At 73.4% G+C, this 57316-nt stretch carries 50 protein-coding genes (1 of these 50 cut by a window edge); 23 read left to right on the top strand and 27 right to left on the bottom strand.

Annotation, left to right across the window (positions count from 1 at the left end):
• Positions 1 to 405, top strand: partial view of a thermonuclease family protein gene (locus ACIRNI_RS24295; protein WP_403554221.1) — the 3' portion only. Its footprint begins 132 nt before the window's first position; the window shows 405 of its 537 coding nt (coding positions 133–537); its start codon lies beyond the left edge, outside the window; the stop codon is at positions 403 to 405.
• 6 nt (positions 406 to 411) lie between these two features.
• Here ACIRNI_RS24295 and ACIRNI_RS24290 read toward each other — a convergent pair whose 3' ends face one another.
• The 4 genes from ACIRNI_RS24290 to ACIRNI_RS24275 form a co-directional block, all read right to left on the bottom strand.
• Positions 412 to 900: a glutathione peroxidase gene (locus tag ACIRNI_RS24290; RefSeq protein ID WP_403554219.1), complete on the bottom strand. Its 489-nt coding sequence runs from the start codon at positions 898 to 900 to the stop codon at positions 412 to 414.
• Positions 901 to 1002: 102 nt separating this feature from the next.
• Positions 1003 to 2049, bottom strand: coding sequence for a hypothetical protein (locus ACIRNI_RS24285; RefSeq protein WP_403554217.1), 1047 nt, complete (start codon positions 2047 to 2049; stop codon positions 1003 to 1005).
• A 216-nt stretch (positions 2050 to 2265) separates the two neighbouring features.
• On the bottom strand, positions 2266 to 3132 hold the full coding sequence (locus tag ACIRNI_RS24280) for an acyl-CoA thioesterase (RefSeq protein ID WP_403554215.1): 867 nt from the start codon (positions 3130 to 3132) through the stop codon (positions 2266 to 2268).
• An 11-nt stretch (positions 3133 to 3143) separates the two neighbouring features.
• Positions 3144 to 5717: a DEAD/DEAH box helicase gene (locus ACIRNI_RS24275; RefSeq protein ID WP_403554213.1), complete on the bottom strand. Its 2574-nt coding sequence runs from the start codon at positions 5715 to 5717 to the stop codon at positions 3144 to 3146.
• A gap of 63 nt (positions 5718 to 5780) precedes the next feature.
• On the opposite strand from ACIRNI_RS24275, the gene ACIRNI_RS24270 reads away from it, so the two are divergent.
• From ACIRNI_RS24270 to ACIRNI_RS24260, 3 genes are all read left to right on the top strand, one after another.
• Positions 5781 to 6572: a metal-dependent hydrolase gene (locus tag ACIRNI_RS24270; protein ID WP_403554211.1), complete on the top strand. Its 792-nt coding sequence runs from the start codon at positions 5781 to 5783 to the stop codon at positions 6570 to 6572.
• 68 nt (positions 6573 to 6640) lie between these two features.
• On the top strand, positions 6641 to 8587 hold the full coding sequence (locus tag ACIRNI_RS24265) for a flavin monoamine oxidase family protein (protein ID WP_403554209.1): 1947 nt from the start codon (positions 6641 to 6643) through the stop codon (positions 8585 to 8587).
• 103 nt (positions 8588 to 8690) lie between these two features.
• On the top strand, positions 8691 to 9530 hold the full coding sequence (locus ACIRNI_RS24260) for a hypothetical protein (protein ID WP_403554207.1): 840 nt from the start codon (positions 8691 to 8693) through the stop codon (positions 9528 to 9530).
• A gap of 101 nt (positions 9531 to 9631) precedes the next feature.
• On the opposite strand, the gene ACIRNI_RS24255 is transcribed toward ACIRNI_RS24260, so the two are convergent.
• Together ACIRNI_RS24255 and ACIRNI_RS24250 are read right to left on the bottom strand one after the other, a co-directional pair.
• On the bottom strand, positions 9632 to 11413 hold the full coding sequence (locus ACIRNI_RS24255; protein ID WP_403554205.1) for an ABC transporter ATP-binding protein: 1782 nt from the start codon (positions 11411 to 11413) through the stop codon (positions 9632 to 9634).
• Positions 11410 to 13212, bottom strand: coding sequence for an ABC transporter transmembrane domain-containing protein (locus ACIRNI_RS24250; protein WP_403554203.1), 1803 nt, complete (start codon positions 13210 to 13212; stop codon positions 11410 to 11412). Before ACIRNI_RS24250 ends, ACIRNI_RS24255 begins: the two co-directional genes overlap by 4 nt.
• Before the next feature lie 194 nt (positions 13213 to 13406).
• On the opposite strand from ACIRNI_RS24250, the gene ACIRNI_RS24245 reads away from it, so the two are divergent.
• Positions 13407 to 15026, top strand: coding sequence for a peptide-N4-asparagine amidase (locus ACIRNI_RS24245; RefSeq protein ID WP_403554201.1), 1620 nt, complete (start codon positions 13407 to 13409; stop codon positions 15024 to 15026).
• A 39-nt stretch (positions 15027 to 15065) separates the two neighbouring features.
• Here the strand turns inward: ACIRNI_RS24245 and ACIRNI_RS24240 are convergent, their stop codons facing one another.
• The 3 genes from ACIRNI_RS24240 to ACIRNI_RS24230 all read right to left on the bottom strand — a co-directional run bounded on the left by ACIRNI_RS24240 (position 15066) and on the right by ACIRNI_RS24230 (position 20073).
• Positions 15066 to 16499: a Gfo/Idh/MocA family protein gene (locus tag ACIRNI_RS24240; RefSeq protein ID WP_403554199.1), complete on the bottom strand. Its 1434-nt coding sequence runs from the start codon at positions 16497 to 16499 to the stop codon at positions 15066 to 15068.
• A gap of 166 nt (positions 16500 to 16665) precedes the next feature.
• Positions 16666 to 19590, bottom strand: coding sequence for an FAD-binding and (Fe-S)-binding domain-containing protein (locus tag ACIRNI_RS24235; protein ID WP_403554197.1), 2925 nt, complete (start codon positions 19588 to 19590; stop codon positions 16666 to 16668).
• A 30-nt stretch (positions 19591 to 19620) separates the two neighbouring features.
• The gene (locus ACIRNI_RS24230) at positions 19621 to 20073 is read right to left on the bottom strand and encodes a MarR family winged helix-turn-helix transcriptional regulator (protein ID WP_403554195.1); all 453 of its coding nucleotides are present in this window, start codon (positions 20071 to 20073) and stop codon (positions 19621 to 19623) included.
• Positions 20074 to 20318: 245 nt separating this feature from the next.
• Here ACIRNI_RS24230 and ACIRNI_RS24225 point away from each other — a divergent pair, with 245 nt between their 5' ends.
• Positions 20319 to 22133 carry an ABC transporter ATP-binding protein gene (locus ACIRNI_RS24225; protein WP_403554193.1) on the top strand — a complete coding sequence of 605 codons (1815 nt, stop codon included), beginning with the start codon at positions 20319 to 20321 and terminating at the stop codon, positions 22131 to 22133.
• Positions 22134 to 22516: 383 nt separating this feature from the next.
• On the top strand, positions 22517 to 23377 hold the full coding sequence (gene mltG / locus ACIRNI_RS24220; protein ID WP_403554191.1) for an endolytic transglycosylase MltG: 861 nt from the start codon (positions 22517 to 22519) through the stop codon (positions 23375 to 23377).
• Positions 23378 to 23380: 3 nt separating this feature from the next.
• On the opposite strand, the gene ACIRNI_RS24215 is transcribed toward mltG, so the two are convergent.
• Together ACIRNI_RS24215 and ACIRNI_RS24210 are read right to left on the bottom strand one after the other, a co-directional pair.
• Complete coding sequence (locus ACIRNI_RS24215) at positions 23381 to 24505, bottom strand: NAD(P)-binding domain-containing protein (protein WP_403554190.1); 1125 nt, start codon at positions 24503 to 24505, stop codon at positions 23381 to 23383.
• Positions 24506 to 24550: 45 nt separating this feature from the next.
• Positions 24551 to 25738, bottom strand: a complete 1188-nt coding sequence (locus ACIRNI_RS24210) for an NAD(P)/FAD-dependent oxidoreductase (protein WP_403554188.1) — start codon at positions 25736 to 25738, stop codon at positions 24551 to 24553.
• Between the two features lie 74 nt (positions 25739 to 25812).
• On the opposite strand from ACIRNI_RS24210, the gene ACIRNI_RS24205 reads away from it, so the two are divergent.
• Positions 25813 to 26235, top strand: coding sequence for a secondary thiamine-phosphate synthase enzyme YjbQ (locus ACIRNI_RS24205; RefSeq protein WP_355365279.1), 423 nt, complete (start codon positions 25813 to 25815; stop codon positions 26233 to 26235).
• Between the two features lie 255 nt (positions 26236 to 26490).
• On the opposite strand, the gene ACIRNI_RS24200 is transcribed toward ACIRNI_RS24205, so the two are convergent.
• Both ACIRNI_RS24200 and ACIRNI_RS24195 read right to left on the bottom strand, forming a co-directional pair.
• Positions 26491 to 27663, bottom strand: a complete 1173-nt coding sequence (locus tag ACIRNI_RS24200; protein ID WP_403554186.1) for a hypothetical protein — start codon at positions 27661 to 27663, stop codon at positions 26491 to 26493.
• A 292-nt stretch (positions 27664 to 27955) separates the two neighbouring features.
• A complete protein-coding gene (locus tag ACIRNI_RS24195; protein ID WP_403554184.1) occupies positions 27956 to 28165 on the bottom strand; it encodes a hypothetical protein in 210 nt (69 codons plus the stop codon).
• A gap of 186 nt (positions 28166 to 28351) precedes the next feature.
• Between ACIRNI_RS24195 and ACIRNI_RS24190 the strand changes: the two genes are divergently transcribed.
• Positions 28352 to 28555, top strand: coding sequence for a hypothetical protein (locus ACIRNI_RS24190; RefSeq protein WP_403554182.1), 204 nt, complete (start codon positions 28352 to 28354; stop codon positions 28553 to 28555).
• Positions 28556 to 28578: 23 nt separating this feature from the next.
• On the opposite strand, the gene ACIRNI_RS24185 is transcribed toward ACIRNI_RS24190, so the two are convergent.
• The gene (locus tag ACIRNI_RS24185) at positions 28579 to 29550 is read right to left on the bottom strand and encodes a 2-hydroxyacid dehydrogenase (protein ID WP_403554180.1); all 972 of its coding nucleotides are present in this window, start codon (positions 29548 to 29550) and stop codon (positions 28579 to 28581) included.
• A gap of 5 nt (positions 29551 to 29555) precedes the next feature.
• Positions 29556 to 30719, bottom strand: a complete 1164-nt coding sequence (locus tag ACIRNI_RS24180; RefSeq protein WP_403554178.1) for a lactate 2-monooxygenase — start codon at positions 30717 to 30719, stop codon at positions 29556 to 29558.
• Positions 30720 to 30920: 201 nt separating this feature from the next.
• Here ACIRNI_RS24180 and ACIRNI_RS24175 point away from each other — a divergent pair, with 201 nt between their 5' ends.
• Positions 30921 to 32207, top strand: a complete 1287-nt coding sequence (locus ACIRNI_RS24175; RefSeq protein WP_403554176.1) for an ATP-binding protein — start codon at positions 30921 to 30923, stop codon at positions 32205 to 32207.
• Positions 32208 to 32294: 87 nt separating this feature from the next.
• Here the strand turns inward: ACIRNI_RS24175 and ACIRNI_RS24170 are convergent, their stop codons facing one another.
• The gene (locus tag ACIRNI_RS24170) at positions 32295 to 33083 is read right to left on the bottom strand and encodes an SDR family oxidoreductase (RefSeq protein WP_403554174.1); all 789 of its coding nucleotides are present in this window, start codon (positions 33081 to 33083) and stop codon (positions 32295 to 32297) included.
• Between the two features lie 222 nt (positions 33084 to 33305).
• Here ACIRNI_RS24170 and ACIRNI_RS24165 point away from each other — a divergent pair, with 222 nt between their 5' ends.
• Complete coding sequence (locus ACIRNI_RS24165; RefSeq protein ID WP_403554172.1) at positions 33306 to 33851, top strand: TetR/AcrR family transcriptional regulator; 546 nt, start codon at positions 33306 to 33308, stop codon at positions 33849 to 33851.
• 71 nt (positions 33852 to 33922) lie between these two features.
• Here the strand turns inward: ACIRNI_RS24165 and ACIRNI_RS24160 are convergent, their stop codons facing one another.
• The 4 genes from ACIRNI_RS24160 to ACIRNI_RS24145 form a co-directional block, all read right to left on the bottom strand.
• Positions 33923 to 34306, bottom strand: coding sequence for a VOC family protein (locus ACIRNI_RS24160; protein WP_403554170.1), 384 nt, complete (start codon positions 34304 to 34306; stop codon positions 33923 to 33925).
• A 111-nt stretch (positions 34307 to 34417) separates the two neighbouring features.
• Entirely contained in the window at positions 34418 to 35089 is a 672-nt protein-coding gene (locus ACIRNI_RS24155; RefSeq protein ID WP_403554168.1) for an HAD family hydrolase, read from the bottom strand.
• The gene (locus tag ACIRNI_RS24150; protein WP_355365297.1) at positions 35086 to 35571 is read right to left on the bottom strand and encodes an Lrp/AsnC family transcriptional regulator; all 486 of its coding nucleotides are present in this window, start codon (positions 35569 to 35571) and stop codon (positions 35086 to 35088) included. The genes ACIRNI_RS24155 and ACIRNI_RS24150 overlap by 4 nt, the downstream gene beginning before the upstream one ends.
• Positions 35572 to 35609: 38 nt before the next feature.
• A complete protein-coding gene (locus ACIRNI_RS24145; RefSeq protein WP_355365303.1) occupies positions 35610 to 36020 on the bottom strand; it encodes a four-helix bundle copper-binding protein in 411 nt (136 codons plus the stop codon).
• A 154-nt stretch (positions 36021 to 36174) separates the two neighbouring features.
• Between ACIRNI_RS24145 and ACIRNI_RS24140 the strand changes: the two genes are divergently transcribed.
• Positions 36175 to 37587, top strand: coding sequence for an RtcB family protein (locus ACIRNI_RS24140; RefSeq protein WP_403554488.1), 1413 nt, complete (start codon positions 36175 to 36177; stop codon positions 37585 to 37587).
• A 36-nt stretch (positions 37588 to 37623) separates the two neighbouring features.
• On the opposite strand, the gene ACIRNI_RS24135 is transcribed toward ACIRNI_RS24140, so the two are convergent.
• Positions 37624 to 38097, bottom strand: coding sequence for an archease (locus ACIRNI_RS24135; RefSeq protein WP_403554486.1), 474 nt, complete (start codon positions 38095 to 38097; stop codon positions 37624 to 37626).
• A gap of 133 nt (positions 38098 to 38230) precedes the next feature.
• Between ACIRNI_RS24135 and ACIRNI_RS24130 the strand changes: the two genes are divergently transcribed.
• From ACIRNI_RS24130 to ACIRNI_RS24115, 4 genes are all read left to right on the top strand, one after another.
• A complete protein-coding gene (locus ACIRNI_RS24130) occupies positions 38231 to 39361 on the top strand; it encodes a site-2 protease family protein (protein ID WP_403554165.1) in 1131 nt (376 codons plus the stop codon).
• 90 nt (positions 39362 to 39451) lie between these two features.
• A complete protein-coding gene (locus ACIRNI_RS24125; RefSeq protein ID WP_403554163.1) occupies positions 39452 to 39835 on the top strand; it encodes a hypothetical protein in 384 nt (127 codons plus the stop codon).
• A gap of 207 nt (positions 39836 to 40042) precedes the next feature.
• On the top strand, positions 40043 to 41626 hold the full coding sequence (locus ACIRNI_RS24120) for an FUSC family protein (protein ID WP_403554161.1): 1584 nt from the start codon (positions 40043 to 40045) through the stop codon (positions 41624 to 41626).
• An 84-nt stretch (positions 41627 to 41710) separates the two neighbouring features.
• Positions 41711 to 42745, top strand: coding sequence for a lactonase family protein (locus tag ACIRNI_RS24115; RefSeq protein ID WP_403554159.1), 1035 nt, complete (start codon positions 41711 to 41713; stop codon positions 42743 to 42745).
• Positions 42746 to 42839: 94 nt separating this feature from the next.
• Here the strand turns inward: ACIRNI_RS24115 and ACIRNI_RS24110 are convergent, their stop codons facing one another.
• The 5 genes from ACIRNI_RS24110 to ACIRNI_RS24090 all read right to left on the bottom strand — a co-directional run bounded on the left by ACIRNI_RS24110 (position 42840) and on the right by ACIRNI_RS24090 (position 48009).
• Complete coding sequence (locus tag ACIRNI_RS24110) at positions 42840 to 43760, bottom strand: sirohydrochlorin chelatase (protein WP_403554157.1); 921 nt, start codon at positions 43758 to 43760, stop codon at positions 42840 to 42842.
• An 88-nt stretch (positions 43761 to 43848) separates the two neighbouring features.
• Positions 43849 to 44916: an N-acetylglucosamine kinase gene (locus ACIRNI_RS24105; protein WP_403554155.1), complete on the bottom strand. Its 1068-nt coding sequence runs from the start codon at positions 44914 to 44916 to the stop codon at positions 43849 to 43851.
• A 16-nt stretch (positions 44917 to 44932) separates the two neighbouring features.
• Positions 44933 to 45610: a uracil-DNA glycosylase gene (locus tag ACIRNI_RS24100; RefSeq protein WP_355367489.1), complete on the bottom strand. Its 678-nt coding sequence runs from the start codon at positions 45608 to 45610 to the stop codon at positions 44933 to 44935.
• A gap of 107 nt (positions 45611 to 45717) precedes the next feature.
• Positions 45718 to 46803, bottom strand: coding sequence for a WD40/YVTN/BNR-like repeat-containing protein (locus ACIRNI_RS24095; RefSeq protein ID WP_403554153.1), 1086 nt, complete (start codon positions 46801 to 46803; stop codon positions 45718 to 45720).
• 123 nt (positions 46804 to 46926) lie between these two features.
• Positions 46927 to 48009, bottom strand: coding sequence for an NADH:flavin oxidoreductase/NADH oxidase (locus tag ACIRNI_RS24090; RefSeq protein WP_403554151.1), 1083 nt, complete (start codon positions 48007 to 48009; stop codon positions 46927 to 46929).
• Between the two features lie 264 nt (positions 48010 to 48273).
• On the opposite strand from ACIRNI_RS24090, the gene ACIRNI_RS24085 reads away from it, so the two are divergent.
• The 5 genes from ACIRNI_RS24085 to ACIRNI_RS24065 all read left to right on the top strand — a co-directional run bounded on the left by ACIRNI_RS24085 (position 48274) and on the right by ACIRNI_RS24065 (position 54117).
• Positions 48274 to 48573: an ArsR/SmtB family transcription factor gene (locus tag ACIRNI_RS24085; RefSeq protein WP_403554484.1), complete on the top strand. Its 300-nt coding sequence runs from the start codon at positions 48274 to 48276 to the stop codon at positions 48571 to 48573.
• 83 nt (positions 48574 to 48656) lie between these two features.
• Positions 48657 to 49394, top strand: a complete 738-nt coding sequence (gene cseB / locus ACIRNI_RS24080; protein WP_403554149.1) for a two-component system response regulator CseB — start codon at positions 48657 to 48659, stop codon at positions 49392 to 49394.
• A 7-nt stretch (positions 49395 to 49401) separates the two neighbouring features.
• Complete coding sequence (locus ACIRNI_RS24075) at positions 49402 to 50658, top strand: ATP-binding protein (RefSeq protein ID WP_403554148.1); 1257 nt, start codon at positions 49402 to 49404, stop codon at positions 50656 to 50658.
• Positions 50659 to 50784: 126 nt separating this feature from the next.
• Positions 50785 to 51516 (top strand): ABC transporter ATP-binding protein, encoded by a 732-nt coding sequence (locus ACIRNI_RS24070; RefSeq protein ID WP_403554146.1) that lies wholly within the window; start codon positions 50785 to 50787, stop codon positions 51514 to 51516.
• A 21-nt stretch (positions 51517 to 51537) separates the two neighbouring features.
• A complete protein-coding gene (locus ACIRNI_RS24065) occupies positions 51538 to 54117 on the top strand; it encodes an ABC transporter permease (RefSeq protein WP_403554144.1) in 2580 nt (859 codons plus the stop codon).
• A gap of 5 nt (positions 54118 to 54122) precedes the next feature.
• Here ACIRNI_RS24065 and ACIRNI_RS24060 read toward each other — a convergent pair whose 3' ends face one another.
• On the bottom strand, positions 54123 to 54614 hold the full coding sequence (locus tag ACIRNI_RS24060) for an MSMEG_6728 family protein (protein WP_403554142.1): 492 nt from the start codon (positions 54612 to 54614) through the stop codon (positions 54123 to 54125).
• 435 nt (positions 54615 to 55049) lie between these two features.
• Between ACIRNI_RS24060 and uppS the strand changes: the two genes are divergently transcribed.
• Together uppS and ACIRNI_RS24050 are read left to right on the top strand one after the other, a co-directional pair.
• Positions 55050 to 55760, top strand: coding sequence for a polyprenyl diphosphate synthase (gene uppS / locus ACIRNI_RS24055; RefSeq protein WP_403554482.1), 711 nt, complete (start codon positions 55050 to 55052; stop codon positions 55758 to 55760).
• A complete protein-coding gene (locus tag ACIRNI_RS24050; RefSeq protein WP_403554140.1) occupies positions 55757 to 57226 on the top strand; it encodes an oxygenase MpaB family protein in 1470 nt (489 codons plus the stop codon). Before uppS ends, ACIRNI_RS24050 begins: the two co-directional genes overlap by 4 nt.
• Positions 57227 to 57316: the final 90 nt, after the last annotated feature.

The following is a 57316-nucleotide window of genomic DNA, read 5'->3' as shown; positions in this document are numbered from 1 at the left end:
GTCCTGCGCGTCATCGACGGCGACACCGTCGAGGTACGCGGTGACGGCCGGGTCATCCCCAACGGCGAGATCGCGCGCGTACGCCTGCTGGAGATCGACACCCCCGAGCGCGGCGAGTGCTTCAGCCGCCAGGCCACGGCCCGCACCGCCGAACTGCTCCCCGTCGGCAGCAGACTGCGCACGGAACGCGACGTCGAGCTCAAGGACCGCTTCGACCGGTACCTGCTCTACGTGTGGAACGAGAAGGACGTCTTCGTCAACGAGTCCCTCGTCCGCAGCGGCCACGCCACCAAGGTGCTGTTCGAGCCCAACGACAAGTACTGGCCCACGATGACCAGGGCCGAGCAAGCCGCCCGCCAGACCGGCGCCGGCCTGTGGTCCGCCTGCCCGACCCCGACCCGCTGACGCGCGTCAGGCCGTCGGCAGCGCCGCCTCGATCGCCGCGACCAGCTCCGGCGCCTCCGGCTCGGTGCGCGGACGGAACCGGCCGACCTCGCCGCCCGGCGCGACGAGGAACTTCTCGAAGTTCCACTGCACGTCGCCCGCCTCGCCGTCCGCGTCCGCCGCCTTCGTCAGCTGGACGTAGAGCGGGTGCCGCCCGTCGCCGTTGACGTCCGTCTTCTCCAGCAGCGGGAACGTCACGCCGTACGTCGCCGAGCAGAACGTCGCGATCTCCTCCGCCGTGCCCGGCTCCTGGCCCGCGAACTGGTTGCACGGCACGCCCAGCACCGTGAACCCCCGGCCGCCGTACCGCTGCTGCAGCCGCTCCAGCCCCTCGTACTGCGGCGTCAGACCGCACTTGGACGCGACGTTGACGATCAGCACCGCCTTGTCCTTGTACTCGGCGAGGCTCGTCGGCTCGCCGGACAGGGTGCGCAGCGGGATGTCGTACAGGGACATGGGAGCTCCTCGCGGGGTGGAGAGCGGGCACGGTACGGACTCCATGAAAGCAGCCCGGCCGCCGCCGCCCTGCCCCGGCCCGGCCGGGCCCGCTCACCCGTGTCACGTCCAGTCGGCGAGGCGGAAGACACCGAGCATGTCGTGGGAGCGCGGGTCCGCGTCGGCGAACGGGTAGAAGGACGCCTCGACGCCGACCCAGCCGCGGAAGGTGCCCGCGTCGTCGATGATCTGCAGTATCGGCTTCACGTGCGAGTTGCCCGTGTAGCAGGTCCGGCCCTGCTCCAGGGCCAGGCAGGTGCACCAGTGCCACAGGGTGTCCCGCCGGTCCTGGGGGGACAACGACTGCAGGTAGTACTGGATGGAGGTGACGTTCGCCGGAGTGCCGCCGCCGTGGTTCGGGCAGCCGCCGGTCGCCTGGCAGGCGCGTGTCGACGCCGGCTGGAGATGCGTCAGGCACCAGGTCGTCCGCACACAGGTCTGGAACGACCGGTGCTGGAACAGGCCGCCCGCGGTGGTCACCTGGTCGTGGGCCCAGGTCTGTCCCTGGAGGTGGAGCGGGGCCGGGTGGTCGCGCACGGCCGTCATCGCCTGACGGGTGGTCAAGGGGGCGTTGCTGCCGTAGCCGTAACCGGTCGTGGCGTCGGTGGCGTACACGAAGGACAGCCGGGCCAGCGTCGACGTGGTCTCCACCGCCCACTTCTCCGTCCTGGGCGGGGTGGTGTCCCAGAGGATCCAGAGCACGGGCGTCGACCGGCCGTCGACCGTCTCCGTCTGCAGCTGGTACCTGCCCGAACCGACGTCGGTGGGCTCGGCGGCGAACCCACCCGCCGTCTGGATCTCACAGGTGCGGACGAGCGTGGCACTCGTGGACGGGGACGTGGTGGAGCAGGAGTCGTCCGGCACGGTTCCCGTGCCGACCCGCGCGCGCGGCTCCGTGTGGTCCCACCGGTGTATGCGGGCGGCGACCGTGCCGTTGGCCGCGTCGAAGGAGTACGTGCCCAGCCGCACCCGGTTGGCGCGGGAGGTGGCGGTCATGTGGCCGACGGCGACGACGAAGTTCACCTTGCCGCCGGGGAGTTGCCGGGCCGCCTGTGCCTGCGCCTGCGCCGGGACGGCGGACGCCGGCAGCGCGAGCAGTGAGAGAGGCACGAGAGACGCGAAAAGCGCGAGGAAGAGGACACGAAGTCTTCGCAGCATGACCTGCACGATCCAGAGCCGGGGCGGAGGGAAGGACCCGGGGTCCGGCCGGTGCCGCCGCGCTCCGGCGGCGACATCGATCGGCTCGGCCCACCGCGTCCCTGGCCCAGATACTGCCGCATGTGATCGTTTCGCCCACGCATCACACGTCGTGTCGGCCCGCGGACCTCAGTGGCGCCGGAACAGCCCCTCCTGCACCACCGACACCAGCAACCGCCCCTCGCGGTCGTAGATCCGCCCGCGCGCGAGACCCCGCCCGCCCGTCGCGATCGGGGACTCCTGGTCGTACAGGAACCACTCGTCCGTACGGAACGGCCGGTGGAACCACATCGCGTGGTCCAGCGACGCCATGTCGAAGCCGCGCGGCCCCCAGAGCGGCTCGACCGGGATGCGCACCGCGTCGAGCAGGGTCATGTCGGAGGCGTACGTCAGCGCGCACGTGTGCACCAGCGGGTCGTCGCCCAGCGGGCCCACCGCGCGCATCCACACCGCGCTGCGCGGGTCCGCCTCCTTGACCTCCTCCTGCGTCCAGCGCAGCCGGTCCACGTACCGGATGTCGAAGGGCTGGCGGCGCGCCATCCGCTCCAGCGCCTCCGGCAGCGCGCCCAGGTGCTCGCGGATCTCCTCCGCGACCGAGGGCAGCGACTCCGGCGGCGGGAAGTCCAGACGCGGCGGCAGCTGGTGCTCGAAGCCCGCCTCCTCCGGCTGGTGGAAGGAGGCCGTCAGGTTGAAGATCGTCTTACCGCGCTGGATCGCCGTGACCCGGCGGGTGGTGAACGACCGGCCGTCCCGCACCCGTTCGACCTGGTACACGATCGGCAGGCCCGGGATGCCCGGCCGCAGGAAGTACGCGTGCAGCGAGTGCACCGGCCGGTCGCCCTCCGTCGTGCGGCCGGCCGCGACCAGGGCCTGACCGGCGACCTGGCCGCCGAAGACCCGCTGCAGGGACTCCTGCGGGCTCGCGCCACGGAAGATGTTGACCTCGATCTGCTCCAGGTCGAGCAGGTCGACGAGTCGCTCGGCGGGGTTGGTCATACGGGGTCCTCCTACAACTGGCCGACGTCGGTGACGCGCACGATCGCCCGGCCCTCCTCGTCCGAGGCCGCCAGGTCCACCTCCGCGCCGATGCCCCAGTCATGGTCGCCCTTGGGGTCGGCGAAGGTCTGCCGGACGCGCCACAGTCCGTGGGCCGGGTCCTCCTCGATGGAGAGCAGCTTCGGGCCGCGCGCGTCCGGGCCGGTGCCGAGCTCGTCGTACTCCTCCCAGTACGCGTCCATCGCCTCCTCCCACGCCTCCGCGTCCCAGCCGGACTCGGCGTCCAGCTCGCCGAGTTCGTAGAAGCGGTCCAGCGCCGCCAGCTCGACGCGGCGGAACATCGCGTTGCGCACGAGCACCCGGAAGGCGCGGGCGTTGGCCGTGACCGGCTTGACCTGGTCGGCCTTCTCCTGGGCCTCCTCGGCGGTCTCCACCTCCGGGTTGGCCAGCTGCTCCCACTCGTCGAGCAGCGAGGAGTCCACCTGCCGCACCATCTCGCCCAGCCAGGCGATCAGGTCCTCCAGGTCCTCCGTCTTCAGGTCGTCCGGGATGGTGTGGTCGAGCGCCTTGTACGCGGACGCCAGGTAGCGCAGCACGATGCCCTCGGTGCGCGCCAGCTCGTAGTGGGACGTGAACTCGGTGAAGGACAGCGCCCGCTCGTACATGTCCCGGATGACGGACTTCGGCGAGACGGGGTGGTCGCCGACCCACGGGTGGGACTTCTTGTACGTGTTGTACGCGTGCCACAGCAGCTCTTCGAGCGGCTTCGGGTACGAGATGTCCTGGAGCCGCTCCATCCGCTCCTCGTACTCGACGCCGTCCGCCTTCATCGCGCCGACCGCCTCGCCGCGCGCCTTGTTCTGCTGGGCGGCGAGGATCTGGCGCGGGTCGTCCAGCGTCGACTCGACCACCGACACCATGTCGAGGGCGTACGACGGGGACTCCGGGTCCAGCAGCTCGAACGCCGCCAGCGCGAAGGTGGACAGCGGCTGGTTGAGCGCGAAGTCCTGCTGGAGGTCGACGGTGAGCCGGATCGTACGGCCCTCGGCGTCCGGCTGGTCCAGCTGCTCGACGACCCCGCCGTCCAGCAGCGAGCGGTAGATCGCGATGGCGCGGCGGATGTGCCGCAGCTGGTTCTTGCGCGGCTCGTGGTTGTCCTCCAGGAGCCGGCGCATCGCCTGGAAGGCGTCACCGGGCCGGGCGATCACCGACAGCAGCATGGTGTGCGTCACGCGGAAGCGGGACGTCAGCGGCTCCGGCTCGGAGGCGATCAGCTTCTCGAAGGTGTTCTCCGTCCAGCCGACGAAGCCCTCCGGCGCCTTCTTGCGGACCACCTTGCGGCGCTTCTTGGGGTCGTCGCCCGCCTTCGCGAGGGCCTTCTCGTTCTCGATGACGTGCTCGGGCGCCTGCGCGACCACGAACCCGGCCGTGTCGAAGCCCGCGCGCCCGGCCCGGCCCGCGATCTGGTGGAACTCACGGGCGCGCAGCGTGCGCACGCGGTTGCCGTCGTACTTGGTGAGCGCCGTGAACAGCACGGTGCGGATCGGGACGTTGACGCCGACGCCGAGGGTGTCCGTGCCGCAGATCACCTTCAGCAGACCGGCCTGCGCCAGCTTCTCCACCAGGCGCCGGTACTTGGGCAGCATGCCCGCGTGGTGGACACCGATGCCGTGCCGGACGTACCGCGAGAGGTTCTTGCCGAACTTGGTGGTGAAGCGGAAGTTCCCGATCAGTTCGGCGATCTTGTCCTTCTCCTCGCGCGAGCACATGTTGATGCTCATCAGCGACTGCGCCCGCTCGACGGCCTGCGCCTGCGTGAAGTGCACGATGTAGACCGGCGCCTGCTTGGTCTCCAGCAGCTCGGTCAGCGTCTCCGTGATGGGCGTGAGCCGGTACTCGTACGACAGCGGCACCGGCCGCGTCGCCGAGCGGACCACCGAGGTCGGGCGGCCGGTGCGGCGGGTCAGGTCCTTCTCGAACATCGAGACGTCGCCGAGCGTCGCCGACATCAGGACGAACTGCGCCTGCGGCAGCTCCAGGATCGGGATCTGCCACGCCCAGCCCCGGTCCTGCTCGGCGTAGAAGTGGAACTCGTCCATCACGACCTGGCCGATGTCGGCGTCCTTGCCGTCGCGCAGCGCGATGGAGGCCAGCACCTCGGCCGTGCAGCAGATCACGGGCGCGTCGGCGTTCACGGACGCGTCGCCGGTGAGCATGCCGACGTTCTCGGTGCCGAAGAGCTTGCACAGGTCGAAGAACTTCTCCGACACCAGGGCCTTGATCGGCGCGGTGTAGAAGGTCACCTGGTCGTTCGCGAGCGCGGTGAAGTGCGCACCCGCCGCGACCAGGCTCTTTCCGGAGCCGGTGGGGGTGGAGAGGATCACGTTCGCCCCCGAGACCACCTCGATCAGCGCCTCCTCCTGGGCCGGGTAGAGCGTGATGCCCTGGCCCTCGGCCCATGACGAGAAGGCCTCGAAGAGGGCATCGGGGTCGGCGTCGGGCGGCAGCTGATCGATAAGGGTCACGCCCCCATCTTGCCTGGCGGACCCCCCTGAGTGGGAACCGGCCACCGGTACGAAGATCACAGAGCGATACCCTGTCCCGTCAACCGGGGCGCAGGACAGAACCAAACGGGGCGGGGAACGCACATGATGGGACCGGCACACTCACTCTCCGGCGCGGCCGCGTGGCTGGGGGTGGGGGCCGCGACCGCCGCGGCCGGGCATCCGATGCCCTGGCCGGTGCTCGTCGTCGGCGCCCTGATCTGCGCCGGCGCGGCCCTCGCGCCCGACCTCGACCACAAGTCGGCGACCATCTCGCGCGCCTTCGGCCCGATCTCGCGCGGGCTCTGCGAGATCGTCGACAAGCTCTCGTACGCCGTCTACAAGGCCACCAAGACACGGGCCGACGCCCGCAGGAGCGGCGGCCACCGCACCCTCACGCACACCTGGGTGTGGGCGGTGCTGTGCGGCGCGGGGGCGTCCGCGCTGGCCGTCACCTGCGACCGCTGGGCGGTGCTCGCCATCCTCTTCGTCCACCTGGTGCTGGCCGTCGAGGGCCTGCTGTGGCGGGCGGCCCGGATGTCCAGCGACGTCCTGGTGTGGCTGTTGGGAGCCACCAGCGCGTGGATCCTCGCGGGCATCCTGGACAAGCCCGGCCATGGCGCGGACTGGCTGTTCACCGGGCCCGGGCAGGAGTACCTGTGGCTCGGCCTGCCGATCGTGCTGGGGGCCCTCGTCCACGACATCGGCGACGCCCTGACCGTCTCCGGCTGCCCGATCCTGTGGCCGATCCCCATCGGGGGCAAGCGCTGGTACGCGCTGGGGCCGCCGAAGGGGATGCGGTTCCGCGCGGGCAGCTGGGTGGAGCTGAAGGTGCTGATGCCGGCGTTCATGCTGCTGGGCGGGGTGGGCGGCGCGTCGGCGCTGAACTTCATCTGATCGTCCCGTTCGGGTGAACGGGGGACGAAGCCCCGCCGTGGAGTCTCAAGATCCGCTTTCTTCTGATCATGGATTCCACGCACCTGACACGACGTCAGCTGACCGCCGGCGCCGCCTCCACGGCCGCCGCCGCTGCCCTGCTCCCCGCGTCGCCCGCCACGGCCGCCCCTGCGGCTCCCGTGGCTCCGGTGGCCGCGCCCCGCTCCACCGCCGACTGGGAGACCTGCCTCGCCGTCGCCCGCGCCCTGCTCGTACTCGACGAGGACGACCAGCCGCTGGTCCCGCGCTACGAGAAGATCCTCCTCCGCGGCGGACTGCCCAAAGGCGCCTCGGGCCGTAAGAAGGTGCTGGTCCTCGGTGCCGGACCGGCCGGCATGGCCGCGGCCCACCTGCTGAAGCGCGCGGGCCACGACGTCACCGTCGTCGAGGCCAACGGGAACCGCGCCGGCGGCCGCATCAAGACCTTCCGCACCGGCGGCCACGAGAACGCCGCCCAGGCCTTCGCCGATCCGAAGCAGTACGCCGAGGCAGGCGCCATGCGCATCCCTGGCAGCCACCCGCTCGTCATCGGGCTGATCGACCAGCTCGGCATCGAGCGCCGGCCCTTCCGCTACGTCGACACCGACCCCGAGGGCACGCCCCGCTCCCGTACCTGGATCAGCGTCAACGGCATCAGGGCCCGCCGCGCCGACTACGCCAAGGACCCCCGGGCCGTCAACCGCTCCTTCGGCGTGCCGAAGAAGTACGAGGACGTCCCGGCCGCCGACATCGTGCGCCAGGCCCTCGACCCCGTACGCGACGAGCACAGCGTCAAGCGCCCTGACGGCACCCGGGCCGACAAGCCGATGCCCGAGCTGCTCGAAGGGTGGGCCCGGGTCGTCCAGCGCTTCGGCGACTGGTCGATGTACCGGTTCCTGACCGAGCACGCGGGGCTCGACACCCGCACGGTCGACCTGATCGGAACCCTGGAGAACATGACCTCCAGGCTGCCGCTCTCCTTCCTGCACAGCTTCATCAGCCAGGCGCTGATCAGCCCCGGCACCGCCTTCTACGAGCTCGTCGGCGGCACCGCAGTCCTCGCCGACGCGCTCCTGGAGCAGGTCCGCGACCACGTCCGCTTCGACCGCCGCGTCACCCGCGTCGAGACCCGGGAGCAGGGCGATCGGGTGGTCGTCGACACGGTCTCCGAAGGCCGGAACGGCAAGGTCGTCCACGAGCGGTTCACCGGCGACGCGGCGATCGTCACCATCCCCTTTTCGGGCCTCCGGCACGTCCAGATCACGCCCCCGCTCTCCTACGACAAGCGCCGCGCCCTCACCGAGGTGCACTACGACAGCGCCACCAAGGTGCTCCTCGAATTCAGTCGCCGCTGGTGGGAGTTCGGCGAGGACGACTGGCGCCGCGAGCTGGACGCCATGGAGCCCGGGCTGTACGACCGGTACCGCAAGGGCCAGGTGCCGCCGGACGGACGGCTCCTCGGCAAGCACCCCTCCGTGCCCAAGGGCCACCTCTCCGAGGACCAGCGCACCCACTACGCGGCGAACGCCTGGGTCTCCCGCGACCAGCCCGAGGCGGCCGGGGTCTTCGGCGGCGGCTCGGTGACCGACAACCCGAACCGTTTCATGTTCAACCCCTCCCACCCCGTCCCCGGCAGCGCCGGCGGGGTCGTCCTCGCCTCCTACAGCTGGGCGGACGACGCCAGGCGCTGGGACGCCTACGACGACGAGGCCCGCTACGCGCTCGCCCTGCGGGGCATGCAGGAGGTGTACGGGCAGCGGCTCGAGGTCTTCTTCACGGGCGTCGGCCGCACCCAGAGCTGGCAGCGCGACCCGTACGCCTACGGCGAGGCGTCCGTCCTGCTTCCCGGCCAGCACACCGAGATCCTCCTGGACATGCGCACCCAGGAAGGCCCGCTCCACTTCGCCGGCTGCCACACCTCGGTCAAGCCCGCCTGGATCGAAGGCGCCCTGGAATCGGCCGTCCGCGCGGCGCTGGAAGTCCACGGCACGCGCTGACCGGCGGCACCCGGGGCGCCCGTAGGGGGCGCCCCGGTTCCCACGTCGGGGACGGGAGTTGCGCCCGTGGTTACCGTGTGTGTACCTGGCGTAGCCTGTGATCATGACCATGCCGACACCTCAGTCGCCACCGCCCGGCCCGTACGGGCATCCGCCGCAGCAGAGTCCGTACGGTCAGCCCCAGCCGTACCCGCCGCAGCACTTACCGCACCCTCCGCCGCCCTATCCGGGCCCGGGCGCGTGGGGCGGACCGCCCGCAGGGCCGCCGCCGCGCAAGGACCGGACGTGGCTGATCGTCGGCATCGTCCTGGCCTCCATGGCCGCATTGCTCGGACTCGCGTACCTCGGCAACCGGGGAAGCGACGGCGCCCCGGTGCGCGGGGTGGCGGACCCCTTCCCGGTGGCCGAGTACCGCCTCACCGTTCCCAAGACACTCCTGGGGGACGAGTACCGGCTCGTCAACGACGGTTCCGCGGACGCGGACGCCAGAGCGAAGAAGGAGTCCGACGCCACCGGCCCCGGCTGGCGCGTCACGGCCTCCGTCATGGGCTCGTACAACGGCACAGGGACCGGCGGCGGTACGGACGGGCCGCATGGACTCGCTCTCATCGGGATGTACGGGCAGTTCAAGGACCCGGCCCAGCAACGGAGTGGTCTGCTCAAGGGCATGCGCGAGGCCGACGGGGTGAGCGAGCCCCAGCCGGCGAGGACCATCACGCCGCCCGGCTCCGACGTCGAGCTGGAGTGCACGGTGCTGCTGTCGCAGGACGCGGACGGCACCTCCACCGTGCCCGTCTGCGCCTGGGGCGACGCGAACACGGCGGCCTACGTGGCCTTCATCACCCCGGCCGACGCCGCGCAGGACCCTGGCTCCGTCGACCTCGACGCCCTCGCGCGGCAGGTCCTGAAGGTACGGGAAGAGGCACGGCAGCCGATCGGCTGAGCCGGGAGCACACAGCGGCCCGCCCGGCCCCGGCGGCTCACCTCGCCGCCCCGGGTCTGGGCCGCCCGGCCGCCCGGCGCAGACCCCGTCCCCGCAGCCGCTCAGCCGTGCCAGGACCGCCACAGGGCCGCGTACGCGCCGTCCGTCGCGACCAGTTCGTCGTGGCTGCCGAGCTCGCTGATCCGGCCGTCCTCGACGACCGCGATCACGTCCGCGTCGTGCGCCGTGTGCAGCCGGTGCGCGATCGCCACCACCGTCCGGCCGTCCAGCACCCGCGCCAGCGAGCGCTCCAGGTGGCGGGCCGCACGCGGGTCCAGCAGGGACGTCGCCTCGTCGAGCACCAGGGTGTGCGGGTCGGCCAGCACCAGGCGGGCCAGCGCGATCTGCTGGGCCTGCGCCGGGGTGAGGGCCAGCCCGCCGGAGCCGACCTCGGTGTCCAGGCCGGCCTCCAGGGCCCGCGCCCACGCCTCCGCGTCCACCGCCGCCAGCGCCGCCCACAGCTCCGCGTCCGGGGCCTGCGCCCGCGCGAGCCGCAGATTGTCCCGGAGCGTGCCGACGAAGACGTGGTGCTCCTGGTTGACCAGCGCCACATGCGCGCGGACCCGCTCGGCGGGCATCCGCGACAGCTCGGCCGCGCCCAGCGTGACGCGCCCCGCGCGCGGGGCGTAGATCCCGGCGAGCAGCCGGCCCAGCGTCGACTTGCCCGCGCCCGACGGGCCCACCAGGGCCAGACGCGTGCCCGGGGCGACGTCCATCGACACCCGGTGCAGGACGTCCACGCCCTCCCGGTACCCGAAGCGCACGTCGTCCGCCCGCACCGCGCGCCCGTCGGGCCGTACGGCCGGGTCCCCGGCGTGCGGCTCGATCTCGCGCACGCCCACGAGCCGGGCCAGCGACACCTGCGCCACCTGCAGCTCGTCGTACCAGCGCAAAATGATCCCGACCGGCTCCACCAGCATCTGCGCCAGCAGCGCACCCGTCGTCAGCTGCCCCACGTCCAGCCAGCCGCGCAGCACGAAGAAGCCGCCGATCAACAGCACCGAGGCGAGGACCGTGGTGTGCGTGAGGCTGATCACCGGGAAGATCACCGAGCGCAGGAAGAGCGTGTACCGCTCCCACGCCGTCCATTCCGCGATGCGCCGGTCGGACAGCGCGATCCGCCGCGCGCCCAGCCGGTGCGCCTCGACCGTGCGGCCCGCGTCGACCGTCTCGGCGAGCACCCCGGCGACCGCCGCGTACCCCGCCGCCTCCGAGCGGTACGCCGACGGCGCACGCCGGAAGTACCAGCGGCAGCCCGCGATCAGCAGCGGCGCCGCCACCAGGATCGCGAGCGCCAGCGGCGGGGCCGTCACCGTGAGGCCGCCGATCAGCAGCCCCGCCCACACCACGCCGATGGCGAGCTGCGGCACCGCCTCGCGCATGGCGTTGGCGAGCCGGTCGATGTCGGTCGTGACCCGGGACAGCAGGTCGCCGGTCCCCGCGCGCTCCAGCACGCCGGGCGGCAGCCCCACCGACCGTACGAGGAAGTCCTCGCGCAGGTCGGCCAGCATCTCCTCGCCCAGCATCGCTCCACGCAGCCGTACCAGCCGCACGAACACCGTCTGCACCACCAGGGCGGCGGCGAACACCGTGACGGTGACCGGCAGAGGGAGCTCACGCTCCCCGGCGGCGAGCCGCTCCACCACCGAACCGAGCAGGTACGGGCCGGCCATCGAGGCGATGACCGCGACCGCGTTGACGGCGACGAGCACCGTGAACGCCGTGCGGTGGCGGCGCAGCAGCTCCGCCACATACGCGCGGACCGTCGCGGCGCCGCCGACCGGCAGCGTCGTCGCGGTCTCGGGAGCCGCCGGGTCGTACGCCGGCGGCGCCATGCCGATCATGCCTTCTCCTCCAGGTCCACCAGGTCGGGTGCGGTCGCCGTGACGGCGGGCTCCTCGTCGGTCTCGCGGGTGACGACCGCGCGGTACCGGGGCTCCGTGCGCAGCAGCTCGCGGTGCGTGCCCACCGCCACCGCCGCGCCCTCGTGGACCAGCACCACCCGGTCCGCCCGGTCCAGCAGCAGCGGCGAAGAGGCCAGCACCACCGTCGTCCGCCCGGCGCGCAACCGCGCGATGCCCGCCGCGACCCGCGCCTCGGTGTGCGAGTCCACCGCCGACGTCGGCTCGTCCAGCACCAGCACGCCCGGGTCGGTCACCAGCGAACGCGCCAGCGCCAGCCGCTGGCGCTGCCCGCCGGAGAGCGACCGGCCGCGCTCGGTGATCCGCGTACGCATCGGATCGCCGTCCGCGCCCACCGACGCCTGCGCGAGCGCGTCCAGCACATCGCCGCACTCCGCCGCCGCCAGCGCCTCCTCGGCGCTCACCGCACCCGACGACGGCACGTCCAGCAGCTCCCGCAGCGTGCCGGACAACAGCACCGGATCCTTGTCCTGTACGAGGACGGCGGCGCGCGCCGCGTCGAGCGGCAGCTCGTCCAGCGGCACGCCGCCGAGCAGCACCGAGGCGTGGCCGTCGGTCTCCTCGGCCGGGTGCCCGCCGAGCCGGTCGGCCAGCCTGCCGGCGGCGTCCGGGTCACCGCACACCACGGCGGTCAACAGCCCCTCGGGGGCACGCAGCCCGGTCACCGGGTCGTACAGATCACCGCTCGGCGAGGAGGAAGACCCGTGGGAGCCGGTGACCGTCGTCGTACGCGCCAGGGACAGCACGCGCGCCGCGCGCTTCGCGGAGGGCCGCGAGAAGGCGAAGGCCATCGTGATCTCCTCCACCGTCCGCAGCGGGTAGTGGGTGAGGGTCACCGCGGCGTAGACGGTGACCAGTTCACCGACCCCGATCCGCCCGTCGAGGGCCAGCCGCGCGCCGTACAGCACCACACCGATCAGCAGCAGCCCCGGCAGCAGTACCTGGACCGCCGCGATCAGCGCCCACATGCGGGCGCTGCGCACCGCCGCCTCCCGGACCTCCTGGGAGGCGGCGCGGTAGCGGCCGAGGAACAGCTCCTCGCCGCCGATGCCGCGCAGGACGCGCAGGCCCGCAACCGTGTCCGAGGCCAGCTCGGTGGCGCGCCCGGCCTTCTCCCGCTGGACGTCCGCCCGCCGCGTGGCGCGCGGCAGCAGCGGCAGGGGCGCCAGCGCCAGCACCGGGACGGCGATGGCCACGACGACGCCGAGCGCGGGCGCGTAGAACACCAGGCCGACGCAGACCGCGACCAGCGTGAGGACCGCCGCGCCGAACCGCGACAGCGCCTCCACGAACCAGCCGATCTTCTCGACGTCACCGGTGGACACGGCGACGATCTCACCGGCGGCGACCCGCCGCGTCAGCACCGCGCCGAGCTCGGCGGTCTTGCGGGACAGCAGCTGCTGCACCCGGGCGGCGGCGGTGATCCAGTTGGTGACGGCGGTGCGGTGCTCCATGGTGTCACCGGTCGCGATGGCCGCGCCGAGCAGCGCCAGCAGCGCGCCGGCGAGCGCGAGCCGGCCGGCGGAGCCGTCCACGACCGCCTGCACCGCGAGGCCCACGCCCAGCGGGAGCCCGGCGATGCCGAGCTGGAGGAGAAGGCCCCAGGCCAGGCAGGTGAGCTGGCCACCGAGCTGGTTGCGGCCCAGCCAGACGAGGAACCGCGTGCCCGACCGTACGTCGGGGTCACCGGGATCGGCGTACGGAAGCTGGTGAATCTGCATGACGTCCCAGGGATTGCAGCGGCGGAAGGCGGGGAGGGAGGCGGGAAGAGCCAGGGAAGTGGCGGGGAAGCCGTGCAAGGTTCGCCTTCCGGGCCCGGGGTCGGCAATCGATTTTCCGGCCGGACGAACGAAACGCGCCAAGGGCCGCCGGACTGTCTGGCGCACTCCGGTGATGCCCGCTTCACTCGCGGCCCATGAGACAACGAACAGTCATGAGCATGCTCGGCGCCACCCTGTTGGCCGCCGCGACGGCGCTGCTCCCCGCCGCCCCCGCTTCCGGGGCCGGGGCCCCGGCCGGACCGCAGCCGCCCGCGGAGTTCGGCACCGACTGGCACGATCCCGTCACCGCCGCCCCGCCCGTCCCGCGCCCCACCGGCGTCCGCTCCTGCGAAGTGGCCCTCGCCAAAGCGCAGTTCCGCGACTTCACCCCGTACAAGGGCGCCTACACGCCACCTAAGGGCTGCGGCGACCGCTGGAGCGCGGTGGTGCTGCGGCTCGACGGCAGCGTGAAGGGACGGCAGTACGACCGCCTCGGCAACCTCACCCTCGGCGGCGTCGAGATCTTCCGCACCTCCACCCCGCAGCCCTCCCCGGACGGCATCACCTGGTCGGTGGAGAAGGACGTCACCCGTTACGGCGACACGCTGCGCCGCCCGGGGCCCGTCGAGATGCTCATCGGGAACGTCGTCGACGACACGTACACCGGCGTCATCGACGTCACCGTGACCCTCACCTTCTACGCGGCCCCCAAGGACGGACCAGGCCCCTCCGCCGACGTCCCCGACCGGGTGATCCCGCTCGACACCCCGTCACCGGCGCTGCCGCGCAACTCCGAACGGATTCTCGCCGAGGTGTACGCCACCGGCTCCGGCGGCGGCTGCGAGGAGTACTGGTACCTGTCCGCCCCGGACGCCGCCCCCTACTCCTGCAAGGCCCCCGAGGGCCCGCACCGCGAGGTGCGCATCAGCGTGGACGGGCGCCTCGCGGGCATCGCCGCGCCGTTCCCCACGGTCTGGACCGGCGGCTGGTCCAACCCCTTCCTCTGGTACGTCACGCCCGCGCCGCGCGCCTTCGACGTCAAGCCGGTCGTGTACGACCTGACGCCGTTCGCGGCCCTGCTGAACGACGGACGGCCGCACCGGATCGAGGTCACCGTCGCCGGGGTGCCCGCCGGAGCGCCCGGCTGGTCCACGCCCACCAACCTCCTGCTCTGGCAGGACGAAGGGCGTGAGGTCGTCACCGGCGCGCTGACCCGCCACGACACCGGCGCACCCGACAACTCCACGGCGTACAAGCCCGGTCGGGAGCACCGTCTCACCACCGAGGCCGCGCACCGGCTCATCCTCGCCGGGTACCTCGACACCTCCCACGGCCGCGTCCCCACGACCGTCACCCGATCCCTCGCCCACACCTCCGTCCACCGCTGGACCGACGGCGAGACCACCGACGCGCTGACGGCCCACTGGACGGACGACGAGACCGTCACCAGCGGGCGGACCGTGACCCGCACCCACCGCACGTACGCCATGGACGGCGAGACGACGCTCGGCGCCGGAGACCGGCTGCGCACCGTCCTCACGCTCGGGGACCGCGCCGACACCGTCGTCCTGCGGAGCGGCGCGCGGCCGGCGTGGACGCGCCTCGACGACACGTACACGGGCGACGCGACGTACACCGCGGGCGTCCCGCGCGACCAGCGGCACGCCGTGGGCACCACCACCGAGCGCTACCGGCTGCACGGCTCGGCAGGCTGCTACGACCGCACCCTGACCGCCGTCCAGGGCACGCTGACGGAGGACCGCCGCCGCTGCTGACGCACCTGGGGCCCGGTGCGACACCGGGCCCCAGCGCGCTCACTGCGGCTTGACCGAATCCACCCCGGAGCGGGGCTTCCTCCACTCGCCGCGCGTGAAGTCGGGGATCTGCTGCGGCGCGCCCTTCGCCTTGATCGAGGCGTGGCTCAGCGGCACCGGCGCCGTCCACGTCGCCGCGTCGTACACGTCGAAGTCCGGGACCAGCCCGAGCCGCATGCACTGCATGAGGCGGTAGACCATGATGTAGTCCATGCCGCCGTGCCCGCCGGGCGGATTGGCGTGCTCCTTCCACAGCCAGTGGTCGAACTCCGCCGCGTACGCCGAGAAGTCGCCCCACTGATGGCCCTTGTGGTCCGGCTCGACGTAGATCCGCGCCGGGTAGTCCTCGAAGACGCCCTTCGTCCCGCCCAGGCTGTTGATCCGGCTGTAGGGATGCGGCGTCGACACGTCGTGCTCCAGCCGGATCACCCGGCCCTTCGCCGTCGTCACCATGCTGATCGTGCGGTCGCTGCCGACGTACGTCTCCTTCCAGCTCGGGTCACCGGGCGGCATGTTCGCCTCCCGGTACTCGGCCAGCCCGAGCGCCGGCGTACCGAAGCTGCTGATGCTGACGACCCGGTCGCCCCGGTTCACGTCCATGTAGTTGGCCACCGGCCCGAAGCCGTGGTTCGGGTACAGATCACCGCGCAGCCGCGTGTGCCACAGCCTGCGCCACGGCCCTTCGTAGTACGTGGGCGAGAACATCAGCTCCCGCAGGTCGTGGTTGTACGCGCCCGCGCCGTGCAGCAACTCCCCGAACACACCGGCGTGCGCCATGCGCAGCACCCGCATCTCGTTCCTGCCGTAACAGCAGTTCTCCAACTGCATGCAGTGGCGGCGGGTCCGCTCGGACAGGTCCACCAGCGCCCACAGCTCGTCCAGGCGCATCGCGAGGGGGCACTCGACGCCGACGTGCTTGCCCGCCAGCATCGCCGCCTTCGCCATCTCGAAGTGCGAGTCCCACGGGGTCGCCACATAGACGAAGTCGACGTCCCCGCGCGCACAGAGGTTGGCGTAGTCGTCCTCGCCCTTGGTATAGACGGCGGGGGACGGCTGACCGGCCTTCACCACCTTGGCGGCCGCCCGCTCCGCCTTCGCCCTGACCGGGTCGCACACCGCCACCACCCGTACGCCGGGCAGGGCGAGGAACAGGTCGATCATGCTGCCGCCGCGGTTGCCGAGGCCGATGATCCCGACCCGTACGGTCGACCGCCGCTCGAAGGGCACGCCCGCCATGGTGCTGCCCTGGCGCCGGGGCACGGGCGCCTCCGCGGGAGCGCCGGCCGGGGCGTCGGCGGCCGCGGTGCCGCCCAGCGGGCCGAGGCCCAGCCCGGCGGCCCCCGACACGCCCACCACCCCCGCCGCGCCCGCCGTGGTCCGCAGGACGGAGCGACGGCTGGGCGAGTCCTGGTTCCCGGGTGCTGCGTCGTTCATCGAACCTCCCGTACATGCGTGATGTGCGCGGCTGGGTTCATGAATCCCGGGAAGGACCCTGGCCGTTGGGGCTCAGGGTGCGCAAGAGCGCGGATTGGACTCTTGGGGCGAGCCCATGGACTCTCGTGGACGCGAGGGAGGGGACGCGGGGGAGGGGGAGGGCGGTTCAGGGGCGCGTCGCCCGCTCCAGCTCCTGGAGCGCCGAGTGGTAGCGGCGGCCCGTGGCGTGGTCCATGCCGATCTCGCACATGCGGTTCGCCGACAGGTACGCGTCGAAGTCCCGGCCCGTCACCTCCGCCGCCTCGCGGGCCGTCGCCGACTCGGTCAGCTCGCGGTGCAGCAGGCCGCGGTCGCCCGCGAAGGCGCAGCAGCCCGCGTCGTCCGGTTCGTACACCTCCTCGGCGCAGGCCGCCGCGAGCGCCGTCAGCCGGTCCTGGTCGCCGAGGTGGAGCATCGCGCACGTGGGATGGACCACGGCGGAGCCCGCCCGGTGGCGTACCTCCAGGTGCGGCAGCAGCTCGTCGGCGGCCCACACGACCGAGTCGAGGACCGTCAGCTCGCCGTGCAGCTCGCGGTTGCGGTCGGTGAGGTACGGCACCACGTCGTGGGCGAGGCCCAGCGTGCAGGAGGACGCGTCGACGACGAGCGGCAGGCGGCCGCCGGCCGTCCAGCCCCAGGCGGCCTCGACGACGCGGTTCGCCATGACGCGCGCGCCCTCCTCGTACCCCTTGGAGTGCCAGATGGTGGCGCAGCAGGTGCCCGCCACGTCGTCCGGGATCCACACGGGCCGCCCGGCCCGCGCGGACAGCGCGACGACGGCCTGGGGGAGGGGCGGGCCGTCGAAGCCGTCGGGCTCGCCGAAGATCCGGTTCACACAGGCCGGGTAGTAGACGGCGGCCGCACCAGCCCGCTCCGTACGCGGCAGCCGGGCGCGGGCCGCGCCGGGGACCTCCGGCAGCCACTCGGGGACCAGATCGGGCCGGATGACGCGGCGCGCCAGGCCCGTCACCGACGCGGTCAGCCGGTCTCCGGCCGCGTCCGCCGCCGACAGCGCGAGCCGGGCCGCCACCTCCACCGCCTTGAAGTTGCGGGCGGCGAGCGCCGCCACCCGCTCCTCGCGCGCGGAGTGCCGCCGGTGCCGCAGCCGCTTCATCAGGGCGCCGGTGTCGATCCCGACCGGGCAGGCGAGCTTGCAGAGGGAGTCGCCCGCGCATGTGTCCACGGCGTCGTAGCCGTACGCCGCGGCCAGGCCGTCCTCGACCGGCGAGCCGGGGCTCTGCCGCGTCATCTCGCGCCGCAGCACGATCCGCTGGCGCGGTGTGGTCGTCAGGTCCGCGCTGGGGCAGGCCGGTTCGCAGAAGCCGCACTCGATGCACGGGTCGGCGGCCGCCTCCACCTGGGGGATCGTCTTCAGGCCGCGCAGATGGGCGCGCGGGTCGCGGTCCAGGACGATCCGCGGCGCCAGCACCCCTTCCGGGTCGATGGCCCGCTTCGTACGCCACATCAGCTCGGTGGCGGTCGGCCCCCACTCCCGCTCCAGGAACGGGGCGATGTTGCGCCCGGTGGCGTGCTCGGCCTTCAGGGAGCCGTCGAACCGCTCGACCGTCAGGGTGCAGAAGGCGTCCATGAAGACGGCGTAGCGGTCGGTGTCGGCCGGGTCGGCCGCGTCGAAGGCCAGCAGGAAGTGGAGGTTGCCGTGGGCGGCGTGGCCCGCGACGGCCGCCTCGAAGCCGTGCTCCCGCTGGAGCGCGAGGAGGGCCTCGCACGCCTCGGCGAGCCGTGCCGGGGGGACGGCGAAGTCCTCCGTGATCAGGGTCGTACCGGGCGGGCGGGAGCCGCCGACGGCCGTGACGAACGCCTTGCGCGCCTTCCAGTACCCGCCGATGGCCGCCGCGTCCCGGGTGAACCGGTTGGTCACCGACGCGACCGGCGCCACCAGTTCCACGCCCGCCAGCACCCGGTCGGCGGCCCGCTCACACACCCCCAGCGCCGCCCGGTCGGGCGCCCGGAACTCCACCAGCAGCGCCGTGGTCTCCGCGGGCAGCTCCGCCCAGTCGGCGGGCACCCCCGCCACGGTGACGGAGGCCCGCATGGCGTTGCCGTCCATCAGCTCGACGGCGACCGCACCGGCCTCGGTGAACCGCGGCACCGCGGCCGCGGCGGCCGGCAGGGACGGGAAGAACAGCAGCGCCGTGGAGACCTCGCGGTCCAGCGGCAGCGTGTCGAAGACGACCTCGGAGATGAAGCCGAAGGTGCCCTGGGAGCCCACCATCAGCCCGCGCAGGATCTCGACGGGCGTCGAGCCGTCCAGGAACGCGTCCAGCCGGTAGCCGTTGGTGTTCTTCAGCTGGTACTTGGCGCGGATCCGGGCCGTCAGCTCCGCGTCCGCCTCGATCTCCGCCTTGAGCGCGAGGAGTTCCTCGCACAGCTTGGGCTCGGCGCGCGCCAGCTCCTCGTCGGCGGCCGGGTCGCCGGTGTCGACGACCGTCCCGGACGGCAGGACGACGGTGAGCGAGGAGACCGTGCGGTACGAGTTCCGCTCGGTCCCGGCGGTCATGCCGGAGGCGTTGTTGGCCACGACCCCGCCGATGGTGCAGGCCGCGGCGCTCGCCGGGTCGGGGCCGAGCACCCGGCCGTACCGGGCGAGGGTGGCGTTGGCCCGGGCGACGGTGGTGCCGGGCCGGACGCGGGCGCGGTCGCCGTTGTCCAGCACCTCGACGCCCACCCAGTGCTTGCGCACGTCCACCAGGATGTCCTCGCCCTGCGCCTGGCCGTTGAGGCTCGTCCCGGCGGCCCGGAAGACCACCTCGCGGCCCTTGTCGTGGGCGTACGCCAGGATGGCGGCGATGTCGTCGGTGTCCTCGGCGACCACGACGATCTGCGGCACGAAGCGGTAGGGGCTGGCGTCCGACGCGTACCGCACGAGGTCCGAGACGCGCCACAGCACCTTCTCGGGGCCGAGGAGGGCGATCAGCTCGTCCCGCAGCCGCCCGGGTGAACCGTGCGCCACCAGATCCGGTACGCGGTCGGGGGACGGCGTCCGCGTCCCGCCGGGGCGCAGCGTGTCCGGCTTCGGCTCCAGCAACGGCATGTCACGGTCCCCTCGACGTCGGGCCTCGTCTCAGCAGCGCCGCCGCTCCGGCACCCCGTCCACGAGGGCGGACAGCAGGCCGCCGAGCACCTCGCGCTGTTCGGCGGTCAACGGAGCCAGGATGTCCTCTGCGGCCGCCCGGCGCGCGCTGCGCAGCCGCCGCAGCGTGTCCCGGCCGGTGTCGGTGAGCTCGATCCGTATCACCCGGCGGTTGTCCGGATCGGGGACGCGCCGGACCCGGCCACTCGCCTCCAGGCCGTCGACCAGACTCGTCACCGCCCGGGGCACGACCTCCAGCCGGGCCGCGAGGTCCGCCATGCGGGGCGGGCGGTCGTAGTGCGCGACGATCCGCAGCAGCCGGGACTGGGCGGGGGTGATGGCGACGTCCACGGACTCGAGCTGCCGCTGCTGGCTGCGCTGGAGCCGGCGGGTCAGCCGCAGGAGCTGCTCGGCCAGCAGGCCGTCGGCGTCGGGGGAGTTCATGGCCGAAGAGTATCAGGACTATGCTCATTGTGAAGATAGGTAACAATGAGCTATCCTCTGGAATGTTCGCGGTGTCGTCGCTCCGGCGGTCGCTTCCGCGTACGCACCCCAGTACACCGGCGTGCGTACGTGTCATCCACGGGGGTGCCACCCGCGTGGGCGTCCGGACGCCCATGTGACGGCCCCGCGCGTCACCGACCCGCGCGACCGCCGAGCCCGGCGGCGCGCCCCACCCGAAGGAGCCCATGCGCATCCACGCCGAGTCCACCTGGACGCCACCACCCCCCGATCCGGAACAGCCGCAGCCACCCGCCGAGATCCGGCGCATCCTCCGGCTCTTCCGCCCCTACCGAACCCGGCTCGCCGTCGTCGGGCTGCTCGTCGCGGCCTCGTCGCTCGTCTCCGTCGCCTCGCCGTTCCTGCTCCGCGAGATCCTCGACACCGCCATCCCGCAGGGCCGCACGGGGCTGCTCACGCTGCTCGCGTTCGGCATGATCCTCACCGCCGTGGTGACCAGCGTCTTCGGCGTACTCCAGACGCTGATCTCCACGACGGTCGGCCAGCGCGTCATGCACGACCTGCGCACCGCCGTCTACGCCCAGCTCCAGCGCATGCCGCTCGCCTTCTTCACGCGCACGCGCACCGGCGAGGTCCAGTCCCGGATCGCCAACGACATCGGCGGCATGCAGGCCACCGTCACCTCCACCGCCACCTCCCTCGTCTCCAACCTCACCTCCGTCGTGGCCACCGTTGTCGCGATGCTCGCCCTGGACTGGCGGCTCACCGTCGTCTCCCTGCTGCTGCTTCCGCTGTTCGTGTGGATCAGCCGCCGCGTCGGCCGCGAGCGCAAGGCGATCACCACCGAGCGGCAGAAGCAGATGGCCGCGATGGCCGCCACCGTCACCGAGTCCCTCTCGGTCAGCGGCATCCTGCTCGGACGCACCATGGGCCGCGCGGACTCCCTCACCCGTTCCTTCGCCGCCGAGTCCGAGCGGCTCGTCGACCTCGAAGTGCGCTCCTCCATGGCCGGGCGGTGGCGGATGTCCACCATCGGCATCGTCATGGCCGCCATGCCCGCGCTGCTCTACTGGGCCGCCGGACTCGCGCTCCAGGCCGGCGGCGCCGCGCTCTCCATCGGCACGCTCGTCGCCTTCGTCTCGCTCCAGCAGGGCCTGTTCCGGCCCGCCGTCAGCCTGCTCTCCACCGGCGTCGAGATCCAGACCTCCCTCGCGCTCTTCCAGCGGATCTTCGAGTACCTCGACCTGCCGGTCGACATCACCGAGCCGGACAAGCCCGTCCGCCTCGACACGGTCCGCGGTGAGGTCCGCTTCGAGAGCGTCGACTTCCGGTACGACGAGAAGAGCGGCGAGACGCTCCACGGCATCGACATCACCGTCCCGGCGGGCGGCAGCCTCGCCGTCGTCGGCCCCACCGGCTCGGGCAAGTCCACGCTCAGCTACCTGGTGCCCAGGCTCTACGACGTCACCGGCGGCCGCGTCACCCTCGACGGCGTCGACGTACGCGACCTGGACTTCGACAGCCTCGCCCGGGCCGTCGGCGTCGTCTCCCAGGAGACCTACCTCTTCCACGCGTCCGTCGCCGACAACCTGCGCTTCGCCCGCCCCGACGCCACCGACGAGGAGATCCAGGCGGCCGCGCGGGCGGCCCAGATCCACGACCACATCGCCTCCCTGCCGGACGGGTACGACACCCTCGTCGGCGAGCGCGGCTACCGCTTCTCCGGCGGCGAGAAACAGCGCCTCGCCCTCGCCCGCACCATCCTGCGCGACCCGCCGGTCCTCATCCTCGACGAGGCGACCAGCGCCCTCGACACCCGCACCGAGCACGCGGTGCAGCAGGCGATCGACGCGCTCTCCGCCGGCCGCACCACCATCACCATCGCGCACCGGCTCTCCACCATCCGGGACGCCGACGAGATCGTCGTCCTCGACGCCGGCCGCATCGCGGAACGCGGCACCCACGACGAACTGCTCGCTCTCGACGGCCGGTACGCCGCCCTCGTCCGCGGCGACGCGGAACTCGCCCCCGCTGCGCCCTGACGCCCGTTCCCCGGAACGCACGCGGAAGCGCCGCCGCTCCCGTGGGACGGGGGAGCGACGGCGCCGGGTCGAGCGATCGTCAGACGAGCCAGCCGACGAAGTGGATGAAACCGGCCAGCAGATCGGTGAGCACGTTCATGATGGTGCGTTCTCCTTGTGCTTCGTGCATGTGTGGGACGACGCAACCGAGGTCTGCAGCCCGTCGCTTGCGCACCGTAAGCATCATGCGTCGCAGCCGCGCTGCGCCCGGAAACCGGATGCGATCACGCGTTCAGGCGAACATCCGATCCCGTGTTCGTGTGTTCAGGGCCGACCCGGTGGTCGACGTGTCGGGGCGCGGCCGGCTGCCGGGTTCGGCGTACGGCCCGGGTTAGCGTGCCCGCATGGTGAACGAGTCCCCGCAGGACACGCCCCGGCGCCGGTCCCGGATGACGCGGCGGGGCAAGCTGTCCCTCGCCGCAGGTCTGGTGGTCGTCACGGCCGCCGCGGTGCTGGTGCCGTTGCTGCTGCTCAGGGGCGAGGCCCCGGCCCCGCCGCCGCCCGAGAAGCCGAGGATGCTCCTCATCCCCGAGGGCTGGCGGGCCACCCAGGTGTACGACGCCGTCGACAAGGCGCTCCAGGCGCCGCCCGGAACCACGCGGAAGGTCGCCGAGAGCGGCAGGCTCAAGCTGCCGGCCGACGCGCAGGGCAATCCCGAGGGCTTCCTCTTCCCGGCCACGTACCCCGTGTACAAGAAGACGACCGCGCGCGGCCTGCTGGACTACATGGTGCGCACCGCCCACGAACGGTTCGGGGTCGGCCGCGTCGGCGCGGGCACGCAGCGCAACGGCGTGAGCCTCTACCAGACGGTGACCATCGCCAGCATCGTGCAGGCCGAGGCCGACACCGTGGAGGACATGGGCAAGGTGGCGCGGGTGATCTACAACCGGCTCACCCAGGGCATGGCCCTCCAGATGGACTCCACCCTCAACTACGCCCTGGGGCGCTCCACCCTCGACACCTCGCACGCCGACACCCGGATGGAGAACCCGTACAACACCTACAACCGCCAGGGTCTGCCGCCCACCCCCATCGACAACCCGGGCGAGCAGGCGATGGACGCGGCGATCAGTCCGCCACCGGGCGACTGGCTGTACTTCGTGACCGTACGGCCCGGCGACACGCGCTTCACCGCCGACTACGCCGAGCACCAGCGGAACGTGCAGGAGTTCAACGAGGTCCGGCGGAGCGCGGCGGCGAGCTGACGCTCACGCGGGCACCCGGTCGGGCCCACGGCCCGGGTGGACCGCGCGCGGCACCGGCTTCGTCCCGCGCTCCAGCAGGCGTCCGACCTCCCGCACGGCGGCCCGCCCGGCCCGGTTGGCGCCGATGGTCGACGCCGACGGCCCGTACCCGACCAGGTGCACGCGCTCGTCGCGTACCGCACGGGTGCCCTCCAGGCGGATGCCGCCGCCCGGCTCACGCAGCCGCAGCGGCGCGAGATGGTCGATGGCGGCCCGGAAACCGGTCGCCCACAGGATGACGTCCGCGTCGACCTCCCGTCCGTCCGTCCACGCCACACCCGTCGGCATGATCCGGTCGAACATCGGGAGCCGGTCCAGGACCCCGCGCTCCCGCGCCCGCCGGATCGCGTCGGTCACCGGCAGCCCCGTCACGCTGACCACGCTCTCGGGCGGCAGCCCGCGCCGCACCCGCTCCTCCACCAGCGCGACCGCCGCCCGGCCCTCCGCCGCACCGAACGGCTCCTCGCGCCACACCGGCTCCCGGCGCGTCACCCACGTCGTCTCCGCCGCGACGTCCGCGATCTCCATCAGGTGCTGCGTGCCGGAGGCCCCGCCGCCCACCACGATCACCCGCAGCCCCGCGAACTCCTCCGGCCCCGGATAGTCCACGGTGTGCAGCTGCCGCCCCCGGAAGGTCTCCTGGCCGGGATAGCGCGGCCAGAAGGGCCGGTCCCAGGTGCCGGTCGCGTTGATCAGGGCGCGCGTCGCGTACGTCCCCTCCGAGCTCTCGACCAGCAGCCGGCCGCCCTCTCCGCCGTCCCGCACCGCCGTCACGCCGACCGGCCGGTGCACGCGCAGGCCGAACGCCTCCTCGTACCGCGCGAAGTACCCGCCGATCACCTCCGACGACGGGCGGCCCTCATCGGCCCCGGTCAGCTCCATGCCGGGAAGCCGGTGCATGCCGTGCACCTTGCCGTACGTCAGCGAGGGCCAGCGGAACTGCCACGCGCCGCCCGGCCGCGGAGCGTGGTCCAGGACGACGAAGTCCCGGTCCGGCTCCAGCCCGGTGCGGCGCAGGTGATACGCGGCGGAGAGCCCGGCCTGCCCCGCGCCGACGACGACCACGTCGTACACCCGGAAATCGTTCACGCTTCCACCAACCAGGCCGGGTGCGGGGATCTTCCCGGACGCCGGTCAGATGATGTGCGCCTCCGAGCGGCCCCCGGACGCGGCGCCGTCGAAGCGGTTGGCGGCGAGCGGAGCGACATCGAGGAACGGCGCCCTGCCGAGGTACAGGTCCCGCACCACCTCCCCGACCGCCGGGGCCATCAGGAAGCCGTGCCCGGAGAACCCCGTCGCGTACAGGAACCGGCTGACGCCGCGCGCCTCGCCGATCAGCGCGTTGCAGTCGGGCGTCATCTCGTACAGGCCGGCCCAGCCGCCGCGTACCGGCACGTCCGCGAGCGCGGGCGCACGCCGGGCGGCGGCCTCCCGGAAGAGGTCCAGCCACTCCTCGCCGAACTCCCGCCCGAACCCGGGCTCCTGGCGGGGGTCGGACAGTCCCAGGACGAGACCGCCCGCCCCGTCGCCGTGGAAGTACAGCGTGGAGCCGTAGTCCAGGGTGAACGGCACACGCGGCGGCGCCGGGTCCAGCGGACCGGTCAGGGCGATCTGCCGGCGCAGCGGCGTGACGGGCAGCTCCACCCCCGCCATCGCGCCCACCTCCCCGGACCAGGCCCCGGCCGCGCAGACCACTGCCCCGGTGCGCACGGTCCCGGCACCGGTGCGCACCGCGCGGACCTCCCCGCCGGAGGTCTCGATCCCGATGACGGCGCACCGGGTCCGTACGGTCGCGCCGAGCGCGGCGGCGGCCCGCAGGTAGCCGCGCACGGCCGCACCGGGCAGCGCGTACCCGTCGGCGGGGGAGTGGGCGGCGGCCACGAACGACGACGGCTCGACGTACGGGCACAGCTCGTGCGCCTCGCGCGGGCTCAGCAGCCGGCTGGGCACGCCGTACGCGTGCTGCACCTCCATCGCCTGCCGGAAGGCCGCCACCTCGGCCTCGTCGGCCAGCAGGAACAGATAGCCGACGCTCTCCAGCCCCACGTCCGCCCCGGGTCGCTCCCCGAACGCCCGCCACGCCGCCAGGCTCCGCTGCCCCAGTCGTACGTTCACCGCATCGGAGAACTGCGCACGCACCCCGCCGATCGGCTTCCCGGACGACCCGGACCCCGGCACATCCCGCTCCACGAGCAGCACCCGTCCGACCCCCGCCTCCGCGAGGTGGAAGGCGATGCTCGCCCCGATGACCCCACCCCCGACCACCACGACATCGACGGCCCCCGTCAGTGACCCCTCAGCTGACACACCCTCAATCGCCATGCGCCCATGGTGGCGGCTGACGACTCGTCACGCCGACGGCCGCGCGGCGTGCCGCGCGGTGACACCATGGACGCATGAGCGACGCATTCACCACTCGTACGCTGCGGATCACCACCGGCACCCGGGAAACGGTCCACGACCTGACCGGCGACTGTGCTTCCTTCCTCCGCGAGGTCGCGGCGGGCCGGGACGGCCTGCTGAACGTGTTCACGCCGCACGCCACCACCGGCGTGGCCATCCTGGAGACCGGCTCCGGCAGCGACCACGACCTCCTCGCCGCCCTCCACACCCTGCTCCCGGCCGACGATCGCTGGCAGCACCGCCACGGCAGCCCCGGCCACGGCCGCGACCACGTCCTCCCCGCCCTGGTGCCCCCGCACGCGACGATCCCGGTCATCGGCGGCGAGATGGCGCTGGGCACTTGGCAGTCGGTGTGCGTGGTCGACACGAACAAGGACAACCCGGACCGGCAGGTGCGGCTGAGCTTCCTGGGGTGACCAGCGGACCAGAATCTGGGTGCGGGGTGTTGGATCGTCTTACGCTCCGTCGACGTGGGAAGGCGGGGATGGTACCGCCATGGACTGCATCAAGAGGCCGTTCGACGAGTGCGGAAAGCGCCGGCTCGGGGTACGCCGACTGCCGCGGGTCAAGGCTGCCACCGTCTCTCCGGAGCGGCAGAGGGAAGGAGCGCTGACCGGAACGGCCTGACACTGTCCGGCCATCCGGGATGGACCGCACTGCCGGACGCGCCGTCAGGCGACCACCCCTAGCGCGGCGACCTCGCGCCGTAGTCGCTCTTCCTTGGTGCGGGGCAGGTTCCGCAGTGCCTCGTACGTCTCGTAGTCGGCGGCCCACCTCTCCTGGGGCAGGCCCTCCCACCATGGGGCATCAGGTCTGAATGGTCCGAGGAAGTCGTCCTGGTTTCTGCGGCGCCGCTCATCGGCAGAGGCCGGCATCCGGGAGATCCAGCTCATGTCGCGCCGGACGTCTTCCTGTGTCACCTGCCGTTCCAGATGCCGATCTCGGTGAAAGCGCAGTAGGGACACCTCTGTGCTTACCAAGTCCCACAGTGCCGGCGATGGAAGCCACCGCGCGTCCACGGTGCCGTCGCTGCCGTGCTGCGGCATCAGGTTCGGGGACACGAAAGGGCGCAGCCCATCGTCGCCGAGGCGCTGCAAGACGCCCTGCTCGATCCGGATAGCGTCGTACAGGCGGCGGCACCGCAGTCCCGCATGGAGTCGCCAGCCATGCGCGCGGTGCTCACCGATGTGGGTGTCCCGCTGCCCCACGGGGGAGGCCTGTACCAGGGTGGCGGCGTGACCCGGGTGGTGCATGATCACGACGCGCCCCGGACTCTCCAAGGTCTTTTGGTCCACTGCGCAGTACCGGCACATGCCCTCGCTCCAGCCTGCGGTAGACCGATCTTCTCCGGTCCAGCGCGGCTCGTTTCCACATCTGCCGCAAGGCAACCAGGAGCGTTTGACTGTCCCCTGCTTGACCTTCGCCCAGTTCTGCACCAGCCAGCCCTGCACGATTTCCGGCCAATCGTCCCCGGCGCCGGGCTCCGTCGAGCTGACACGGCGGGCTGTGACGGCCCGGGGCGGTGGCGCCTCCGGCATGCTCTCCACGAACTTCACCACGAGGTCCCAGAGGTCCGACACCTTGATGGCGTCCGATGACACCGTCTCGGTCCAGCCGCCCTGCGGCATCTGCGACGGGCTGAGACATGCGCCCAACCCACGTACGACACGGAGTTCATTCAGGACCGCTTTCTCCACGGCCTCTGCTTGTAGCCGGTAGGGCAGAAGCACCGCACGATGCAATTCCCAGCCTTCGCGGAGGTGCTGGTCGATCCGGGCCGTCTGTCTGCCTTTACCCCCGGCGACCCCCACCTTGAGCGCCTTGTGCTTGGCGTGGCTGATCACGTATACGTGCGCGGCAGAGCCCACGATCCCCCCATAGTGCCGATGGTCACCCGCCCCATCCTGCCCGCTGCCACTGACAGCGGGATCGATACATCAGATGTATCCCGTCGTGCGGCAGGCCCGGTCCCTTCGAGAAGGAGTGGGCCGGCCTGGCACCTTGTCTTGGTTGGCTCTCTCGCACGTGCCGGCTTACCCCTCCTCGGCAGCGAATGCCGCCAGGCTCCAACTTCGGAGCAGTATGGCGGCGCCCTCACAGCGCAATGCGGTCACCGACTCGCGAGGCTTCGTGGGATCAGGCCAGCGAACGGACTATCCAGGACGACTGCGATGCCGCAAGCGCATCAATCACCCGGTAGGTCACTTCACTTGACCGACACACCTTGTCGAGTGCCATGCGCAGCTCCTGTGCTTGTACTCCCAGTTCGGCCTGGATTGCTCTGCTCACCGTGTCGGGCACAGCCACCAAGGCACTTTCGAGATCGGCGGACCAGCCATGGCCCACTTCCGCAGGCTTCCCCGATGCTCCAGCCCTCGCGGGCATCCCGGAAGGGGATGACCACGGCATCAAGCTGGTGTCCGTCGCAGTCTGGATAGGCTGGGGTTGTCCCAACGGGGGTTGGCGGACACGAACAGGACAACTTGGACCGGCAGGTACGCCTGTCGGTTCTCGGGCAGGAGGAACGTCATCGTGAACGCATGGATGCCGTACGCGGCAATCGCCGTCGGCGTGGTGCTGCTCGCCCTCTACCTGACCGACATCCTCACCACCGTCCCCTACTCGATCTTCGCCGTCCTCGCGGGAACGGCTCTCATTGTCGACGGGTGCCGCGGACTGTTCCGCTCCGGACGCTTGAGGAATTCCCCCGGTCGTCAGGAGCCGGGCAGCCGGTAGAGGGAGGTAGACGGGCGCGGCCTCTACGCCACCGCATCCCGCGGCGGCTTCCCCGCCAGGTGGTCGGTGACGTTCTCGACGGCCGCCAGGGCGATGCGGACCACGGTCTCGCGGGTGACGCCGCCGACGTGGGGGGAGAGGACCACGCGCGGGGCCCTCAGCAGGCGCAGGGTCGCCGGGGGTGGTTCGGGGTCGAAGACGTCGAGGCCCGCGCCGGCGAGGGCGCCGGAGTGGAGGGCGTCGGCGAGGGCGTCCTGGTCGATGAGGGCGCCGCGGGCGGTGTTGACGACGAAGGCCGTCGGCTTGAGGAGGGCCAGGCGGTCGGCGTCCAGGAGGTGGCGGGTGGCGTCGGTGAGCGGGGCGTGGAGCGTGACGTACTCGGAGGCGCGCAGCAGCTCGTCGAGGTCCGTGTGGCGGGCGCCGCCCGCGCGTGACTCCGTTTCCGGGGCGGCGCGCCGGGGGCCGGCGTAGAGGACGCGCATGTCGAACGCCGCCGCGCGGCGGGCGACTTCCGTGCCGATGCGGCCGAGGCCGATGATGCCGAGGGTCTTGCCGGACAGCTCCGTGAGGGAGTGCTGGAGGCGCGGCAGCGCCCAGTCGGCGTCGACGAGGGCGGTGTGGGCCGGGACGAGCTGCTTGGCGAGGGCCAGCATGAGGGCGAAGGTCTGCTCGGCGACGTTGTGCTTCTCCGCGTCGCTGGAGCCGATCGTGCACACGGTGACGGCCCGCGCCCGGGCGGCTTCCACGTCGACGTAGTCGTAGCCGTGACTGGCGCACTGGACCAGCTCCAGGCGCGGCGCGGCGGCCAGGTGACCGGCGGTGACCGGGGCGAGGGCGGTGATCAGGACGTGGGCCTCGCGCAGCGCGACCGCGTCCTCGTCGGCCGTCTCGACGACGGTGACCCGGGCCTCGCCGGGGAACAGCCCGGCGAGCGCGGCGCCGGCGGTGCGGCCGCCGACGTGCGGCGGGACGACGGCGAGCACGTTCTTCGTCACGGCGGTCACTCCTCGAAGAGGTCGTCGGGGCCCGGTGTGGTGGGCGTGGAGTGCCCGGACAGGGCCAGGGTCAGGTCGAGCTCGGCGAGCAGGCAGCGGATGACGTGCTCGACGCCCGCCTGGCCGTCGAGACCGAGCCCGTACGCGTACGGACGCCCCACCAGCACCGCCCGGGAGCCCAGGGCGAGCGCCTTGAAGATGTCGTCCCCGGTGCGGATGCCGCTGTCGAACAGCACGGTCAGCCGGTCGCCGACCGCCTCCGCCACACGCGGCAGGGCGTCGGCGGCGGCGACGGAGCCGGCCACCTGGCGGCCGCCGTGGTTGGAGACGACCACGCCGTCGATGCCCGCGCCGGCGGCGCGCCGGGCGTCGTCCGGGTGCAGGATGCCCTTGAGCACGATCGGCCCGTCCCAGTTCTCCCGCAGGAACGCCAGGTCCGGCCAGGTCTTGGCGGGGTCGGCGAACATGCTCACGAAGTGCATGACGGCGGCGTTCGGGTCCTCGTGCACCGGCTTGGCGAGACCGGCGAGGAACGCCGGGTCCGTGAAGTAGTTGGCGGTCCCCACGCCGTGCAGGAACGGCAGGTACGCCTGGTCCAGGTCGCGCGGCCGCCACGCCAGCAGCGGTGTGTCCAGCGTGACGAAGAGCGCGGTGAAGCCCGCGGCCTTCGCCCGGCCCAGGAAGGAGCGGGCGACCTCGATGTCCTTGGGCCAGTACAGCTGGAACCACCGCTCCGCGTCGCCCATCGCCTCGGCGACCTGCTCCATCGGCGTGCTGGAGGCGGAGGACAGGATGTACGGAACGCCGTGCGCGGCGGCCGCGCGGGCGGCGGCGGGCTCCGCGTCCGGATGCAGGATCGACAGGACGCCGACGGGCGCGAGCGCGAGCGGCGCGGGCAGCGTGCGCCCGAGGATCCCGACCGACAGGTCCCGCTCGTGCACGTCGCGCAGCATGCGCGGCACGATCCGCCGGCGCTCCAGCGCCGCCCGGTTCGCGGCCGCGGTGCTGCCGCTGCCCGCGCTGCCGGCCACGTAACCGACCGGGCCGGGGCCGAGGCGCCGTTCGGTGAGCTCCTCGAGCCGGGTCAGGTCGGTGGGCAGGCGCGGCACGGCGCCCGTCATGCCGCCCAGGTAGATCTCGTACTGGAAGTCCGCCCAGTGTTTCGCCATGCGCGCGTTCCGCCCTTCACCCCGGCACCGTGTCACCTGGGATCCTCGCGAGTCGCGGCCCGCCGCGTCCACCGCTTCGACCGGGTCCGTCCACCGACACAACGTCGTAGTCGGCGCCGCGCGCTTGTGCAGACCGGCACAGGAGCCGGTCCGCCCCCGCCCCCTAGCCTCGCCGGAACATCACGAACGAGGGGGTACCGCGTGAAGTGGCTCATCCACGACTACCGAGAGAGCGATCTCGCGGCGGTCGTCCACCTGATCGACACCACGGCCGAGCTCGGCCAGGAGTCCGTGTTCTCGCTCGCCGAGTGCATCGGCGCGCTGACCTCCCGCCAGCCGGCCGTCGTCGCCGTCCACCAGGGCGTGCCCATCGGCGCCGCGCTCGCCTGCGTCGCGGGGGAGCGAGCCTGGGTGATGCGGATCGCCATCGCGTCGGCCTGGCGCGGCCGGGGCCTGGCCAGCGCGCTCCTGGTGGAGCTGGAGCGGAGGCTCCTCGCCGCCCGGGTCGGCCGGATCGCCTACGTCCTGCCCGAGGAGGACCTCTTCGGCGAGGGCCTGCTCAACGCCGGCTACACCCGGCGCCCGGCCGTGGCGTACTTCGAGAAGGTCGAGCCGCTGCACGGCCCCGCGGCCAATGTCCTGGAGGACCTGGGCGGGCGGTTCCTGCCCGCCGACCTGTGGGCCAAGGTCGCCGGCATGGAGCCGGAGAAGGACCTGATCGAGCGGCGGGTCGTGCTGCCGCTGGCCGAGCCGGAGCGGGCCGCCCGGCACGGGGTGCAGCCGCCGCGTGCCATCGCCCTCTTCGGCCCGCCGGGGACGGGCAAGACCACCTTCGCCCGGGGCATCGCCTCCCGGCTGGGCTGGCCCTTCGTGGAACTGCTGCCGTCCCGGCTGGCCGACGAGGGCAACCTGGCGGCGGCGTTGCGCAGCGCGTTCGCCCGCATCTCCGAGCTGGAGCGGGTGCTCGTCTTCATCGATGAGGTCGAGGAGATCGCGCCCGTACGCACCGAGCCCGCGCAGCCCGGCGGGATGCACGGCGTGACGAACGAGCTGCTCAAGCTGATCCCCCGCTTCCGGGAGGGCGACGAACGGCTGCTGGTCTGCGCGACCAACTCCATCCGCTCGCTGGACCCGGCGTTCCTGCGCCCGGGCCGCTTCGACTACCTGATCCCGATCGGTACGCCGGACAAGGAGGCGCGCGCGGCGATCTGGTCGCGCTACACGCACGGCCGGTCGGACGTCGACGTGTCCGTCCTGGTCGCGGCGAGCGAGCTGTTCACACCCGCCGACATCGAACACGCGGCGCGGATCGCGGCCCAGGCCGCCTTCGAGCGGGACCTGGGCGGCGCCGCCGCGCAGGACCACGAGCAGGCGCCGGGCGCGAGCACCGAGGACTACCTGGAGGCCATCGCCCAGTGCCGGCCGACGGTGACGCCCGCGATGATCGACCAGTTCCGCGCGGACATCACCTCGCACGCGCGGTTCTGACCGCCCGTGCGGAGCGCGCGTGCGGCCCACCGAGGCCCGCCGAGCCGTGTGGCGCCGCGTGTGCCGCACCGCGCGCTGTCGCCGCGCTCACACCGTCTTCGTCGCGCCTCCGTCGATGACGTGGTCCGCCCCGGTGGTACTGCCGGCGAGGGGGGAGGCGAGGTACGCGACGAGCGCGGCGACCTCGGCCGGCGCGACCAGCCTCCCGGTGACCATGCCCATGGCGGTCGGCAGCTGTGCCAGGAGCTGTTCCTGCGCCATGCCCAGTGACCTGGCCAGTTCGGCCCCGTAGCCGTCGGGGCTCTCCCACATGTCCGTACGCACGGGGCCGGGCGACACCGTGTTGACGCGCACGCCATGGGGGCCGAACTCCTCGGCCAGCGCCTTGCCGAACGCGCTCAGCGCGGCCTTCGCGGTGGTGTAGGTGACGGGCCCCGCGTGCGGAGTGCGGGCGCCGGTGGAGGAGACGTTGACGAGGGCGCCCCGGCTGCCGGTGAGGTGGGGCAGGGCGGCCCGGCTGGTGCGGACCGCCGCCAGGAAGTTCAGGGTGAACGCGTCGTGCCACTGCTGGTCGGTGAAGCCGAGGAAGCCGCCCGTCTGCCCCTCGCCGGAGTCGCCGCCGCCGACGTTGTTGACCAGGAGATCCAGGCCGCCGAGCTCGGCTACGCCCTCGGCGACGAGCCGGGCGGGGCCGTCGGGCGTCGCGAGGTCCACGGACACGCAGAGCGCGCCGGTGGCTTTGAGCTCCGGTGTGACCGTCCGCGCCCCGGCCACCACCCGCATTCCCTCGTCCACCAGCGCCGAGACGATGGCCAGGCCGATTCCCCTGCTCGCGCCAGTGACGACCGCGGCCTTGCCGCGCAGCTGCAGGTCCATGGTGTACCTCCCCGAAAAACAAACCTTGGATGATGCAGAGACAGTAAGACTTGCAACATCAATGTTGCAAGTAGCGGGCGAGTGGCGACTGTCCCGTAGGCTTGCCGGGGAACGTCGGAGAGAGGGAGCCTCGTGGATCGGGAGAGCCGGGAACGTCTGGAGAGCCGGGAGAGTCTGGGCAGTCGGCGGCAACGGCCGTTGCGCGCGGACGCGGAGCGCACGGTGAGGACGATCCTGGCGGCCGCCGAGCGCGTCCTCAGCGTGAACCCGGCGGCCACGATGGAGCAGATCGCGGAAGCGGCGGGGGTCGCCCGGACGACCGTGCACCGCCGGTTCACCAGCCGCGACGCCCTGGTGGACGCGCTGCACGCCTGGGCCGCCCAGCAGTTCCACGAAGCCGTGGCCGACGCCCATCCGGACAGCGCCCCACCGCTGGTCGCCCTCTATCAGGCGACCGCCAACGTCCTCCGGGTCAAGATCGGGTGGGGGTTCGCCATGAGCAGCGCCCCCTCGGACGACCCCGAGGTGGCGCGCGTACACGCCGACGTCCTCGCTCAGTGCGACCGCCTGTTCCGGCGCGCGCGGGAAGCCGGCGTGCTGCGCCCCGACACGGACCTGGAGTGGGCGCGCCGCGTCTACTACGCCCTCATCCACGAGGCCGCCCAGAGGCGCTCGGACGAAGCCGACGACGTCGACGAACTGGCGACCCTCGTCGTGGACACCCTGCTGCGCGGTGTCGGCGGGCCCGGCCGGACCCTCAGCCCCTGAGCGGCTCCGGCGGCCGAGCTCCCGGTGGCGAGGGGCTGTGACCGGCTACGCGGACGGTGGGCGAAAGAGCCTCAGGAGGACATCGCCGCGCGCTCGGCCGCGCTGCGCAGAACGCAGAATTCATTGCCTTCGGGGTCGGCGAGGACGGCCCAGCCGGCGCCATCGGGTTCCCGGCGATCGGCCACGAGGGTGGCACCGAGGCCCAGCAGTCGCTCGACCTCCTCTTCGCGCGAGGTCTCGGGGCGCAGGCACAGGTGGAGCCGGTTCTTGGCCGTCTTCGGCTCCGGCACCTGGTTGAAGTACAGCAGTGGGCCTTCCGGCAGGGGCACCGCGGTCTCCACGTCACCCGGCTTGCTCTCCGGATCAAGCGGACGACCGAGCGCCTTGCTCCAGAACCGAGCCAGCTCGTAGGCATTCGCACAGTCGATCGCCACGTTCTGCACCACCGAAACCATGCACGGGATCCTGCCGGGAGCTCCGCCCGTTCGGCAAATACCGCGGCGGCCGGACCGCGGTGACACCGGCGCGACAGACCGCTGGAAGCGGCCGGCACCGGCGCCCGGCCCTCAGCGGCCGCGTACGAAGTCGTACGCCGCCCGCGCGGTGAACTCCCCCTGCCCGCCGCGCAGCAGCAGCCCCGCCGTCCGGAACGCGGGGTCGTCGGCCGTCGACGGTACGTACGGAACGGCGATGCAACGCATCCCGGCCGCGTGGGCCGCCGCCGCGCCGGGCGGGGCGTCCTCGACGACCACGCAGTGCCCCGGCTCCACGCCGAGCCGCCGCGCCGCCTCCAGGAACACGTCGGGCGCGGGCTTGCCCCGCTCGACCTCCTCGGCGGAGACCAGCGTGGCGATGTACGCGTCCAGGCCCGTGCCGCCGAGCACCGCCTCGATCGCGGTGCGCGAGGAGCCGGACGCCACGGCCATCGGCACGCCCTCCCGGTGCAGGAGCTCCACGAATGCCCGCATCTGCGGGAAGACCTCGGTCGCCGCGCGCGCCAGCTCCAGGTAGTGGCGGTTCTTGCCGGCCAGCAGCTCCTCGAGCGGCGCGCCGAGCCCGTACTCCTCCTTGAGCGCCTCCAGCGTCTCGCGCGTCCCGATGCCGATGAAGTCGGTGTGGCGCTCCCAGGTGAAGCCGGTGACGCCGTGGCTCTCCAGCAGCCGGCGCCCGGCCTCGTAGTAGTTGGGCTCGCTGTCCACCAGCGTGCCGTCGAGGTCGAAGAGGACCGCGGCGTTCACGGGCGCTGCGGGCGCGACGCCCGCCCCACGGCCTCCACCAGGGGCAGCAGCCGGTGCGGCACGCGCTCGCGCAGTGCCATCTCCGTCCGCGTACGCACCACGCCCGGGATCTGGATCAGCCGCTGGATGACGTCCTCGAGATGGCCGTTGTCCCGGGCCACGACCCGGGTCAGCAGGTCCCCGCCGCCGGTGATCGAGAACGCCTCCACGATCTCGGGGACGGCGGCGAGCGCCTCGCCCACCTCGTCCAGGTGCCCCTGCGTCACCTCGATGTGGACGAACGCCAGCACGGGATGCCCCAGCGCGGCGGGGGAGAGGACCGGCCCGGTGCCGGTGATCACCCCGTCCCGCTCCATCCGGTCCAGACGCGCCTGGAGCGTGCCGCGCGCGATGCCCAGGATCCGGGCGTACTCGCGCACACTCGTGCGCGGCTGTTCGATCAGCAGCCGCAGAATCCGGGTGTCGAGCTCGTCCACTGCCACGGGACGTGACAGTACCAAGCGAGGACCAGGCGGATGTCTCAGCCGAGGCTCGCCAGCAGCTCCTCGCACGCCTGCTCGCACCGACGGCACGCCTCCGCGCAGACCCGGCAGTGCTCGTGCATGTCGGCGTGGCTCTCGCACTCGTCCCCGCACGCCTTGCACACGGTGGCACACGCCCGCACGACCGCGCGGGTGATGTTGGCGTCGTAGCCGGTGTGCCGGGAGAGCACCGCCGCGGTGGCGTTGCAGACGTCGGCGCAGTCCATGTCGGTACGGATGCACTTGGTCAGCTCGCCCACCATCCCCTCGGACAGGCAGGCGTCCGCGCACGCGGTACACGCCTGCGCGCAGGCGACGCATGCTTCGATGCACGCGGCCATCGCCTCCCTGTCCACACCGCCGAGATCGGCCGGGTAGGTGTTCAGCATGTCCTTGACCGATGTGGTCATGTCTCCTCGCCTCCTTGCTGCCTCCGCGTTCGCTCACGCTGACGGGTGCACCGGCGGCCCCCGGCCAAACAACCCCAGGCGGCCCGACATGACAGGCGCGGCGGACGGGTACGCGGCGCGCGATGGTCGGGAGGCCGCGATGGAGATCACCACCATGGAGATCACGGAGGAGCGTCCCTACCGCTTCCGCATCACACCGCACCGGGACATGCGGGTCCCCGGGGTGGTGTTCGCGTCCCGGCGGCTGCTGCGGGACGCCGAGAAGTCGCTGGAGCAGGTCGTCAACGTGGCGACCCTGCCGGGCATCGTCACCGCCTCGTACGCGATGCCGGACATCCACTGGGGCTACGGCTTCCCCATCGGCGGGGTCGCCGCGACCGACGTCGACGAGGGCGGGGTGGTGTCACCCGGCGGCGTCGGCTTCGACATCTCCTGCGGGGTGCGGCTCCTCGCCGCCGACTGCGACCGGCGCGCCCTGGCGCCGGTGCTGCCGCAGCTCATGGACGGCCTGGGCCGTGCCGCCCCCCACGGCCCCGGGCGCGGCGCGGTCTGGCACCTGAGCGGCACCGGGCAGCTCCGCCGCGTACTGCAGGGAGGCTCGCGGTACGCGGTCGAGGAGGGCCACGGAGAGGAGCGCGACCTGCTGCGCTGCGAGGACGCCGGGGCGGTCCCCGACGCGGACGTGGGCGAGGTCGGCGAGCGGGCGATGCAGCGCGGCCTCGAACAGGTCGGCAGCCTGGGCGGCGGCAACCACTTCCTGGAGGTCCAGGAGGTGGACGAGGTGTACGACGAGCCGGTCGCCCGCGCCTTCGGCCTTTCCCCCGGCCAGGTGTGCGTGATGATCCACTGCGGCTCCCGGGGGCTGGGGCACCAGGTGTGCAGCGACCATGTGCGGGTGATGGACAAGGCGATGGCGCGCTACGGCATCACCGTGCCCGACCGCCAGCTCGCCTGCGCCCCGGTCGGCTCACCGGTGGGAAAGTCGTACCTCGGGGCGATGGCCGCGGCCGCCAACTACGGGCGCGCCAACCGCCAGATGCTCGGCGAGGCGGCGCGCCGCGTCTTCCGCCGCACGGCAGGAGCCCGGCTGAGCCTGGTGTACGACGTGTCCCACAACCTCGCCAAGATCGAGCGCCATCCGGTGAACGGCAGCACCCGCACCCTCTGCGTCCACCGCAAGGGCGCCACGCTCGCCCTCCCGCCCGGCCACCCCGGCCTTCCCGAGGACCTGCGCGCCGTCGGCCAGCCGGTCCTCATCCCCGGCACCATGGGCACCGCGTCGTACGTCCTGACCGGGGTGCCCGGCGGAGACGCCTTCCACTCCACCTGCCACGGCGCGGGCCGGGTGCTGAGCCGCCACGCGGCCCTGCGCGCGGTCCGCGGCGAGGAACTGCGCGCCCGCCTGGAGTCGCAGGGCATCGCGGTGCGCGGGGCGTCCTGGCGCGGCCTGGCCGAGGAGGCACCGGAGGCGTACAAGGACGTCTCCGAGGTGGTCGAGGCGAGCGAGGGCGCGGGCCTCTGCCGCAAGGTGGTGCGCCTGGTGCCGCTGGGCGTGGTGAAGGGCTGAGGACCGGCCCGGACCGTCAACGCGCGGGTCGGGCCGTCACACGTCGACCGTCGCCGCGCACGACCAGCCGTACGGGCCCGGGGAGAGGTGGAGGTCGCTCCACGAGACGGCCTTCGGGGCCGCGCCGACGACCGGGACCCGCGACAGCTCCGCCACCGCGAGCCGGACGTCCAGCCCGCCGTCCGTCATCTCCGCCTCGACGTCCACGGGCACCTCCCCGTGCACCTCCAGCCGGAAGATGACCTCGTCGAGCAGGGCGGCCAGCAGATCGTCGTCGTCGGTCTCGTCGAACCGCACCTGCCGTACCGCCGTCGGGCGTACGCCGCCGAGATCGGCGAAGCACTCCACCATCCCCAGCACGGCCTCCGCCAGGCACAGCTCCCGGGACGAGCCCCAGGCCTCGATCCGTACGTCCGCCGTGTGCGGCACCGTCCGGTGGCCGCTCTCGCCCTGCCGTCCGGACGCCTGCTCGTCGCCGTTCGTGTCGTCGTCATCCGCGTCGCCGATCATGACGAGCACTTGCCCTCAATGAACCGGACATATGCCGCCATTCCTCCGCCAGGGAGGACAATGAAGCAGGGGCGCCGCGCCGCTCGGCCGAGCGCCCGGGCCTGCCTGCGGTTCCTCGGGGAGACGAGCGACGATGAAGGGCTCACTTCGTGTCGGACGGGTTTTCGGTGTGCCGCTGCGGATGCACTGGAGCGTCCCGCTGCTCGCCGTCCTCTTCGCGTACGGACTGGGGCGCCAGACCCTGCCCGCCTGGGCCCCCGGGCAGCCGGACGCGGTCTACACCGTCGCCAGCGCCGTAGGGGCGCTGCTGCTCATGGGCAGCGTCCTGCTCCACGAAGCCGCGCACGCCGCGGCGGCGCGATGGAAGCGGATCTCCGTCGACGACGTGACCCTCTGGGCGCTGGGCGGGGTCACCCGGATGGACAGCCCGACGACGGCGGTGGCGGCGTTCGTGGTCGCGGTCAGCGGGCCGCTCGCCAGCCTGGTCGTCGGCGGCGCCGCGCTCGGGGCGGGCATCGGACTGCACGGGCTGACCGGCTGGCCGGTGCCCGCCGCCGTCCTGGTGTGGCTCGGCTGGATGAACCTGCTGCTGGGCGTTTTCAACCTGCTGCCCGCGGCCCCACTCGACGGCGGGCGGGTGGTGCAGGCGGCGCTCTGGTGGCGCACCGGCGACCGGGACCGCGCCGAACGGGCGGCCGGCCGCAGCGGCCAGGTCATGGGCGTGCTGCTCATGGTCCTCGGGTGGGTCTCCGTGCTGCGCGGGATGACCGGCGGCCTGTGGCTGCTGGTGATCGGCCTGTTCATCACCGTCGTCGCCGGCGCGGAACGGCAGCGTGCCGTCCTCCGTACGGCCCTGCGCGCTGTGCGGATGGCCGACGCCATGTCCACCCCGGTGGTCACCGGCGCCGACTGGCTGACCGTGCGGGCCTTCATCGACGAGGCGGCGGCCGGGCACGGCCACTCCGCCGTGCCGCTGGTCGACTTCGAGGGCCGCCCCAGCGGGGTGGTGGAGACCGCCCGGCTCGCCGCGGTCCCGGAGGCGCGCAGGGACGAGCTGCGCGTGCGGGACGTGGCCACGCCGCTGTCGCGGTGCGCGCTCGCGGCCCCGGACGATCTGCTGAGCGAGTCCCTGGACAAGCTCCGGCCGGGCGCCGGAGGGCGCTTCCTCGTCGTGGACGAAGGGCGCCTGGTCGGGATCGTCACGGCGAAGGACATCGCGCGGCTGATGCGGCGGCACACCTTGCGCGGCCCCGGGAGCCGGTGAGCGTACGGCCGGAAAGAGCGTTGCCCTGGCGGCGGCCGTCCGCTGCGCTGAGGGGGTCGGCGACATACGGGGCGGAACGAGGAGGGCGAGATGCCCGCGAGGCACTCGGCGCGCGAGGGATTCGGACCGTGGACGCCGTACCCCACGCCGGTGGTGTGCGCGTCCGTCTCCCTCGGATCGGCGGGACTCCTGCCGGTGCTCGGTGCCGTGCGGTGGCTGCACCACCCGGTGCCCGCCCTCGCCGCGTACTGCGTGCTCACCGCTTTGGTGAGTCTGCGCGCGAGCGTGCGGGCGGTTCCGCTCGCCGCGGCCGTGGCGTGGATGGTGTACGACGGCTTCGTCATCCACGAACAGGGCGAGCTGACCTGGGACGGCTCCGTGGACGCGTACCGCCTGGGGCTCCTTGCCGCCTCCTCGCTGCTCGGGACCGCGGTGGCGTCGCTGAGCCGGGCCTTGGGCGTACCGCGCACGTGAGGCCCGGCGGTTCCACGGGTGAGGCCATTGGCTCCCCGCTGGCGTGCACCGTGGGGGCCTGCCTGGGCCAATGGCTCAGCAAACTGGGAGCCACTTGAGCCAACGGGCCGGACGGTGTTGTGATGGGTCCGTCGATGGCGCTGCGGACTCCGCGGCGCCTTTTTCATGCCATGCCTGTCATGTCACGTAAAGGAGGGCCGGGAAACCGTGCTGAAGAAGGTGTTCGTGGCTCCGGACCCCGGGCGACTGCGACTGCGCAGCGCCACGCGGGCCGTCCTCGGCATCGCGCTGGCGGTGGGCTTGTGCGGGACGGCCGGCCACTCGATGGTCGCCGCCATCACCGGCGGCCTCGCGGCGCTGCTCGCCCTCTTCACCGTGACGGACGCGACCGTGCGCGGCCAGGCGGTCACGACCGCGCTGCTGCCCGTCGTCGGGTTGCCCGTCCTGGCCCTGGCCGCCCTGCTGCACGACCACCCGCTCCCGCGCGACCTGGCGTTCCTCGCCATCGTGGGCGCGGGCGTGTACGCCCGGCGCTGGGGGCCGCGCGGCCACTCGCTCGGCGTCTTCGCGTTCATGGCCTTCTTCGTGACCCAGTTCCTCGGCACGGTGCCCGCGCAGCTGCCCGAGCTGTACGCCGCCGTCCTGCTGTCGCTGCTCGCCTCCTCCGCCGTACGGTTCGGCCTGTGGTGCTACGAGCGGCGGTTCGCGCCGCCCGCCGCCGTACCGACGCCGTTCGACGGCGGACGGGGACTGGGCCGGGCGACCACCCGGCAGGCGGTGCAGGCGACGGCCGCGGCCGGGTTCGCCCTGGTCGTGGGACAGGTGCTGTCGCACGAGCGCTGGTACTGGGCGGTGGGCGCCGCCTGGTGGATCTTCGTCAACACGACGTCGCGCGGCGAGACGCTGGTACGGGGCTTCCGACGGGTCCTGGGCACGGTGATCGGCATCGGCGTCGGCCTGCTCGTCGCCGTCCCGCTGCACGGTGAGCCCCTCGCCAGCGCCGCCCTGATCGGGTTTTGCGTCTTCGGCATCTTCTACACGGCGGCCGTCTCGTACACCTGGATGATGCTCGCGGTCACCGTGATGGCGAGTCTGCTGTACGGGCTGCTCGGCGTGCTGGACACCGGACTGCTGGCCCTGCGGCTCGTGGAGACCGGCGTGGGGCTGGCCGGCGCGGCGCTGGCCGTGCTGTTCGTGCTGCCCGTGACCACGCACGCGACCACGGACGCCTGGATCGCCCGCGCCCTGCGCTGCGTCCACGGCTGCACCACCGCGGCCGCGCGGCGGCTCGCGGGCGACCCGGACGCGGACCCCGCGCCGCTCGCGGCCGAACTGGAGGTGCTGCTGGGGCGGGCGAAGCTCTCCCTGGCGCCGCTCGTCCACCCGCTGAGCCCGCTGCGCGCCCGCAAGGCCCGCGCCCGCCGGGTTCTGGCCCTGCTGGACGACTGCGCCCGCGAGGTGCGCGGCCTCACGTCGGTCGCGGCCGACCCGGAGGCCTCGCACGACGCGCGGCTCGCCGCCGCGTGCTGGCGCGTGGAGATCGCGCTCCAGGCGCTGGTGGCGCCCGCGCCCGGCGCCGGTCAGCCGGAGCAGGCCGAGAACTCCGAGCAGGCCGGCCAGGGTGTCCACGCGGCGCCCCCCACCGCGGCGCCGGCTGAGCCCCCTCACCACCATCCGGTCACCGAGGCCGCGCTGCACCACCTCCACGGGCTGGAGCGGGTCCTGGTCGACCTGGCGGTGCCGCTGCGCTCCTCGCCGCGCGCGTCGGCCGCGTTCCAGAGCCTTCCCTAATGGTCTGGACCTGCTAGCGTCGCCCGCGTACGGGCGGGCGTAGGGCCGGGCGGGCGTAGGGCCGGGCGGGGGAGGGGCAACACGGTGCGGTATGCGAAGCGGGCCTTCATCGGGTCGTTCACCTCGGCCGGAGGGCGCGGCGTCGTCGCGGCCGGCGTCGACCCGGAGACCGGGGCGCTCACCGTCACCGGGGCCACGGACGAGCTCCCGGACCCGTCCTTCCTGGCCCCCACGCCCGGCGGCGCCGTGCTCTACGCCGTTTCCGAGGCGCCGGAGGGCGCTGTCGCCGCCTTCGACGTCACCGGAGCCACCCCGCGCCTCCTCGGCGCACCCGCCCCGGTGCGCGGCGCGGGACCCACGCACCTGGCGCTCGCCGCCGGGTACGTGGTGACCGCCAACTACTCCGACGGCAGCGTCAGTGCCCTGCCCCTCGGAGCCGACGGCGTGCCGGACGCCGCCGGCGGTGTCGTACACCGGCACCGCGGCACCGGTCCGCACCCCGAGCGGCAGCAAGGCCCGCACGCCCACCAGGTGGTGCGCGCGCCCGACGGCCGGCGGCTGCTCGCCGTGGACCTCGGCACCGACTCCGTCCACGTGTACGCGTTCGCCGACGGGGCACTCCTGCGACGCGGCGAGACCGCCCTGGCCCCGGGTACCGGCCCCCGCCACCTGGCCTTCCACCCCGCCGGCAGCCACGTCTACGTGCTCGGCGAGCTGGAGCCGACCCTCACCGCCTGCCGCTGGGACGCGGAGACCGGCGCCCTCGAACCCGTCGCCGCGACCCCGGTCCTGCCCGCGGGCGCGCACGCCCCGAGCCACCCGTCCGGCATCGCCGTCGCCCGCGACGGGCGCTTCCTGTGGGCCGCCGTACGCGGCGACGACAGCATCGCCGTCCTCGCCCTCGACGAGACCCGTGAGAGGCCCGAGCTGGTCACCACGGTGCCGTGCGGCGGCCACTGGCCGAGGGATCTGGCGCTGGACCCGCAGGGCCGGCGGCTGTACGTGGCCAACGAGCGCTCCGGAGACGTGACCTGGTTCGACCTGGACCCGGTGACCGGCGTGCCGCGCCGGGCCGGCGCCGTCGAGGCCCCGGCGGCGTCGTGCGTGGTCTTCGGCTGAGCACGGCCGGGGCGTATGCGGAAGGGCCCGCACCGGATGTCGTTCTCCGGTGCGGGCCCTTCCGTTACGGTCCTTGACGGCCGGGGCGTCCAGTTCAGTGGACCGGCGCGCCCTGCGGCTGCGGGGCGATGCCCAGCGCGGCCGAGTACTGCGACAGCACCAGCTTGCCGACCGCCGGATACGCGCCCAGCGGCTCGGACACCGGGCAGTTCGCGGCCTTCGCGGCTTCCTCCAGCAGGCCCTTGCCCAGCTCGGGGCCGATCAGGTACGGCGCCAGCGCGAGCTGCTGCGAACCGGAGCCGCGCAGCTGCTCGGCGACCGCGGCCACCGAGCCCTCCTGGTCCAGCGCGGCGGCCATCACCGGGACGGCGAGCCGCGCGGCCAGCAGCATGCCGGTGATGCCGGCCGCCTGCACGGCCTCCTCGCCGCCGACCGTGGCCAGGACGATGCCGTCGGCCGCCGTGGCGACCGTGAACAGCCGCGCCCGGTCGGCACGGGCCAGCCCCGCCTCGGACAGCCGGACGTGCACCGCCTCCGCGAGCAGCGGGTGCGGGCCCAGCACATCGGTCAGCTGGGCGGGCGCCCCGCTGTTCGCCACCTCATCGCGTATCCGCGCCATCAGGGCGTGGTCCGGGCCCGCCAGCAGCGGCACCACGACGGCGGCCGGGCCCTCGGGCTCGGCGACCTCACGGCCGGCGGCCTTGGCCAGCTCGTACCGCTCGACGCGCAGCGCGGCGGCCTGCTTCACCACGGCCGAGAGCGTGGGGTGCTCGGCGTCGTCGCCGTCCAGGAAACCGATCCCGGCCTCAAGGCCGGGCAGCTCGGAACGCGCGATGCTCACGACCTCCTCCGCCAGCCCGCGTACGGCGGCGGAAGGAGCGCCGGGAACGGCGAGGACGAGCGCGGGCGCGCCCTCGGGCGCCGCCACGGGTTCGGGGCGACGGTGCCGCCCGGACTGGCGGGGTCGCGGCATTCGTACAGGCAGGCCGGAAGCGGGCCCAGTGGGGGAGCTCATGTCGCCGCATGCTACTGGTTTTGCCTGCTCCCTCGCGCTGGGAGGGGGCGGTCACGGGGCCTCTGTCCGGCTATGCCCGATCAGTCGGCTACCGGCTGGTTGTATCGAGCATGCCCGGCTCGCGGGGCAGCCGCAGCGTGTCCGTGGCGAGCGCCGCCGCGACGGTCAGCGCACCGGCGAGGGGATCGCCGCCGGCGGACACGGTTCGCGCGTACGGCAGTTGCTCCGCCAGCTCGGCCCGCAGGGGTACGAGCAGGGCGTCGCCCATCGCGAACAGCCCGCCCGTGAACGCCACTTCCACGTGGTCTTCGTGGCCTTCGTGGTCCGTGTCGTCTGGGTGGCCTGTGCGGTCCATGCGGTCGGCGACCGGCGGACAGACCGCGGCGGCGGCCTCGGCGATGTGGCGCGCGGCCCCGGCGAGGATGCCGGCCGCCACCGGGTCGCCTTCCGCGCCGCACCGGGCCACCTCGGGCGCGAACGAGGCCAGCACCGCCGCCCGGTCGGGGCGCGGGTAGAGCCGCGCGGGCAGGCCGGCCGGATCGCCGAACAGCGCCTCGACGCGCGCCAGGAGCGCGGCCGAGCCGCCGCGGCGGCCGTCGTACGCGCGCAGGGCGGCCTCCAGCCCGGCGCGGCCGATCCAGGCCCCGCTGCCGCAGTCGCCCAGCAGGTGGCCCCAGCCGTCCGCGCGGCGCCAGACCGCCAGGTCCGTGCCGAGCGCGATCATGCCGGTGCCTGCCGCGACCACCGCGCCCGGCCGCTGGCCGAGCGCCCCCGCGTACGCGGTGACCGCGTCGGCCGCCAGCGCGAGCCGGTGCACGCCGAGGGAACTCCGCAGCGCGGCGGGCAGCGTGGCGCGCAGGTCGTCCCCGAGGGTCGCCATCCCGGCGGCCCCGACGGCGACCGCGGCGAGGGGGGCGGCGCCGCCGGAGGCCGGCCGTCCGGCGACGCCGGCCCGGGTCAGCAGCTCCTCGGCGGCGGGCACCAGCCGCTCCAGCAGGTGCCCGGCGTCGATGCCGCGCTCCCCGGTGCGTACCGGCTCCGCGAACGCCACGCTGTCGACGGCCCGCACACCACCGGTCTCCCCAACGGCCCCCAGGGCGACCCGCAGCCCCGAGCCGCCGGAGTCGACGCCCAGCACCCACACGCGGCCGCTCATGCGCCGCCGCGCCGCGTCACGGCAGGCGCCACTCGACCGGCTGGGCGCCCTGCTGGAGCAGGAGTTCGTTCGTCCGGCTGAACGGGCGCGAGCCGAAGAAGCCGCGGTCGGCCGACATCGGCGACGGGTGGGCCGACTCGATGGCGGGGAGCCGACCGAGCAGCGGGCGCAGATTGCGGGCGTCACGCCCCCACAGCACGGACACCAGCGGCTTGCCGCGTGCGGCGAGCGCCTTGATGGCCTGCTCGGTCACCTCCTCCCAGCCCTTGCCGCGGTGCGCGCCCGGCTTGCGGGGCGCCGTCGTCAGCGACCTGTTGAGCAGCAGCACGCCCTGCCGGGTCCACGGCGTCAGGTCGCCGTTGGAGGGCCGGGGCAGCCCGAGGTCGGTGTGCATCTCCCGGAAGATGTTCTCCAGGCTGCCGGGCAACGGCCGCACGTCGGGCGCGACCGAGAAGCTCAGCCCCACCGCGTGTCCCGGTGTGGGGTACGGGTCCTGGCCGACGATCAGGACCCGCACCTCGTCGAACGGCTGCTGGAACGCCCGCAGGACGTTCGCCCCCGCCGGGAGGTAGGTGCGTCCCGCGGCGATCTCCGCGCGGAGGAAGTCGCCCATCGCGGCGATGCGTTCGGCCACCGGCGCGAGGGCCTGCGCCCACCCCGGCTCGACGATTTCATTCAACGGTCGTGCTGCCACGGCCGTCACTCTACTGGCGCAGCGAGCCCCCTCTCACCCGGTGCCCGAGGCGCGGACCGCACCCGACCGCACCGCACCGGGCCCGCGCGCCCGGACCTCACCGGACCTCATCCGACGACCGCGGCCCGCACGCACAGCACGTCCGGCAGATGGGAGGCGAGCAACTGCCAGCTGTCGCCGTCGTCCGCGCTCGCGTACAGCTCGCCGTTGCGGTTGCCGAAGTACACGCCCGCCGGGTCGGCGTCGTCCACGCACATCGCGTCCCGCAGCACCGTGCCGTAGTGGTCGCCCTCGGGCAGGCCCGCCGACAGGGGCTCCCACGTCCCGCCCGCGTCACTCGTGCGGTAGACCCGGCAGCGGTGGTCCGCCGGGACCCGGTCCGCGTCCGCGGCGATGGGGAACACGTACGCCACGTCCGCCTGGTGCGGGTGCGCCACCATGGCGAAGCCGAAGTCGGAGGGCAGGCCGGCGCCGATGTCGGTCCACTTGGCGCCGCCGTCGTCGCTGCGGTACACCCCCCAGTGGTTCTGGAGGTAGAGCCGGTCCGGGTCGCCCGCGTCCTGCGCGATCTTGTGCACGCACTGCCCGAACTTCGGGTGCGGGTCCGGCAGGAAGACCGCCGACACGCCGTCGTTCGACGGTGACCAGCTCGCGCCGCCGTCCCGGGTGCGGAACACCCCGGCCGTCGACACCGCGACCGTCACCAGGTCGGGGTCGCGGGGGTCCGTGACGACGGTGTGCACGGCCTCGCCGCCCCCGCCGGGCACCCACTGCGACCGGGTCGGGTGCTCCCACAGCGGACGCACCAGCTCGAAGGTCTCGCCCTCGTCCGTGGAGCGGAAGAGGGCGGCAGGCTCCGTGCCCGCGTAGACGACACCGGGAGCGGCCGGGCCCGCCGGGTGGAGCTGCCACACCCGCTCCAGCGAAGCGCCGGTGTCCTTGGGGAACTTGACCGCCGGCTGCCGCGGTTCGATCCAGGTCTCGCCCAGGTCGTCGGAGTGGAACACCGACGGACCCCAGTGCGCGCTGTCCCCGCCCGCCAGCAGGCGGGGCGTGCTCCGGCGCGTGTCGATCGCGATCGAGTACACGGCCTGCGCGTTGAAGTGCGGGCCGCCGAACTCCCACCTGCCGTCTCGCCTCCGGCCGATGAAGAGTCCCTTGCGTGTGCCTACGGTGAGCAGTACGTCGGTCATGGCCGACACCTCCAGGACGCCGTTGTCGCGGATACGGGCCAGTGTGCACCCACCCACTGACAGTGGCCGTCCTGGCGGCGTTTTCGCAGGTCGCGCGAGGTGTCAGACCCCCGGCCGGTGACGTCAGACCGACCGGTGGTACTGGTCGGGCACGTGCACCTCGCCACCCAGCTCGCGCGCCGCGTGCCGGGCCCACGACGGATTGCGCAGCAGCTCACGGCCGAGCAGCACCGCGTCCGCCTCGCCGTTGGCGACGATCTTCCCGGCCTGCGCGGCCTCGGTGATCAGCCCCACCGCGGCGACCGGCAGGCCCGTCTCCGCCTTCACCCGCGCCGCGAACGGCACCTGGTAACCCGGCCCGACCGGGATGTGGACGTGCGGCGCGTTGCCGCCGGTCGACACGTCGAGCAGGTCCACGCCGTGCTCCTTGAGCAGCGCGGCGAAACGCACCGTGTCGTCGGCCGTCCACCCCGCCCCCTCCTCCAGCCAGTCGGTGGCCGAGATCCGGAAGAACAGGGGCAGCTCCTCGGGCCACACCTCCCGTACGGCGTCGACGACCTCCAGGGCGAAGCGGGTGCGGTTCTCGAAGGAGCCGCCGTAGGCGTCGGTGCGGTGATTGCTGTGCGGGGAGAGGAACTCGTTGATCAAGTAGCCGTGCGCGCCGTGGATCTCGACGACCTCGAAGCCCGCGTCGAGCGCGCGCCGCGCGGCGGCCGCGAACTGACCGGCGATCTCGCCGATCTGCTCGAGCGTCAGCTCGTCCGGCACCGGGTGGCCCTCGTCGAAGGGCAGCGGGCTCGGGGCGACCGGCTGCCAGCCGTGCGCGTCGGCGCCGACCGGCGCGCCGCCCTTCCAGGGGCGCTCGGTGGAGGCCTTGCGCCCGGCGTGGGCGAGCTGGACGCCCGGGACCGTGCCCTGGCTCTTGAGGAACCCGGTGATCCGGCGCAGCGCCTCGACCTGGGTGTCGTTCCAGAGACCGAGGTCGTACGGGCTGATCCGGCCCTCGGGGGAGACCGCGGTGGCCTCCAGCAGAATCAGACCGGTGCCGCCGGCGGCGCGGGCCGCGTAGTGCGCGAAGTGCCAGTCGCCGGCGACGCCCGCGTTCGGTCCGAAGGCCTCGGCGCTGTACTGGCACATGGGTGCCATCCAGACGCGGTTGGGAATGGTCAGCGACCGCAGGGTGCGGGGCTCGAACAGTGCGCTCACGGCGGACTCCAATGCGCGGCGGGGCCGGTCGGTACGCCTCGTACGATAACCGTCGTAGTACGGCACCTGTCAAACTACGAGGTCTCTCGTACAATGCAGGGAACCGAGGAACCTGGAGCCCCCGTGACCGCTCTGACCACCGGAAGCACCGGAAGCACCGGAAGCACCGGAAGCACCGGAAGCACCGGAAGCACCGGAAGCACCGGAAGCACCGGAGCCGCCGGCTCCAGCCCGCGCGAACTCGCTCACCCCGCGCGCGACGACATCCGCCTCGAAGGGGTGCTCCACGCCCTCGCCGACCCGATGCGGCTGCGCGTCGTACGCGAACTGGCCACGGCGGAGTCCGAGGTGGCCTGCTCGCACATCGAGCTGCCGGTGACCAAGTCGACCACCACGCACCACTTCCGTGTCCTGCGCGAGAGCGGTGTCATCCGCCAGACCTACCGGGGCACGGCCAAGATGAACGGCCTGCGCCGCGACGACCTGGAGGCGCTCTTCCCCGGCCTGCTGGACGCGGTCCTCGCCGCCGCCGAGCGGCAGGGCGTCCGTCTCGCGGGCGCCTGAGCGGCCGGCGAAGGCGTCTACAGGGCGTCTGCCGCATCTGCCGTATCGTTCCACCGACCCGTCCGAACAGGAGCCAGCCGCCCGTGTCCTCCCCCGCCCCGGCCCAGGCGTCCTCGCAGCCCGTCCGGGTGCTGCTGGTGGAGGACGACGACCTGATGCGCCGGTCCTTCGCCGTCGCCCTGGAGCGCTACGGCTACGAGATGAGGGCCGCGGCCGACGGTCTCACCGGCCTCGAGCTCTTCCGCGACGAGCGCTTCGACCTGCTGATCCTGGACGTCATGCTGCCCGGCCTCGACGGGATCGGCCTGTGTCGCAGGATCCGGGAGACCAGCCTCGTGCCCGTCCTGATGATGTCCGCCCGGGGCGACGGCCTCGACGTCGTCGCCGGCCTGGAGGCCGGAGCCGACGACTACGTGGTCAAGCCCGTGGACACGTACGTACTCGTCGCACGCATCCGCTCGCTCCTGCGGCGGGCGACCTACGCCCCCGCCCCCGCCCCCGCCCCGGGGCCCGAGCGGACGGCTGGCGAGGAGCGACAGGTGCTGGTCTTCGGGGACCTGGCCATCGACACCGCCGGCATGGAGGTGACGGTGTCCGGGAGCCCGGTGGCGCTGACCCCGACCGAGCTGAAGCTGCTCCTCGCGTTCGCCGCCCACCCCGGTGTCGTACTGGAGCGGCACACCCTGCTGCGCGACGTCTGGGAGTACGGCTGGGACGGCGACAGCCGCGTCGTGGACCTGTGCGTGCAGCGGCTGCGCCGGAAGCTGGGCCGGGACCGGATCGAGACGGTCCGCGGCTTCGGCTACAAGCTCAGGCGCTGAGTCCGCGGTGCGCCCCCTCCGCCGGCTCCGCCCGGCCCGCACGTCCCTGCGCTGGAAGATCGCGGCGCTGGCCGCCGCCACGGCCTGCCTGGTCACGGCCGCGGTGGGCGTGCTGGTGCACCTGTGGACCGCGCGGGACATCCGCGACCGCGCCGAGAGGCAGGCCCTCAACACCCTCTACTCCGCCATGGACGTGTACCGGCGTACCGGAACGCTCGCGGACGGCGCCGAGCTCGATCCGGCCGAGCTGCCCGGCGCCCTGCGCGACCCGGCACACGGCGACCGGCGAGCCGCGTACGACGAGCGCGTCGACGGGAACCTGGGCCCGAGCGTGTGGGCCGCCCAGCGGACCGGCGGCCCCGGCAGCCCCCTGCTCGCCGTACGCGTCAACATGAGCCCCGAGCTCCACGACCTGCGCCGGCTCGACGTCACCATGACCGTGGCCTCGCTGGTCGCCCTCACGGCGGCCGCGCCGCTCGCCGTCTCCGGAGCCGGGCTGCTCGCCCGCAGGCTGCGGCGGGTCGGCGAGACCGCGAGCCGGATCTCCGCCGGGGACCTGGACGCCCGGACCGGTCCCACCAAGGGCCGCGACGAGGTGGCCGAGATCGCCGCCACCGTCGACCGGATGGCCGACAGCCTCGGTCGACGGCTGCGCACCGAGCGGCAGTTCACCGCGGACGTGGCCCACGAGCTGCGCACCCCCGTCGGCGGACTGCTGGCGGCGGCCGACCTGCTGCCGCCGGGCGAGACGGAGGACCTGCTGCGCGCGCGGGTGCGGGATCTGCGGGGCCTGGTCGAGGACCTGCTGGAGATCTCCCGCCTGGACGCCGGGGCCGAGCAGCCCGTACGCGCACGGGTACCGCTCGGCGCCGTCGTCTCCGAGGCCGTGGCCCGCACGGGCCTCGACACGGAGGTCACGGAAGTCATGGAGGTCGCGGAACTCACCGTGGAGACCGACCCGCGCCGCCTGGAGCGGATCGTCGGCAACCTGGTCGCCAATGCCCACCGGCACGGCGCCACCCCGGTACGGGTCACCGTCGAGGGCCGTACGGTCGTCGTGCGCGACCACGGCCCGGGCTTCCCTCCGGACCTGCTCCTCCACGGCCCGCGCCGTTTCCACACGGGCGCGGCGGAACGCGGCTCCGGCCACGGGCTCGGCCTGACCATCGCCCTCGGGCAGGCCCGACTCCTCGGCGCCGAACTGCGGCTCGGCAACGCCCCGGACGGAGGCGCCGTCGCCACCCTGCGCCTGCCACCGGACTGACCGCGCCGCCGGGCCTACAGAACCGATACGAAGCGGCGCGGCCACCGATACACGCCGGCCCAGGTCCCGATACATCCGCCGGACACCCTTCGACGTGCACCTTTGCGTACTCGAAGAGGAGTCCTCGTGACCACCGACCCCCTCGTGCCCCGCCCATCGACCGGGATCGCCGCCGCCACCACCGACCTGACGAAGGTCTACGGCAGCGGCGACACCCGCGTCGTCGCCCTGGACCGGGTCGGCATCGCCTTCCGGGAGGGCGAGTTCACCGCCATCATGGGACCCTCCGGCTGCGGCAAGTCCACCCTCCTCCACTGCGTCGCCGGGCTCGACACGCCCAGCTCCGGCTCCGTGCGCGTCGGCACAACCGAACTGAGCACGCTCGACGACCGGCGGCTCACGCGCCTGCGCCGCGACCGGATCGGCTTCGTCTTCCAGGCGTTCAACCTGCTGCCGACGCTGAGCGCGCTGGAGAACATCACGCTGCCGCTCGCCATCGCCGGACGCCGCCCCGACCGGAAGTGGCTGGACCGTGTGGTCTCCATGGTCGGCCTCTCCCACCGCCTCGACCACCGGCCCGCGGAGCTCTCCGGCGGCCAGCAGCAGCGCGTCGCGGTCGCCCGCGCCCTGGTCTCGCGCCCCGCGATCGTCTTCGGCGACGAGCCCACCGGAAACCTCGACTCCCGGGCCGGGGCCGACATCCTCGGCTTCCTGCGCGACTCGGTGCGCGAGCTCGGCCAGACGGTCGTCATGGTCACCCACGACCCCGCCGCGGCGGCGTACGCGGACCGCGTGGTGCACCTCGCGGACGGCCGGATCGCGAACGAGACGTACCACTCGACCTCCCACCAGGCCTGAGCGGAAGGACCGATCAGCCCCATGTTCCGCACCGCTCTGCGCTCCGTACGCGCCCACAAGGCCCGGCTCCTGATGACCGTGCTCGCCGTCATGCTCGGCGTCGCCTTTGTCTCGGGCACCCTCGTCTTCGCCGACTCCACCGCGGCCGCCCACCGCGCCGCCGCCTCCAAGAGCTTCGCCGGCATCGCCGTCACCGTGACCGAGAAGCCGCCCCCGCCCGGCAGCCCCGCCGACGAGGGAACCGGAGCCGGGGGCGTGCTCGACGACGCGCTCGTACGGCGACTGGCCGACGTACCCGGCGTCTCCGCCGTGCGCCCGTCGGCGGACGGCTCGGCGACCCTCAACGCGGCGGACGGCACCCCGCTGCGGGCCGACCGGGCCTGGTCGAACCTGGCCGCCGCCTACGTACCCGGCGAGGACGGCGAGGACAGCCGCTATCCGCTCCTCGAGGGCCGCGCCCCGGCCGACGGCGGTGACATCGCCGTGGACAGCGGCACCGCCGCGGCCGGCCGCTTCCGCGTGGGCGACACGATCACGCTGGCCACCGACGGCCCGGTCATGACCAAGCGGCTCGTCGGCATCGTCACCACCGAGGACACCCGGGTCACCGCCGGCGGCACCCTCGCCCTCTTCGACAGGGCGACCGCCCAGCGGCTCTTCGCGTCGCCGGGCCACTACACCGGCATCGACCTGTCCGCCGCGCCCGGCACCGCCCCGTCCGAGCTCGCCCGCCGCGTCACCGAGGTGCTCCCGCCCGACCGCGCCGAGGCCACCACCGGCGCCGCCCAGGCCGCCCAGCAGGCGATCCTCGTCGACACCCTGACCCGCGGCTACGAGAAGCTGCCGCTGGTCTTCGCCGGGGTGGCGCTGTTCATCGGCTCGTTCCTCATCGTCAATACCTTCACCATGCTCGTGGCACGGCGCACCCGTGAGATCGCGCTGCTGCGGGCGATCGGAGCCTCGCGCCGCCAGGTGTCCCGCGGCGTCCTCCTGGAGGCCCTCCTCGTCGGCCTCGCCGCGTCGGCGGCCGGCCTCCTGCTCGGGCTCGGCATCGCCGCCGTACTGCCCGACGTCCTGAGCACCGGCGGGAACGCCCTGCCGCGAGGCCCGCTGGTGGTCGGCCCGCGCTCGGTCGCGGCGGCGCTCGGGGTGGGTGTGGGCGTCACCGTGCTCGCCGCGTGGCTGCCGTCCCGGAGGGCGGCCGGGGTCGCGCCCGTCGAGGCGATGCGTACGGCCGCACAACCGCCCTCCGCCACCCGGTCCCGCCTCCGGCTCCGTGCGGCCACCGGCCTCGCCCTCCTCGTCCTCGGCGCGGGTCTGCTGGTGTCGCTCACCCGGGCGGAGGACGCCTCGGAGGAGAACCTGCGGACGGCGATGTTCGGCTGCGCCCTCCTCCTCGCCGCCCTGATCGTCCTGGCTCCGCTGCTCGCCGCGCCGGTGATCCGGCTGACCGGACGGCTGACCGCCCGCTTCGGGGTCATCGGGCGACTCGCCCGCGAGAACGCGCTGCGCGACCCGCGCCGCACCGCGGCCACCGCCGCCACCCTGATGATCAGCACCGCGCTCGTCACCGGGCTCGCCGTCATCGGCAACTCCACCGGGCAGGCCCTCGACCGCCAGGCCGCGGCCGGGCTCGGCGCCGACTACGTGATCGGCGCCCGCTCCACCACGACCGGTATCGACCCGGCCGCCGTGCGGCGGGTGGCCGACACCGCCGGCGTACGGACCGCGAGCGCCGTCGCGGACTCCACCCTCTTCACCGGCGGCGCGGTCCGGGAGATCTCCGGCGTCGACCCCGGCACCGTGAACGCCGTCATGAAGCTCGACTTCGTCAGCGGTTCCGCCGAGGGACTCGGGCCCGGCCGGATCGCCGTCTCCCGCACCCTCGCTCGGGAAGGCGGCCTGAGCACGGGCAGCCGGCTGGACGCCGCCATCGGCCGGAACCGGGAGCCGAAGCCGTACACCGTCGTGGGCGTCTACCAGGACAACCCCATCGCCCGCGACGCGCTGGGCGCCCGTACGGAGGTGGCCGAGGACGCCTTCCTGCCCGGTTCGGTCCAGCGGGTCCTCGTCCGCACCGACGACGGCGCGGTCTCGAAGACCATCGAGCGGCGGCTGCGCACCGCCGTGGGCGGCAACCCCCTGCTGCAGGTGCGGGACCGGGAGCAACTCGTCACCGAGGCCGCCGGCACCATGGGCGACCTGCTGAAGGTCATGTACGGGATGCTCGCCATCGGCGTCGTGATCGGCGCGCTCGGCATCGTCAACACCCTGGCCATGTCGGTCGCGGAACGCACCCGCGAGATCGGGGCCCTGCGCGCCCTCGGCATGGACCGCGCCGGCGTCCGGCGGATGATCCGCCTGGAGGCGGTGAGCGTCGCCGCGTTCGGCACCCTCCTCGGCATGGCGGGCGGCATCTTCGGCGCCTGGGCGGTCGGCTCGCTCGCCAACGGCGCGTTGGAGCAGTACTCCCTGGCGCTGCCGTGGGGGACGCTGCTCCTGACGGCCCTGCTGTCCCTCGCCGTCGGCGCGGCCGCGGCCACCGTCCCCGCCCGCCGGGCGGCCGCGCTGAGCCCGCTGGAGGCGCTGGCCGGCCCCTGACCCGTTCACGCCTCGCGGGCCGCCTCCGGGACCCGGTCGGACGCCGGCCAGACGTACGGGAGGTCGTCCGGGACCCCGGGGAAGTGGCCCCGGTAGAAGTCGGGGTCCTTGCGCACCAGCGCCGACTGGTGGCTGCGGTGGAAGGCGGGATCGCCGAGCCACGGCGGCAGCTCCCCGGCCGCGGCGAGCCCGCCCTGCGGCCGGGGCGCGTCCTCCACCGGCCGCCGCCAGGCGCGGAAGTCGCGCATCAGCGTGTCGGCGCAGGTGTCCGAGCGCCCGGTGGCCGTCCAGACGCGGCAGACGTCCAGGCCGTAGCGGACCAGCGCCTCCTCGTACCCGGTCCACATGCGGACCGCGGGATGCCTGCGCCATCCGTATCCGGGCACGGTCAGCCCGCGGAACACCTGGAGCGCCTCCACCCGCTGCTTGCCCAGCCGACGCGGATCCAGGGCCTCCGCCGAACGGGTGAAACCGGAGTAGGGCAGGAAGGTTTGCATGAGATGTCCCTACCCGAAGTCGAAGGAGTCGGCCGCCCACGGCACCGAACACCCTCCGATGCCGGTGCGAGGAAATTCGCACGCACGAGCCAAGGGTGACGGCCACCCGTATCCGCCGGTCAGGGGCCCTGTCGCGCTGCCAGACTCCGGGGCAGGGAACACGCCGGCAGGGCGTGGGCCGGGTGGGGGCGGCGAGACGGGATGGGCGTGACCGAGCGCGGTACGACCGGTGGTGCCGCTCCGGAGGGGACGGGGGCGGGCGTGACGGATCACGGCGTCCCGCGCGCACGCGCGGCGACGGAGGACCGACCGGACGGGCGGCAGCGCGGCGACGGGCCCGGCGGGCAGCGGCAGGGCGACCGCGACGGGCCGGGCGGGGAACGGCGGAGCTCAGGGCCCGGCGAGCAGGGGCGGGACGGTGCGCCGGCGCGTGCGGTGCCGCGGCACGTGGCCTGCGTGATGGACGGCAACGGCCGCTGGGCGCAGCGGCGTTCGCTTCCCCGCACGGCGGGCCACCGGGCCGCCGAGACCACTGTCATCGACATCATCGAGGCGGCCCGGGCCGCCGGCGTCGAGTGGCTCAGCCTGTACGCCTTCTCCACCGAGAACTGGAACCGCCCCGGCACCGAGGTCGACTACCTGATGCGCCTGGTCCGCCGGGTCGTGCGGAAGCACGCGCCGCTGCTGCTCGCCCGCGGCATCCGCTGCCGCTTCCTCGGGGTCGCCGACCCGCGCATCCCCCGCGAACTGGCGCGGGACTTCGACGACCTGACGACGCTGACCGCCGACAACCGGGGGATGACGCTGACCGTCGCCTTCGACCACGGCGGGCGCCGCGACATCGTCGAGGCCGCACGGTCGCTGATCCGCAGCGGAACGCCCGCCGACGAGGTGACCGAGCAGCTCTTCGCGGACCACCTGCCGTTCCCCGACACCCCCGACGTGGACCTGGTCATCCGCACCTCCGGCGAGCAGCGCATCTCCAACTTCATGCTCTGGCAGGTCGCCTACGCCGAGTGGGTCTTCCCCGAGGTGCTCTGGCCGGACTTCCGGGCCCCCGACTTCCTCGCCTGCCTGCACACCTACCGGTGCCGCGACCGCCGCTTCGGCGGCGTGGCGCCCCGGACGAACGGAGACCCATCATGACGACCGGAACCACGGGAACGGCCGACCAGGCGCCCCTGTTCGGCCCCGAATCGCAGTTCCGCGCCTTCTTCGACGACCCGCGCTGGGCGCTGGCCATGATCCGCGCCACCGTGCTGGAGGCCGCTCACCCGCAGATCGGCGCCGCCCTTGTCGACAACTCCACCTTCGTCGCCCACCCCTGGCGGCGGCTCCGCAACACCTTCTTCAGCATGAGGCGCATGTTCGACACCGACCCGGCGGTACGCGAACGGGAGGCTGCCCGGCTCAACCGGCTGCACGCCCGCATGAGCGGCTCCGACTCCCGCGGCCGCGCCTACGACGCGATGGACCGCGCGACCCGCGCCTGGGTGGTCGCCACCCTCTTCGAGAGCGCCGTCACCATGTGCCGGCTGAGCGGCCAGCCGCTCGACCAGGACACGATGGAGCGGATGTACGGGGAGTACCGCGCGTTCCTCGCCGCGCTCGACGGCGACGCCGGGGAACTCCCCGACGACCTCCACGACTTCTGGCGGTACTTCGACCGGGTCGTCGAGGACGAGCTGGAGAACACCGAGGCGGCCCGCGTCATCCTCTACCGCCTCTTCGACCACCTGCCCGCCCCGGCGCTGCTCGACGGCGCGCCCACGCTGTGGGCGGCCGGCCGGGCGGTCGCCGGTCCGCTCCTCGGCGCGCTCACCGTCGCCTCGCTCCCCGAGGCGTACCGGCGCCGGGCCGGCCTGCCGGAGATGCCCGGCGCCCCTACCCTCATGCAGGGCGCCTACCTCGCCGCCGGGCTCGCCCGCTTCCTCCCCGCGGGCTGGATCAACGCCGAGAGCATCATCGAACTCCTCTCGCTCTCACCAGGCAGCGACGACCCCCGCGCCCGGACCGTGGCCGCCCTGCGCGCTCGCATGAAGCAGGCGTCGGCCCTGCTCCGCCTCCTTTCACCGCTGGGCGGCGACGCCGACCCCGGACCGGACCCGGCACCTTCGGCAGGCACCGGGGAGGGCCGGCGCTCGGCGGAGGAGTTCTTCCGCCAGGTGCTGGACCAGACCGGCGACGGCCACCTCGACTGGCCCGACCTCGCCGCCATGGCCCGCGAACTCTCCACCCGCCTCGACCTGGACGAACCCGAGGAGACCCGGCTCTACGAAGCGTTCGCCGCCTGGTGGCGCGAGCTCCAGGCCGCCCTCGACACGGACGGCGACGGCCGCGTCAGCGCCGACGAGTACGCCGCCGCCGTCCCCTCCCTCGCCGGACCCGCGCTCATCCGCGTCGCCGAGGTGCTCTTCGACGCCACCGACAAGGACGGCAGCGGGAGCATCGACGCGGACGAGTACCGGACCCTCTTCCGCGCCGCCTTCCACCGCGACCTCAGCACCACCGACGGCGCCTACGGCCGGAGCGCCTTCGTGGGCGACTTCCTCTCCTTCATGGCGGGCCGCCGCGCGAGCACTCCGTACGACCCCCTCCTCGCCGACGCCTAGTAGTGCTTTGTTAGGTGGTGTCGTAGGTCTGCCAGGGGATGTCCTGCCGGCAGGTGGGGCAGGTGCCGGTCCAGGTGGCCAGGAGGTGTT

Origin of the sequence: Streptomyces sp. NPDC093546 (assembly GCF_044765045.1) — a bacterium.
Classification (GTDB): domain Bacteria; phylum Actinomycetota; class Actinomycetes; order Streptomycetales; family Streptomycetaceae; genus Streptomyces.
The sequence above is the reverse complement of the archived record's forward strand: the minus strand, read 5'-3'. Positions and strand labels throughout refer to the sequence as shown.

Bases quoted from the DNA above. Each gene is read 5' to 3' on its own strand.
- ACIRNI_RS24125 (WP_403554163.1), top strand. From the start codon at position 39,452: ATGCCCGCGAGGCACTCGGCGCGCGAGGGATTCGGACCGTGGACGCCG.
- ACIRNI_RS24235 (WP_403554197.1), bottom strand. From the start codon at position 19,590: ATGCCGTTGCTGGAGCCGAAGCCGGACACGCTGCGCCCCGGCGGGACG.
- ACIRNI_RS24060 (WP_403554142.1), bottom strand. From the start codon at position 54,614: ATGCAAACCTTCCTGCCCTACTCCGGTTTCACCCGTTCGGCGGAGGCC.
- ACIRNI_RS24105 (WP_403554155.1), bottom strand. From the start codon at position 44,916: ATGAGCGGCCGCGTGTGGGTGCTGGGCGTCGACTCCGGCGGCTCGGGG.
- ACIRNI_RS24230 (WP_403554195.1), bottom strand. From the start codon at position 20,073: ATGAACTCCCCCGACGCCGACGGCCTGCTGGCCGAGCAGCTCCTGCGG.
- ACIRNI_RS24245 (WP_403554201.1), top strand. From the start codon at position 13,407: ATGAGACAACGAACAGTCATGAGCATGCTCGGCGCCACCCTGTTGGCC.
- ACIRNI_RS24095 (WP_403554153.1), bottom strand. From the start codon at position 46,803: ATGACCGACGTACTGCTCACCGTAGGCACACGCAAGGGACTCTTCATC.
- ACIRNI_RS24290 (WP_403554219.1), bottom strand. From the start codon at position 900: ATGTCCCTGTACGACATCCCGCTGCGCACCCTGTCCGGCGAGCCGACG.
- ACIRNI_RS24210 (WP_403554188.1), bottom strand. From the start codon at position 25,738: ATGGCGATTGAGGGTGTGTCAGCTGAGGGGTCACTGACGGGGGCCGTC.
- ACIRNI_RS24240 (WP_403554199.1), bottom strand. From the start codon at position 16,499: ATGAACGACGCAGCACCCGGGAACCAGGACTCGCCCAGCCGTCGCTCC.
- ACIRNI_RS24065 (WP_403554144.1), top strand. From the start codon at position 51,538: ATGTTCCGCACCGCTCTGCGCTCCGTACGCGCCCACAAGGCCCGGCTC.
- ACIRNI_RS24135 (WP_403554486.1), bottom strand. From the start codon at position 38,097: ATGATCGGCGACGCGGATGACGACGACACGAACGGCGACGAGCAGGCG.
- ACIRNI_RS24265 (WP_403554209.1), top strand. From the start codon at position 6,641: ATGGATTCCACGCACCTGACACGACGTCAGCTGACCGCCGGCGCCGCC.
- ACIRNI_RS24270 (WP_403554211.1), top strand. From the start codon at position 5,781: ATGATGGGACCGGCACACTCACTCTCCGGCGCGGCCGCGTGGCTGGGG.
- ACIRNI_RS24050 (WP_403554140.1), top strand. From the start codon at position 55,757: ATGACGACCGGAACCACGGGAACGGCCGACCAGGCGCCCCTGTTCGGC.
- ACIRNI_RS24130 (WP_403554165.1), top strand. From the start codon at position 38,231: ATGAAGGGCTCACTTCGTGTCGGACGGGTTTTCGGTGTGCCGCTGCGG.
- ACIRNI_RS24260 (WP_403554207.1), top strand. From the start codon at position 8,691: ATGACCATGCCGACACCTCAGTCGCCACCGCCCGGCCCGTACGGGCAT.
- ACIRNI_RS24170 (WP_403554174.1), bottom strand. From the start codon at position 33,083: ATGGACCTGCAGCTGCGCGGCAAGGCCGCGGTCGTCACTGGCGCGAGC.
- ACIRNI_RS24205 (WP_355365279.1), top strand. From the start codon at position 25,813: ATGAGCGACGCATTCACCACTCGTACGCTGCGGATCACCACCGGCACC.
- ACIRNI_RS24250 (WP_403554203.1), bottom strand. From the start codon at position 13,212: ATGCAGATTCACCAGCTTCCGTACGCCGATCCCGGTGACCCCGACGTA.
- mltG (WP_403554191.1), top strand. From the start codon at position 22,517: ATGGTGAACGAGTCCCCGCAGGACACGCCCCGGCGCCGGTCCCGGATG.
- ACIRNI_RS24140 (WP_403554488.1), top strand. From the start codon at position 36,175: ATGGAGATCACGGAGGAGCGTCCCTACCGCTTCCGCATCACACCGCAC.
- ACIRNI_RS24225 (WP_403554193.1), top strand. From the start codon at position 20,319: ATGCGCATCCACGCCGAGTCCACCTGGACGCCACCACCCCCCGATCCG.
- ACIRNI_RS24110 (WP_403554157.1), bottom strand. From the start codon at position 43,760: ATGAGCTCCCCCACTGGGCCCGCTTCCGGCCTGCCTGTACGAATGCCG.
- ACIRNI_RS24145 (WP_355365303.1), bottom strand. From the start codon at position 36,020: ATGACCACATCGGTCAAGGACATGCTGAACACCTACCCGGCCGATCTC.
- ACIRNI_RS24160 (WP_403554170.1), bottom strand. From the start codon at position 34,306: ATGGTTTCGGTGGTGCAGAACGTGGCGATCGACTGTGCGAATGCCTAC.
- ACIRNI_RS24280 (WP_403554215.1), bottom strand. From the start codon at position 3,132: ATGACCAACCCCGCCGAGCGACTCGTCGACCTGCTCGACCTGGAGCAG.
- ACIRNI_RS24255 (WP_403554205.1), bottom strand. From the start codon at position 11,413: ATGATCGGCATGGCGCCGCCGGCGTACGACCCGGCGGCTCCCGAGACC.
- ACIRNI_RS24180 (WP_403554178.1), bottom strand. From the start codon at position 30,719: ATGGCGAAACACTGGGCGGACTTCCAGTACGAGATCTACCTGGGCGGC.